Annotated in this window: 52 protein-coding genes (2 of these 52 cut by a window edge); 26 read left to right on the top strand and 26 right to left on the bottom strand. The window is 67.4% G+C overall.

Annotated features, from left to right (window positions below; translation table 11 throughout):
• Positions 1-565: the 3' portion of a dCTP deaminase gene (gene dcd / locus LG3211_RS14280; RefSeq protein WP_036115729.1), read on the top strand. The gene continues 8 nt to the left of window position 1, outside the view; 565 of the gene's 573 nt are visible here — the last part of the coding sequence; its start codon lies beyond the left edge, outside the window; the stop codon is at positions 563-565.
• Positions 566-807: 242 nt separating this feature from the next.
• Positions 808-1,320, top strand: coding sequence for an RDD family protein (locus LG3211_RS14275; protein ID WP_057943428.1), 513 nt, complete (start codon positions 808-810; stop codon positions 1,318-1,320).
• Between the two features lie 1,070 nt (positions 1,321-2,390).
• Here the strand turns inward: LG3211_RS14275 and LG3211_RS14270 are convergent.
• The 13 genes from LG3211_RS14270 to LG3211_RS14215 all read right to left on the bottom strand — a co-directional run bounded on the left by LG3211_RS14270 (position 2,391) and on the right by LG3211_RS14215 (position 15,258).
• On the bottom strand, positions 2,391-2,684 hold the full coding sequence (locus LG3211_RS14270) for a hypothetical protein (protein ID WP_057943427.1): 294 nt from the start codon (positions 2,682-2,684) through the stop codon (positions 2,391-2,393).
• 34 nt (positions 2,685-2,718) lie between these two features.
• A complete protein-coding gene (pcp, locus tag LG3211_RS14265; RefSeq protein WP_057943426.1) occupies positions 2,719-3,390 on the bottom strand; it encodes a pyroglutamyl-peptidase I in 672 nt (223 codons plus the stop codon).
• Positions 3,387-4,340, bottom strand: coding sequence for a DUF979 domain-containing protein (locus tag LG3211_RS14260; protein WP_057943425.1), 954 nt, complete (start codon positions 4,338-4,340; stop codon positions 3,387-3,389). The genes pcp and LG3211_RS14260 overlap by 4 nt, the downstream gene beginning before the upstream one ends.
• Complete coding sequence (locus LG3211_RS14255; protein ID WP_057943424.1) at positions 4,337-5,053, bottom strand: DUF969 domain-containing protein; 717 nt, start codon at positions 5,051-5,053, stop codon at positions 4,337-4,339. The genes LG3211_RS14260 and LG3211_RS14255 overlap by 4 nt, the downstream gene beginning before the upstream one ends.
• An 85-nt stretch (positions 5,054-5,138) precedes the next feature.
• Positions 5,139-5,882, bottom strand: a complete 744-nt coding sequence (locus LG3211_RS14250) for a 5-oxoprolinase subunit PxpA (RefSeq protein ID WP_057943423.1) — start codon at positions 5,880-5,882, stop codon at positions 5,139-5,141.
• A 13-nt stretch (positions 5,883-5,895) separates the two neighbouring features.
• Positions 5,896-6,060, bottom strand: coding sequence for a LiaI-LiaF-like domain-containing protein (locus tag LG3211_RS26460; protein WP_187313021.1), 165 nt, complete (start codon positions 6,058-6,060; stop codon positions 5,896-5,898).
• A 402-nt stretch (positions 6,061-6,462) separates the two neighbouring features.
• On the bottom strand, positions 6,463-8,322 hold the full coding sequence (locus LG3211_RS14245) for a DUF885 domain-containing protein (protein ID WP_057943422.1): 1,860 nt from the start codon (positions 8,320-8,322) through the stop codon (positions 6,463-6,465).
• A gap of 185 nt (positions 8,323-8,507) precedes the next feature.
• Positions 8,508-11,462: a serine/threonine protein kinase gene (locus LG3211_RS14240; protein ID WP_057943421.1), complete on the bottom strand. Its 2,955-nt coding sequence runs from the start codon at positions 11,460-11,462 to the stop codon at positions 8,508-8,510.
• 63 nt (positions 11,463-11,525) lie between these two features.
• Positions 11,526-12,185 (bottom strand): ECF-type sigma factor, encoded by a 660-nt coding sequence (locus LG3211_RS14235; protein ID WP_057943420.1) that lies wholly within the window; start codon positions 12,183-12,185, stop codon positions 11,526-11,528.
• Positions 12,186-12,480: 295 nt separating this feature from the next.
• A complete protein-coding gene (locus LG3211_RS14230; protein ID WP_057943419.1) occupies positions 12,481-13,467 on the bottom strand; it encodes a 5-oxoprolinase subunit C family protein in 987 nt (328 codons plus the stop codon).
• The gene (gene pxpB / locus LG3211_RS14225; protein ID WP_222837504.1) at positions 13,464-14,180 is read right to left on the bottom strand and encodes a 5-oxoprolinase subunit PxpB; all 717 of its coding nucleotides are present in this window, start codon (positions 14,178-14,180) and stop codon (positions 13,464-13,466) included. The genes LG3211_RS14230 and pxpB overlap by 4 nt, the downstream gene beginning before the upstream one ends.
• The gene (locus LG3211_RS14220; protein ID WP_057943418.1) at positions 14,177-14,587 is read right to left on the bottom strand and encodes an HIT domain-containing protein; all 411 of its coding nucleotides are present in this window, start codon (positions 14,585-14,587) and stop codon (positions 14,177-14,179) included. The genes pxpB and LG3211_RS14220 overlap by 4 nt, the downstream gene beginning before the upstream one ends.
• Complete coding sequence (locus LG3211_RS14215; protein ID WP_057943417.1) at positions 14,584-15,258, bottom strand: dienelactone hydrolase family protein; 675 nt, start codon at positions 15,256-15,258, stop codon at positions 14,584-14,586. Before LG3211_RS14215 ends, LG3211_RS14220 begins: the two co-directional genes overlap by 4 nt.
• Before the next feature lie 135 nt (positions 15,259-15,393).
• On the opposite strand from LG3211_RS14215, the gene rimO reads away from it, so the two are divergent.
• Positions 15,394-16,752 (top strand): 30S ribosomal protein S12 methylthiotransferase RimO, encoded by a 1,359-nt coding sequence (rimO, locus tag LG3211_RS14210; protein WP_057943416.1) that lies wholly within the window; start codon positions 15,394-15,396, stop codon positions 16,750-16,752.
• 255 nt (positions 16,753-17,007) lie between these two features.
• Here rimO and LG3211_RS14205 read toward each other — a convergent pair whose 3' ends face one another.
• Both LG3211_RS14205 and LG3211_RS14200 read right to left on the bottom strand, forming a co-directional pair.
• Entirely contained in the window at positions 17,008-18,147 is a 1,140-nt protein-coding gene (locus LG3211_RS14205) for a BaiN/RdsA family NAD(P)/FAD-dependent oxidoreductase (RefSeq protein WP_425479973.1), read from the bottom strand.
• 49 nt (positions 18,148-18,196) lie between these two features.
• Positions 18,197-18,754: a YaeQ family protein gene (locus LG3211_RS14200; RefSeq protein ID WP_057943414.1), complete on the bottom strand. Its 558-nt coding sequence runs from the start codon at positions 18,752-18,754 to the stop codon at positions 18,197-18,199.
• Between the two features lie 173 nt (positions 18,755-18,927).
• On the opposite strand from LG3211_RS14200, the gene LG3211_RS14195 reads away from it, so the two are divergent.
• On the top strand, positions 18,928-19,806 hold the full coding sequence (locus tag LG3211_RS14195; RefSeq protein WP_057943413.1) for a pseudouridine synthase: 879 nt from the start codon (positions 18,928-18,930) through the stop codon (positions 19,804-19,806).
• Between the two features lie 27 nt (positions 19,807-19,833).
• Here the strand turns inward: LG3211_RS14195 and LG3211_RS14190 are convergent, their stop codons facing one another.
• Together LG3211_RS14190 and LG3211_RS14185 are read right to left on the bottom strand one after the other, a co-directional pair.
• Positions 19,834-20,589 carry a type 1 glutamine amidotransferase gene (locus LG3211_RS14190; protein ID WP_057943412.1) on the bottom strand — a complete coding sequence of 252 codons (756 nt, stop codon included), beginning with the start codon at positions 20,587-20,589 and terminating at the stop codon, positions 19,834-19,836.
• Positions 20,590-20,880: 291 nt separating this feature from the next.
• On the bottom strand, positions 20,881-23,010 hold the full coding sequence (locus tag LG3211_RS14185; RefSeq protein ID WP_057943411.1) for a DEAD/DEAH box helicase: 2,130 nt from the start codon (positions 23,008-23,010) through the stop codon (positions 20,881-20,883).
• A 363-nt stretch (positions 23,011-23,373) separates the two neighbouring features.
• On the opposite strand from LG3211_RS14185, the gene LG3211_RS14180 reads away from it, so the two are divergent.
• The 10 genes from LG3211_RS14180 (at position 23,374) to thpR (ending at position 35,054) form a co-directional block, all read left to right on the top strand.
• Positions 23,374-24,150, top strand: a complete 777-nt coding sequence (locus LG3211_RS14180) for a DeoR/GlpR family DNA-binding transcription regulator (RefSeq protein WP_057943410.1) — start codon at positions 23,374-23,376, stop codon at positions 24,148-24,150.
• A gap of 513 nt (positions 24,151-24,663) precedes the next feature.
• A complete protein-coding gene (locus LG3211_RS14175) occupies positions 24,664-25,860 on the top strand; it encodes an MFS transporter (protein ID WP_083512541.1) in 1,197 nt (398 codons plus the stop codon).
• 87 nt (positions 25,861-25,947) lie between these two features.
• Positions 25,948-26,625, top strand: coding sequence for a glutathione S-transferase family protein (locus LG3211_RS14170; protein WP_057943409.1), 678 nt, complete (start codon positions 25,948-25,950; stop codon positions 26,623-26,625).
• Between the two features lie 79 nt (positions 26,626-26,704).
• The gene (locus LG3211_RS14165) at positions 26,705-28,267 is read left to right on the top strand and encodes a protein adenylyltransferase SelO (protein ID WP_057943408.1); all 1,563 of its coding nucleotides are present in this window, start codon (positions 26,705-26,707) and stop codon (positions 28,265-28,267) included.
• Between the two features lie 490 nt (positions 28,268-28,757).
• Entirely contained in the window at positions 28,758-29,270 is a 513-nt protein-coding gene (locus LG3211_RS25750) for a hypothetical protein (protein WP_148648913.1), read from the top strand.
• Positions 29,271-29,367: 97 nt separating this feature from the next.
• Positions 29,368-31,260: an ATP-binding cassette domain-containing protein gene (locus LG3211_RS14155; protein ID WP_057943406.1), complete on the top strand. Its 1,893-nt coding sequence runs from the start codon at positions 29,368-29,370 to the stop codon at positions 31,258-31,260.
• Between the two features lie 501 nt (positions 31,261-31,761).
• Positions 31,762-32,340, top strand: a complete 579-nt coding sequence (locus tag LG3211_RS14150) for an SRPBCC family protein (protein WP_057943405.1) — start codon at positions 31,762-31,764, stop codon at positions 32,338-32,340.
• The gene (locus tag LG3211_RS14145) at positions 32,337-33,053 is read left to right on the top strand and encodes an AraC family transcriptional regulator (protein ID WP_057943404.1); all 717 of its coding nucleotides are present in this window, start codon (positions 32,337-32,339) and stop codon (positions 33,051-33,053) included. Before LG3211_RS14150 ends, LG3211_RS14145 begins: the two co-directional genes overlap by 4 nt.
• Positions 33,054-33,091: 38 nt before the next feature.
• Positions 33,092-34,225, top strand: a complete 1,134-nt coding sequence (locus tag LG3211_RS14140; protein ID WP_148648912.1) for a hypothetical protein — start codon at positions 33,092-33,094, stop codon at positions 34,223-34,225.
• A 241-nt stretch (positions 34,226-34,466) separates the two neighbouring features.
• Positions 34,467-35,054, top strand: coding sequence for an RNA 2',3'-cyclic phosphodiesterase (gene thpR, locus LG3211_RS14135; protein WP_057943402.1), 588 nt, complete (start codon positions 34,467-34,469; stop codon positions 35,052-35,054).
• Here thpR and LG3211_RS14130 read toward each other — a convergent pair.
• Complete coding sequence (locus LG3211_RS14130) at positions 35,018-35,260, bottom strand: hypothetical protein (protein ID WP_148648911.1); 243 nt, start codon at positions 35,258-35,260, stop codon at positions 35,018-35,020. The two genes, thpR and LG3211_RS14130, sit on opposite strands and share 37 nt — an antisense overlap.
• On the opposite strand from LG3211_RS14130, the gene LG3211_RS14125 reads away from it, so the two are divergent.
• Positions 35,259-35,939 carry a YdeI/OmpD-associated family protein gene (locus LG3211_RS14125; RefSeq protein WP_237049762.1) on the top strand — a complete coding sequence of 227 codons (681 nt, stop codon included), beginning with the start codon at positions 35,259-35,261 and terminating at the stop codon, positions 35,937-35,939. The genes LG3211_RS14130 and LG3211_RS14125 overlap by 2 nt on opposite strands.
• Before the next feature lie 238 nt (positions 35,940-36,177).
• Here LG3211_RS14125 and LG3211_RS14120 read toward each other — a convergent pair whose 3' ends face one another.
• The 5 genes from LG3211_RS14120 to LG3211_RS14100 all read right to left on the bottom strand — a co-directional run bounded on the left by LG3211_RS14120 (position 36,178) and on the right by LG3211_RS14100 (position 41,451).
• Entirely contained in the window at positions 36,178-37,557 is a 1,380-nt protein-coding gene (locus LG3211_RS14120) for an esterase-like activity of phytase family protein (protein ID WP_057943399.1), read from the bottom strand.
• 56 nt (positions 37,558-37,613) lie between these two features.
• Positions 37,614-38,417 carry an endonuclease/exonuclease/phosphatase family protein gene (locus tag LG3211_RS26455; protein ID WP_187313020.1) on the bottom strand — a complete coding sequence of 268 codons (804 nt, stop codon included), beginning with the start codon at positions 38,415-38,417 and terminating at the stop codon, positions 37,614-37,616.
• 110 nt (positions 38,418-38,527) lie between these two features.
• A complete protein-coding gene (locus tag LG3211_RS26450) occupies positions 38,528-38,947 on the bottom strand; it encodes a hypothetical protein (protein WP_057943397.1) in 420 nt (139 codons plus the stop codon).
• Positions 38,948-39,110: 163 nt separating this feature from the next.
• On the bottom strand, positions 39,111-40,916 hold the full coding sequence (locus tag LG3211_RS14105) for a M14 family metallopeptidase (RefSeq protein WP_057943396.1): 1,806 nt from the start codon (positions 40,914-40,916) through the stop codon (positions 39,111-39,113).
• A gap of 34 nt (positions 40,917-40,950) precedes the next feature.
• Entirely contained in the window at positions 40,951-41,451 is a 501-nt protein-coding gene (locus LG3211_RS14100) for a hypothetical protein (protein WP_057943395.1), read from the bottom strand.
• 240 nt (positions 41,452-41,691) lie between these two features.
• Here LG3211_RS14100 and LG3211_RS14095 point away from each other — a divergent pair, with 240 nt between their 5' ends.
• From LG3211_RS14095 to LG3211_RS14080, 4 genes are all read left to right on the top strand, one after another.
• Positions 41,692-42,318 carry a glutathione S-transferase family protein gene (locus tag LG3211_RS14095; RefSeq protein ID WP_057943394.1) on the top strand — a complete coding sequence of 209 codons (627 nt, stop codon included), beginning with the start codon at positions 41,692-41,694 and terminating at the stop codon, positions 42,316-42,318.
• A 197-nt stretch (positions 42,319-42,515) separates the two neighbouring features.
• Complete coding sequence (locus LG3211_RS14090) at positions 42,516-43,301, top strand: hypothetical protein (RefSeq protein ID WP_237049761.1); 786 nt, start codon at positions 42,516-42,518, stop codon at positions 43,299-43,301.
• A gap of 145 nt (positions 43,302-43,446) precedes the next feature.
• Positions 43,447-45,069 carry a POT-type proton-dependent oligopeptide transporter gene (locus tag LG3211_RS14085; RefSeq protein ID WP_057943392.1) on the top strand — a complete coding sequence of 541 codons (1,623 nt, stop codon included), beginning with the start codon at positions 43,447-43,449 and terminating at the stop codon, positions 45,067-45,069.
• A 46-nt stretch (positions 45,070-45,115) separates the two neighbouring features.
• On the top strand, positions 45,116-45,733 hold the full coding sequence (locus tag LG3211_RS14080) for a rhomboid family intramembrane serine protease (RefSeq protein ID WP_057943391.1): 618 nt from the start codon (positions 45,116-45,118) through the stop codon (positions 45,731-45,733).
• A 101-nt stretch (positions 45,734-45,834) separates the two neighbouring features.
• Here LG3211_RS14080 and LG3211_RS14075 read toward each other — a convergent pair whose 3' ends face one another.
• Positions 45,835-46,026: a hypothetical protein gene (locus tag LG3211_RS14075; RefSeq protein ID WP_057943390.1), complete on the bottom strand. Its 192-nt coding sequence runs from the start codon at positions 46,024-46,026 to the stop codon at positions 45,835-45,837.
• 318 nt (positions 46,027-46,344) lie between these two features.
• On the opposite strand from LG3211_RS14075, the gene LG3211_RS26445 reads away from it, so the two are divergent.
• From LG3211_RS26445 to cfa, 5 genes are all read left to right on the top strand, one after another.
• Positions 46,345-47,907, top strand: coding sequence for a hypothetical protein (locus LG3211_RS26445; protein ID WP_057943389.1), 1,563 nt, complete (start codon positions 46,345-46,347; stop codon positions 47,905-47,907).
• A gap of 69 nt (positions 47,908-47,976) precedes the next feature.
• Positions 47,977-48,252 carry a GNAT family N-acetyltransferase gene (locus tag LG3211_RS14065; RefSeq protein WP_057943388.1) on the top strand — a complete coding sequence of 92 codons (276 nt, stop codon included), beginning with the start codon at positions 47,977-47,979 and terminating at the stop codon, positions 48,250-48,252.
• 500 nt (positions 48,253-48,752) lie between these two features.
• Positions 48,753-49,466, top strand: a complete 714-nt coding sequence (locus LG3211_RS14060; protein ID WP_057943387.1) for a pseudouridine synthase — start codon at positions 48,753-48,755, stop codon at positions 49,464-49,466.
• 134 nt (positions 49,467-49,600) lie between these two features.
• A complete protein-coding gene (locus tag LG3211_RS14055) occupies positions 49,601-50,434 on the top strand; it encodes a DUF3298 and DUF4163 domain-containing protein (protein WP_057943386.1) in 834 nt (277 codons plus the stop codon).
• Positions 50,435-50,829: 395 nt separating this feature from the next.
• Positions 50,830-51,975, top strand: coding sequence for a cyclopropane fatty acyl phospholipid synthase (gene cfa / locus LG3211_RS14050; RefSeq protein ID WP_057943385.1), 1,146 nt, complete (start codon positions 50,830-50,832; stop codon positions 51,973-51,975).
• Positions 51,976-52,066: 91 nt separating this feature from the next.
• Here cfa and LG3211_RS14045 read toward each other — a convergent pair whose 3' ends face one another.
• Positions 52,067-53,509, bottom strand: coding sequence for an amino acid permease (locus LG3211_RS14045; protein ID WP_057943384.1), 1,443 nt, complete (start codon positions 53,507-53,509; stop codon positions 52,067-52,069).
• Between the two features lie 244 nt (positions 53,510-53,753).
• Between LG3211_RS14045 and LG3211_RS14040 the strand changes: the two genes are divergently transcribed.
• Both LG3211_RS14040 and LG3211_RS14035 read left to right on the top strand, forming a co-directional pair.
• The gene (locus LG3211_RS14040) at positions 53,754-54,062 is read left to right on the top strand and encodes a hypothetical protein (protein WP_057943383.1); all 309 of its coding nucleotides are present in this window, start codon (positions 53,754-53,756) and stop codon (positions 54,060-54,062) included.
• 130 nt (positions 54,063-54,192) lie between these two features.
• Entirely contained in the window at positions 54,193-55,515 is a 1,323-nt protein-coding gene (locus LG3211_RS14035) for a glycerophosphodiester phosphodiesterase family protein (RefSeq protein ID WP_057943382.1), read from the top strand.
• Positions 55,516-55,799: 284 nt separating this feature from the next.
• Here the strand turns inward: LG3211_RS14035 and LG3211_RS14030 are convergent, their stop codons facing one another.
• Positions 55,800-56,579, bottom strand: partial view of an NAD-dependent protein deacetylase gene (locus LG3211_RS14030; RefSeq protein ID WP_057943381.1) — the 3' portion only. The gene runs 60 nt beyond the window's last position; the window shows 780 of its 840 coding nt (coding positions 61-840); the start codon falls outside the window, past its right edge — the gene reads right to left on this strand; the stop codon is at positions 55,800-55,802.

Here is a 56,579-nt window from a genome sequence, read left to right as displayed (position 1 = left end):
CAAGTCCGACCGTTGGATCCGCCGCATGTCCGAGCAGCCCGGCGGCATGATCGAGCCGTTCGAGGCCGGTCAGGTCAAGCACGCCGCCGACGGCCAGCGCATCGTCAGCTACGGCACCTCCAGCTACGGCTACGACGTGCGCTGCTCGCGCGAGTTCAAGGTGTTCACCAACATCAACTCGACCATCGTCGATCCGAAGCATTTCGACCCGGGCAGCTTCGTCGATATCGAAAACGACGTGTGCATCATCCCGCCGAACTCCTTCGCCCTGGCGCGCACGGTCGAGTACTTCCGCATCCCGCGCGACGTGCTGGTGGTCTGCCTGGGCAAGAGCACCTACGCGCGCTGCGGCATCATCGTCAATGTGACCCCGCTGGAGCCGGAGTGGGAAGGCCACGTGACCCTGGAATTCAGCAACACCACGCCGCTGCCGGCGCGCATCTACGCCAACGAGGGCGTGGCGCAGATGCTGTTCTTCCAGTCCGACGAGGTCTGCGAGACCTCCTACAAGGACCGCGGCGGCAAGTACCAGGGCCAGACCGGCGTCACCCTGCCGCGGACCTGAGCGCCCCGGCCGGGCCCGCCGGGACCGGCCGTTTCGACCGTTTTTACCGACCCAGGCAGGGCGCGCGCGCCCCTTGGCGTGCCCGCGTGCGCGGGCCGCGCCGCCCGGGCAGATAATCGGATGCGAATTGGCTGCGATTCGACGCGTCGATTACGCCCTGGTCCTGTTATCTTCGCCGGGCAAACCCAAGGCGCCGCGGCGGGGAACCGCGGATGCCCTATCAACCCGCAAGGAGTAAACGAATGGACCCGCAGAACCCTTATCAGAGCCCGCAGTCGTCGCTGGCCACACCCGACACCGGCAACCAGGAACTGGCCGATCGCGGCGTGCGTCTGGTCGCGGCGATCATCGACGGCGTCATCATGCTGGTGTTGATGCTGCCGCTGATGTTTATCGGTGGCTACTTCAACGCCGTCATGGAAGCCTCGCAAACCGGTCAGCAACCCTATGGCCTGCAGATCCTGTGGGGCATCGGCGGCCTGCTGCTGTTCTTCGCGGTGCAGTACCTGCCGCTGAGCCAGACCGGCCAGACCTGGGGCAAGAAGGTCATGAAGATCAAGATCGTCGATCTCGACGGCCAGAAGCCGAGCATCGGCACGCTGCTGGGCAAGCGTTATCTGTTCTCGCAGGGCGTGGGCATCATCCCGTGCCTGGGCGCGGTGGTGGCGCTGGTCGATGTGCTGATGATCTTCCGTGAAGATCGCCGCTGCCTGCACGACCAGATCGCCGGTACGCGGGTTGTGATCGCGCGCTGATTCGGTGGTGGGGGACTGGGGATTCGCAGTAGCGGATTCGCCGGATCTTCCAGCAACAAAAAACGCGTCGATGCGAGAGCATCGGCGCGTTTTTTATTGGTGGCGGGCAGGGGCGAAGATATCGGTTCGTTGCTCTTATCGTTGCGGGCGATCTCGCCGTTGCCGTTGCTGTTGCCGTTGCTGGCGCTGTTGTTGTTGCTTAGCTTTAGTTGTTGCCCGGCGCAGCTAGTAACTCGCGAGACCGATGGACACCCGAAGGGCGGCGCACATGGACGTGCGCCGGGTGCCACCTTGGGCAGGATGCCCAATGTGGTACCTGCCTGCGCAGGCTACGCACTCGTGGCTTTTGACTCGAAACAGCCAAAGCGTTTTCTTTGGTTACTTTCTTTGTCGCTTTGGACAAAGAAAGTGACCCGCCGCTTTATGGCGGAAGCGTTTAGCGTTTGATCTTGCTTGTGGCTTCTAAGGCTTCTGAAACGGAAGTCCCTGATCGAAACAGCCAGGCCTACACACTCCCACCTACCGTCATTCCCGCGAACGCGGGAATCCAGAGACTTCAAACGTTCTCGCACGAAAGGCCCTGGATTCCCGCGTTCGCGGGAATGACGAGCAAAAGAAGCCTCAAGCAAGAGCGAGAGCAAGAGCGAGAGCAAGAGCAAGAGCAAGAGCAAGAGCGAAAGCAAGATCAAACGCCTAAAGCTTCCGCCATGGAGCGGCGGGTCACTTTCTTTGTCCAAAGCGACAAAGTCCCACGGGATTTCCTTCGGTCAAAAGTAACCAAAGAAAACGCTTTGGGCTGTTTCGAATCAAGAGCCACGAGTACGGTGCCTGCGCAGGCAGGTCCCGCAGTGGGCATCCTGCCCACGGCGGGACCCGGCGCACGTCCATGTGCGCCGCCCTTCGGGTGTCCATCGGTCTCGCGAGTTACTAGCGGCGCCCAGCAACGGCAAAAGCCATAGCAACTGCCACAGCTGAGCTAAGCCAATCCACGGCTAAGCCAAAGTCAAAGGCAGGCTAAAGCTAAGCCAAGTCAGATAGAGTTTTGGAAATCAGGTCCGGCCGATTGCCGCTCAGGGCTTTTGGTACGTCACAAAGAACCCCTGCAAATCCCCATTCTCGATATACGGCTCCACACTGACCACGTCGTACCCGCGGGTAGTGAAGGCCTGATGCGCCCGGCTGAGCGCGTTGGCCGCGCCCTGATTGCGGAAACCCCAGCTCGCATCGACCCATAAGGTCACCGCGCGCAGATTCTGGGTCACCGCCTCCTGCGCGACCTTGTCCGGATTCTTGTCGAACAGGCCGGCGTGCGCGGGCGAGGCCGCGGCGGCGGCGAGCAGAACGGCGAGCAGCAGACGTTGCATGGGAGGACTCCGTGGAAGCGGCCACAGGCCGCGATCAGTGTTCGGCGCCGCCGGCGATGCGGCGGTCCAGCGTTGTCGCCAGCGCGGTGTCCACGGCCACGCGCAAGCCCTGGGCGACGGTGTCGATCGCCAGACTCGCGGCGCCGGCGTGGTGCGCGGCTTGCGCGGGAGAATACGGAATGTGGATGAAGCCGCCTCGAACGCCGGCACCGCCGCGTTCGCTCAAGACGTGCATCAAGCCGTAGAACACCTGATTGCACACGTAGGTGCCGGCGGTCTGGGAAATCTCCGCCGGAATGCCGGCCTCGCCCAATGCGGCCAGCATGGCCTTGACCGGCAGGGTAGTGAAGTAAGCGGCCGGGCCGCCGGCGATCACCGGCAGGTCGATCGGCTGCGCGCCGCGATTGTCGGCGATGCGCGCATCGATCAGATTGATCGCCACGCGCTCGATCGACAGCCGCGAACGCCCACCGGCCAAGCCCACGCACAGCACCAGCGCCGGGCGCACGGCGTCGATGTGATTGTTCAACTCGCGCAGCGAATCGTCGAAGGCGACCGGCAGGCGGCGGGCGACGATGCGATGGCCGGCGACGACTTCGCCGTCGAGCGAATTCACCGCGTCCCAGCTGGGATTGCCGGTCTCGCCGCCGAACGGTGCGAAGCCGGTCAACAGCACGCTGCCCTGGGGTTTGCGTTGCGGGCTCATCGGAACGCGATCCAGTACATCAGCAGCACATTGCAGACCAGCAGCACCGCGCCGGTGGGCCACTGCGCGCGGATCACGCCGTAGGGGTCCTTGAGCTCCAGCAGCGCCGCCGGCACGAGGTTGTAATTGGCCGCCATCGGCGTCATCAGCGAACCGCAATAACCCGACAGCATGCCGATCGCCGCCAGCGACGCCGCGTCGGCATGGTGATGCTGGATCAGCAAGGGCAGGGCGATGCCGCCGGTCATCACCGGGAACGCGGCGAAGGCGTTGCCCATGATCGCCGCGAACAAGGCCATGCCGAGCGCGTAGGCGACGACCACGACGAAGGCGTTTTCCACCGGAATCACCGCGCGCACCACGCCGGCCACGGCCTGGCCGACGCCGCCGGCTTCGAACACGCTGCCCAGCGCGGCCAGCAGCAGCGGCAGCAGCGCGGCCCAGCCGATCGCATCGACCAGCCGGCGCGATTGCTCCACGCCGCTCCACGGCGTCTGCCGGGTCAGCCGGCACGCCGCGAACAAGGCGACGATGCAGGCGATGGCCAGCGCGATCAAGGTCGCGTTGGCGCTCTGCAGCAGCGGGGTGTCGCCGATCTTGACGAACTTCAGGCCCAGCGCGCCGATCAGCGTCACCGCCGGAATCAGCAGCGCCGGCCAGAACAGGTTGTTGCCCAGGCGCAGCGCCTCGGCGTGTTTTTCCTCGCCGGAGGTTTCCGCGTAGCGGCCCTTGCCGAGCCCGCCGAATCCGGCCAGCACCGCCAGCACCACCACGCAGGCGCCGACGACTTTGTTCGGCAGGTGTTCGGCCAGGAACATCAGCGCGGCGATCAGTCCCCAGAACAGCGCGGTGGTGTGGCGGCGCGGATTGCCCGCATCGCGCAAGCCGCGCCAGGCCAGCGCGGCGAAGTAGGCGCCCATCAGCCAGTAGACGAAGGTCAGGGTGATCATGGCGAGGGCGTCCGATCGGCCGCGGCCTGTTGTGCCTTCGCCTGCGCCACGCGCTGCGCGAGCTTGCGTTCGAAGCGCAGCACCCGCACCACGTGGATCGCGAACGCGCAGATCGCGGTCGGGATGCCCCACAGCGCGATCTGCAGCGGGTCCATCGCCAGGCCGTGTTCGGCGAAGAAACTCTGGATCAGCAGCACCGCGCCGAAGGCGATGAAGACGTCCTCGCCGAAGAACAGGCCGACGTTGTCGGTGCCGGCGGCCATCGCGCGGATGCGCTGGCGTTCTTCGTCGCTGAGCTCGCCGTGGCGGGTCTGCGCCGCGCCTTCGGCCATCGGCGCCAGCAGCGGGCGCACGGTCTGCGGATGCCCGCCCAGGCTGGTAAGGCCGACCGCGGAGGCGAGCTGGCGCATCAGCAGGTACGCGATCAGCAAACGTCCCATCGTCGCGCCGCGCAGTTTGGCCACCCACAACTGCGCGCGCTCCTTCAGGCCGTGGCGTTCGAGCAGGCCGATCACCGGCAAGGTGAGCAGGAACAGCAGCAGGAAGCGTTTCTCGGTGTAGGCCTTGCCGAGCACTTCCAGCACGTCCAGCGGCGATAATTGCGCAGCCAGTCCGGTGATGAAGCCGGCGACCACCACCACCAGGGCCGGGTTGAGCCGCAGCACGAAGCCGAGCACGACCGCGGCGACGCCGATCAAGGGCCAATAGTTCATGCCGCGTCCTCGTAGCGAAATGCAGGGGCGAGTGGAGCGAAGCGGATACCGGTCGACGCGCGGGCGGGGCCGGCGCACGCCGCGGTCACAGCGCGGCGACCTCGATGCCGTCGGCGTGCAGGGCCTCGCGCACCGCGCGCGCGAACGCCGCCGCGTCGTCGCGGTCGCCGTGCAGGCACAGGGTGTCGGCGCGCAGCGCGATGCGGCCGCCGCCGGCGACCTCGACTTCGCCGCGCAGCACCAGATCGCGCACTTGCCGGATCGAGGCGTCCAGCGATTCGATCACCGCGCCGGGCTGGCCGCGCGGCAGCAGACGGCCGTTGGCGGCGTAGCCGCGTTCGGCGAACACTTCGTGCGCGGCGCGCAGCCCGGCCTGTTCGGCGGCGTCGGTGAGTTGCGATTGCGCCAGGCCGTAGACGATCAGATGCGGATCGAAGGCGGCGACGGCGCCGACGATGGCCTGGGCGACGATGCGATCGTCGGCGGCGAGGTTGTACAAGGCGCCGTGCGGCTTGACGTGGGTCAGGCGCACGCCTTCGTCGTCGGCGATCGACGCCAGCCGGGCGAGCTGGCTCAGCATCAGCATGGCGATTTCGTCGCGGCTCAGCGGCAGGGTGCGGCGGCCGAAATGCTCCGGATCGTCGTAGCCCGGATGCGCGCCGGCGGCGACGCCGTGCTGGCGGCACAGGCGCAAGGTGGCGCGCATGGTGGCTTCATCGCCGGCATGGCCGCCGCAGGCGATGTTGGCCGAACTCACATAGGGAACGATCGCGGCGTCGTCGCCGCAGCCTTCGCCGATATCGCAATTGAAGTCGATGCGGGCGGGCATGGTCTGAATCGGACTAGTTGCGCTTGAACAGCAGGCCCAGGCCGACCGCGATCAGGATCGCCGGCCAATAGGTGACCAGCACCTTGGTCAGACTGAGGTTGGTGATGCCCAGATTGTTGAGCAGGAACAAGGTACCGATGATGATCAGGATCAGGGCGCCGACGACGTGGGATTTCATGTGCTGCGGGTCTCGCTGGAGTGCTGGGCGTCGAAGGGCCCGGGACGGGGACGAGTCTAGTCCGGTTGGGCGGTTTGCCCAAGGGGAACCGAGGCCCGACACAGCGCCGCTCGCCGGGCCGCCGTGCAACCCCTCCCAAGCCGCGCCCACCAGTCGCCGCGTCGCGTCGTGCTGCGCCGTGCAATCCCACTCAAGCCGCGCCAACCAGCCCCCTTTGCAAAAGGGGGGCGGGCGCCGCCGCCGCACGAAGTCAAAGCGCCGCCACAGCAGCGCCGGGGGATTGCCACACGCCGAGGTGAACCAACCCAAGCAAGCAAAAAAACGGGACCGCAACCGCGGCCCCGTCTTCAACCGATCGCGAATCGAATCACCAACCCCGATCGATCATTCCATCCATCCGCATCACATCGAACTCTTGGGCGCCGCCTTATCCGGCGACCCCGAAGCCGGCGCCGCCGCCGCATCGCCCGCAGCAGCCGCGGCCGGAACCACCGCCGGCGCCGTCCACAACTTGGCCTGCGCCGCCCCACCCATCATCTGCCCGCGCACCAGCGGAATCGGCGGCCCGCCATAGCTCAGGAACTGATCGTGGAACGACTTCCAGCCGGCGCGGCCGCCATGAGTGGCGGTCCAATCCTCGCGCAACTGCATGATCATCAACTTGCCCAGCGTGTAATTCAGATACGCCGGATCGTAAGTGCCGCGCGCGGCCTGCTGGCGCGCATTGCCCGGATCCTGGAACGCCTTGTCCTTGAACATCTGCTCGGACTGGGCCACGGTCATGCCGCCGGTGTGCAGGCCGATCGCCGACAGATAACGCACGTTGCGCAGCAGCGCATTGGTCAGCTGGCCGATATGGATTTCCGGCGTGGCGCCGTCCAGGCCGGCGTCGAACATCATCTCTTCGGTGTAATGCGCCCAACCTTCGGCGTAGGCGTAACCGACGAACAACTGCGCGAACTTCCACTGCGAGCGATTGGCATGCAGGAACTGCAGGAAATGTCCCGGCCAGACTTCGTGCGCTGAGGTGAACAGCAGATCGGCCTTGCCCGGCACGTAGGCGTCCTGCTCGGCCTTGGGCCACTTCGGATCGGGCGGGGCGATGTAGTAGACCGAGGGCAGGTTCTTCTCATACGGCCCGGGGATTTCGATGTAGGCGAAGTTGTTGCGGTTGAACGGCGGCGCTTCCTCGACCTTGGCCTGCTCGGTGCCGGGAATCGTCACCAGATCCTTATCGACGATGAACTGGCGCAAGCCCGCCAACTGCGCGCGCGCGCCTTCGACCGCGCCGCCCTGCGGCTTATCGGCATTGACCTTGTCGATGCACTCGCCGAGCGGACGGCCCTGCGCGTATTGGTCGCAGGCGCTCTTCAGCGCGGCCAGGTTGCGCGCCAGATCGGCTTCGCCCGCGGCTTTCAGCTGATCCAGCGGCAGGTCCACGCCCTCGGTGGCCTTGAGCATCTTGGAGAACTTGTCCGCGCCCAGGGCAAAATCCTGCGTGGCCTGCGGCTTGATCGAAGTCAGGTAATCGGCCAGGCCCTGCATGCTCTCGATGGCCTTGGTGTTGGAGGCCTTGAAGCGCGCCTGCAGCGCTTCGTCCTTGACCTGCGCAAAGGCCTTGGGCACGTCGTTCTTGAAGAACTCGGCGAAACCGCCGAAGCCCATCACGCCCAGTTCGATATAGGTTTTCGGCAGCGGGCCCTTGAGGTTGGCGCGGATCTGCTCGGCGGCCTTGGGCAGCGCTTCCTGATAGGTCGCGAACGCGGCCATGCGCTGTTCCAGCGGCGCGTAGGGGCGGGTCAGGTACATGCTCGGCGACAGATCGCCGAGGTAGAAGGCCGGGTTCTTGTTGGCGAAGCCGGAGTCTTCCAGCCAGAACAACTGGCCGTCGATGACCGCGCGCACGTAATCGCGCTGATAGCGTTGCGGCGCGTCCAGGCGATCGTCGCCGAAGGCGCTGACCGCGTCGCGCTGCTGATGCAGCCACTGGATGTTGCGCTGCCGGCCCTCGGGCGAGAAATCCGGGAGCTTGCCGTCGAACTCGTGCTTGCCGGCGCCGGCGCCGAAGACCGGGAAATGTTCGAAGTAACCCTGCAGGAACCCGTCCACGGCGGCGTCCCATTCGGCCGTCGCCGGCTTGGCGGCGCTGGCGGTCGCGGTGTTGTCGGCGGATGCCGGCGGCGGAGCGGTTTCGGACTTGCAGCCGGCGACAAGCGCGGCGGCGACACAGGCGGATAACGACAGCAGACGCAGGCTACGCATTGCGGGATCTCCGTTGAGCGATGGTGGCGGCGCGCGGCCGGACGGCGATATCGGTCCGGCGGCCTCGGGCGGGCCGCAACCGCCGATCCTCATGCCTGCGATCGCGGCCTGCCAGTGCCTTTTGCCCTATGTCGGGGTGGCGGTTCGAGTGGGCGCCCGGAACGAGAGCGCAGCGGCCCGTGGACTCAATCCCGAGGCGCGGCGCCGCACGAGCGCGCGAGCCGGTTGGTTTCCTCGATCACCTGCGTGTGCACGAGCCGGTCCGGCCCGGAGGCGGGCAGCGGCGACCGGCTGAGCAAGGCGTTGCGGTAGTCGCGCAGGATGCGGGCCATGGCCGCGTCGGAAGCGGAGATGGCGTCGGCGACTCGCGAAGCTTGCGCCAGATAGGCCAGCGCCTGCTCGCGCTGACAGCGTTGCGTGGCGTACAGCGCCCTGAACGTCAGCGCCTTGATCAGCGTTTGAGCGTGCAAGCGGCTCCTGCGTTCGTGCTCGCCGGTAGCGGCGGCGAATTCCGCCTCGATCAGGCGCGCGAATCCCTGGTCGGCTTGCGCATGCTGGCCACGCCGGAACAGCAGCACGTTGCGAAAAAATGCCACCTGCGCCGGCTGCGCGTCGTCCGGCGCGTAGTACAGGCGCGAATCGATCGCGCTTTCGGACAGCAGGCGCTCGGCCGTGTCCAATTGCGCTTGCCCGCCGTACAACAGCATGGCGCGGATCAGCGTGGTCCGTTCGGCCGGCGCCGGCACGCCGATCGCGCGTTTGGCCTCGATATTGCGTTCCAGCAGTGCGGTCCCCTCGTCGAAATCCGTCGCGCCGCGGAATTTGTCCGGCATCTCGATCAGGTCCTTGCCGAGGTTGCCCTGGGCGCCGAGCGTGACTTCGCTGCGCGCCCCGCGGGTGCGCTGGAGGATGCCGACCGCCTCGCGCAGCAGGCGGATGTTATCGCGCGGATCGCGCGCGATCGCCCATGACGAGGCCGACAGCGCCCAGCCGTAGTCCGGGTGCTCGCGGCCGTAGGCGGCGCCGATGTTGGCCAGCGCCTGTTCGATTTCACGCGGGGAGTCGGCGCTCGGGTATTGGCTCAGCGCCCGCAGGATCTCGGCGCGGGCGGTGAGCGGATGCGAGCGGCCCAGGGTGGCGCGGCGCCTTTGCAGCAATTCCTGCGTCAGCGAGCGCTGCAGCGGACTGACGCGGCGGGCGCTGATCACGGTCAACAGATCCAGCGCGTCGTCGGCGAGCACGTTGTTGATCGGACGGGCCAACGCGATCGCCTCGCGCGCGTCTGATTCGGCCGGGCGCAGCCGGTACAGGCGGATCAGGAAGCCGGCGCGCAGGATCAATACCTGGGCGAGCAGTTCGCGATGATCCGAGCCCAGTTCGCGGGCGCTGACCACCAGTTTGTCGGCGGTGTCCAGCGCCGCCAGGGTTTCGCCGGAACTCCATTGCGCCTTGGCGATTTCGCTGCCGAAGATCACCCGCGACAGCCTGGCGGCTTGACCGTCGCCGCTGAGCCGCGCGATTTCCGCGCGAGCGCGGTGCATCGCCTCGGCATAGTGGTTTTGCGTATTGAGCATCGCGATCCGGGTCGCGGCGACAAAATTGTCGCGGTCTTCCTCGCTCCCGAGCGCCTGCTGCGCCTGAGCGGCCAGGCGTTCCGCGCTGCGGTAGTCGCCGATCACCGCATAGCTGCGCGCCAGGGTCGCCAGACTGCGCGCGCGCAGTCCGGGTTGATCGTGCAACGGCAATTTGCCCAGTTCGCGCTCGGTTTTCTCCAGCAGCGCGCGCGAGGAGAACGGCGCGCTGCCCAGCCCGGACAAGGTCGCCGCGCCCAGGGTGGAGGCGAATAATTGGCTGACGGTCTGGGTGGCGGCAATCTCTCTCGCGTTGCGCTGCTGTTGCCATAGAGACAGGCCCAGCGCCGCCAGCACCACCAGCGCCAGAGTCGTGCCCAGCAGCGCGGCGACCGGATTGCGCCGCCGCCACTTGCGCATGCGCGACCAGCGGCTGCCCGGACGGATGGCAAGCGGACGGTGTTCGCGCCAACGCCGCAGGTCCTGGGCGAATTCGCTGACGCTGGCGTAACGGTCCTGCGGCAGCGAGGCCACGGCCTTGAGCGCGATCGCCGACAGATCGCCGGCCAGCTCGCGCCGCAACGCTGCCGCATCGCGCGCGCCGCGCTGGTGGGCGAGGGCTTGCGCGCCATCGTCGTCGATCAGCCGGTCCATCGGCACGGGCTGGCTGATGTTCACCGCGATGAGGTTGCGCAGGCGATGCAGCGGTAGCGGCCACTGCGCGCACAGCAATCGATACGTCAGCACGCCAAGCGCGTACTGATCCGCGGCCGGCGCGTGCACGCCGTGTTCGCGCGCTTCCGGCGCGGCGTAGTCGGGGGTGATGGCGATATGTTCGCCCGGCGCCTGGGCGTCGCCGAAGTGCGAGGAGATGCCGAAATCGACCAGATGCGCGCGGCCGTCCGCGCCGACCAGCACGTTCGACGGTTTGATGTCGCGATGGACGATGCCTTGCGCGTGCGCGTAGCTCAGCGCTTCGCAAACCTGGATCAACAGATCCACGCGCTCGCCGACGCTGGCGTTGCGGCGGTCGCACCAGGCGTCCACGGCGACGCCATCGACGTAGCGCATGGCGAACCACGGGTGGCCGTCGGCGTCGAGGCCACCATCTAGCAGGGTGGCGATGCCGGGATGTTCCAGTCGCGCCAGATGATTGCGCTCGCCGACGAAGGCCTGCAGCAAGGCCGGCGAGGCCAGGGTGGCGCGCACGCACTTGAGCGCGGCGCGCTGTTCGTATTGGCCGTCGGCGCGATGCGCGGCGTAGACCGTGCCCATGCCGCCTTCGGCGATCACGCCGTCGATCTGCCACGCGCCCAGGCGCGTACCGACGCGCGGATCGTCGGTTTCCAGCGCCGCCGGCTCGGCCGAGCGCACTTGCGCCAACAGTTCGGCAGGCGCGATGTCGAGCAGGCTTGCCTCGCCGTCGGCGGCCAGCAACGACAGCAGTGCGGCGAGCAATTCCGGATCGCGTTGTTGCAGGTCGGCGCGCATGCGCGCCTGCGCCGCCCCGGACAGGTCGAGGTAGTCGTCGAACACCGACAGTGCGCGCAGCTTCGGGTCTTGGGTCATGAGGATCGCGAACGACGAACTGCGGTCAGCACAGCCTGCCGACGGAGGCCCGCGCGGAAGCTTTCACGAACCCAGCTCGGCGCTGCCGCGATCGCCGAGACTGCTCGACAGGAACGCGCGCGCGCGCCGCCAGTCGCGACGCACGGTGCGGTCGGTGACGCCCAGCGCCTGCGCGACTTCTTCATCGGTCATGCCGCCGAAATAGCGCAGTTCCACCAGCAGGCCCAGGCGCGGCTCGGCTTCGCTGAGGCGGTTCAGCGCTTGATCCACCGCCAGCAGATGTTCCAGGCGCGCGTCGTAAGCCAGGCCGATGTCGTCCTCTTCCAGCATCACCGCTTCGAATCCGACGCCGCGTTTTTCCGCGAGCAATCGCCGCGTTTCATCGACCAGCGCATAACGCATGGCGTGCACGAGCAGGCTGATCAGGTGGGTGCGATCGTTGATGTTCAAGGTCGCCTGGCTCAGCCGCAGCCAGGTGCGGTTGATCAGGGACGTGGGCGAACGCTCGGCGCCTTTCCAATGCTGGCGGATCTGCATGCGCGCCAGCCGGTGCAGTTCGCGGTAGAGCGCGGAGTAGACCTGATCCCAGGCGCCGGGCCGTCCTTTCTGGGCATCGACGATGAGCTCGGTTATCGATTCCAGCGCCGCATCGGACAGGGCCAACACACCGGTATCCACCGACTGCGGGGTGGAGGGCTGACCGCTGTGATCTTGTTCTGACATGTCCGGATTTTGCCTCAAATGGCGATCCAATCATCCGCCAAATCGTGACAGTTATCGCGTTCTTATTCGAGTGCTTTCGTATTGACGCCCACTTGGACGTAACGGCACAACCAGCCGGCACTCAGGTTGTGGAGTCTTGTCTGGGATTGCATGGCCGGTGCGTCAAATCGCGTGGGTCGCTGCGCGATTGTGTCAGGAAGCTGACGCTCCGATCAGGGCCATGGGCCGCGCACAGGCCGCGGCCCATGGCTCGCATTCAGCCACGCGGAAAAGCTGGCTTCGTACCCCGGCCGGGTTACTGGCGCTTCAAGCGTGCCTCGATGGCCAGTTTCAGCCGCGCCCATTCCGCCCGCGCCTTGCGCGCGGCGGCCGCGGCCTGCGCCGCGTCGCAACGAACGAACTGCAGTTCGGCGTTCGGCCGCGCTTGTGCCAGACGCGGCAGGTCGGCGGCGATGACATGACCCAGACGCGCGTAGCCGCCGACGGTTTGCGCGTCGGCCAACAGCACGATCGGCCGTCCGTCGGCAGGCAATTGGATCGTCCCCGGCGCGACCGGTTCCGACAGCGCGCCGGCCTCCGGCGCCTGCAACGCCTCGCCGTCCAGGCGCAGGCCCTGGCGATTGCTGGCGGCGTTGACGCGCCATGCCTGCTGGCTCAACCGCGCGGCGATTTCGCGCAACGCCGGCGCCTCGCTGGCGAGGTAGCGGATCGGCGCATGCGGGTCGTGATTGAACTCGGGATCGATCCACCAGCCGGGAATGCGCGGCTGCGAGGTGTCGATGGCGCGGTGCGCGCCGACCGGCAGGAGGTCGCCGCCGCGCAGGGCGCGTCCGTCGATGCCGCCGAAGCCGCCGCGCAGATCGGTGGAGCGGCTGCCGAGCACGCACGGCGTGTCCAGACCGCCTCGCACCGCCAGCCAACCGCGCACGCCGCTGCGCATGCCGCCTAGGCTCAGCACGCCGGCCGGCAGGTCGATCGGCCGCGCCGGCGGCAGCCACTGGCCTTCGAAGCGCGCTTCGCACAGCGCGCCCATCAAAGCGATGCGCAGCGGCCGCGGCAGGCGCAGGCTCGGGCCTTGCAGGGTGAATTCCAGCACCGCGTCGCCGTCGCGATTGCCGACCAGGGCATTGGCGAGCGCGGCGCAGGCCGGGTCGAGCGCGCCGCCGCGGCAGATGCCCAGGTGACGCCAGCCGTCGCGGCCCAGGTCCTGCACATGGCTGAGCGGGCCGGGCGCGACGACTTCGATATCGCAGCGCGTCTCGAGCGAATCCGCAGCGCTCACGGCGCCGCCTGCAAGCGCGCGAATTCCTGCGCGTCGATGGGACGAAAGCGCACGCGGTCGCCGGGCTGCAACAGGCTGGGCGCATCGCGCGCGGTATCGAACAGGCGCAGCGGCGTGCGTCCGAGCAGGCGCCAGCCGCCGGGACCGGGCCGCGGGTAGATGCCGGTCTGGGCGCCGCCGATGGCGACGCTGCCGGCGGCGACCGCGGTGCGCGGGGTCGCCAGCCGCGGCAGCGCCAGTTCCGGGTCGAGCCCGGACAAATAGGGAAACCCGGGAGCGAAGCCGATCATCGCCACTGTGTAGTCGCGCTCGCTGTGGCGCGCGATCAGCACCTGCGGCGATACGCCGAGTTCGGCCGCGCTGTCGTGCAGGTCCGGGCCGAATTCGCCGCCGTAGGCGACCGGGATTTCGATCGAGCGCGCGGCGGGCGAGGGCGCCGCGGCGTGCGCGTGCTCGCATTGCGCCCGCAGCCACGCGCGCGCAGCGGCGGCGTCGATGGCGAAGGGATCGAAAAACACCGCCAGACTGGCGTAGGCCGGGACCACATCGCGCAGCCACGACGGCGCTTGCAGGCGCAGCCGCGCCGCCAGCGCATGCACGCGCGCGTTGAGTCCGTCGTCGATAGAGCGGCCCAGTCGCAGCAGCCAGGCGTCGTCGGCGAGGGTTTCGAATTCGATCGCCGCGTCCGACGCGGCCGGGCGGCCCGCGTTCACGCCGACAGCGCGTCCTGCAGGCGGCGGATGCGTTGCACCAAAAGGTCGGGCGAATACGGTTGCGCGGTGGCCATGCCCCAGACCGGACGCGGCCAGGCGATGTCTTCGCGATAGCGGGCGATCACGTGCACGTGCAGCTGCGGCACCAGATTGCCGAGCGCGGCGATGTTGAGCTTGTGCGGCGCGAACTGCGCCTGCAGCGCGCGGCTGGCGCGGGCGATTTCGCCGGTCAGGGTGAGTTGCTGGTCGTCGCTGAGGTCGATCAGCTCGACCGCGCCGTCTACTCGCGGCACCAGGATCAGCCAGGGATGATTGGCGTCGTCCATCAGGCGCAGTTCGCTCAACTCGAACTGGGCGACCGGATGAGTGTCGTCGGCGAGTTGCGGATGCAGGTGCCAGGGGTTCATTTCAGACTGTCCGCGAGGAAATCCAGGGTGCGGGTCCAGGCCAGCGCGGCGCTGGCGGGATCGTAGTCGGCGCGCAGCTCGCAATTGAAACCGTGGCCGGCGTCGTACAGGTGGATCGGCGCGGTCGGCAGCGCCTGACGATGCTGTTCGATCGCTTCCGGCGGAATGCTGCCGTCGTGGCGGCCGAAGTGGAACATGACCGGCGCGCGCACCGGTGCGCGGGTCGGTTCGTCGAGAAAGGGCACGGTGCGCGCGCCGTAGTAGCTGACCGCGGGCAGATCCAGGCGGGTATTGGCCAAAAACGCCAGCGAGCCGCCCCAGCAGTAGCCGACCGTGCCGGTGCGCAGGCCCTCGAGTTGCAGCAGGTTCGCGGCGCTGGCGACGATCTGCATGGCGCGGTCGAAGCCGACCGCGTTGCGCAGCTCGCCCCCGCGCGCGGCCGCCGACTGGTCGTAGCCCAGCTCGACCCCGCGCTCGACTGGGTCGAACAAGGCCGGCGCCAGCGCCACGTACCCGGCCCGGGCGAAGCGCTCGGCCAGGTCGCGGATATGCGAATTGACCCCGAAAATCTCTTGAATGACCACCAGCCCGCCGCGCGGAATGCCGGCGGGATCGGCCCGCCAGGCCTGAACCGGGCCGACGGGGGTGTCCAGATCAATCCAGTGAGCCATGAGCCGCTCCAGTTGCGAATGAACCTTGAATCGAGGCCAGTTTAGCCCCGGAGGCTATAATTCGCGCCCCCAGCCGCTCAGCGGCTTCCGGATCGCCGTCCGCGCCCGGATTCTCTCGTTCAGGTCTTCTCCCGCATGTCTTCCGCCAGTGTCGCGCCAGCCAATCCCAAAGTCGGTTTCGTCAGCCTGGGCTGTCCCAAGGCCCTGGTCGATTCCGAACGCATCCTCACCCAGCTGCGCGTGGAGGGCTACGACATCGTCCAGACCTACGACGATGCCGACGTGGTGGTGGTCAACACCTGCGGTTTCATCGATTCGGCGGTGACCGAATCGCTGGACGCGATCGGCGAGGCGATCGCCGAGAACGGCAAGGTCATCGTCACCGGCTGCCTGGGCAAGCGCTCGGAGCTGATCCGCGAAGCGCATCCGGGCGTGTTGTCGATCAGCGGCCCGCAGGACTACGGCAGCGTGATGAGCGCGGTGCACGCGGCGCTGCCGCCCAAGCACGATCCGTTCCTGGATCTGGTGCCGCGGCGCGACGACGGCATCGGCGTCAAGCTCACGCCCAAGCATTACGCGTACCTGAAGATTTCCGAAGGCTGCAATCACCGCTGCAGCTTCTGCATCATTCCGTCGATGCGCGGCGACCTGGTCTCGCGGCCGGTGGACGATGTGCTGCGCGAAGCCGAGAAACTGGCGATGGGCGGGGTCAAGGAACTGCTGGTGATCTCGCAGGACACCTCGGCCTATGGCGTGGACGTCAAGTACGCCGAACGCGAATGGCGCGGCAAGCGTTACCAGACGCGGATGAAGGCGATGTGCGAAGGCCTGAGCGAACTGGGCATCTGGACGCGTCTGCACTACGTGTATCCGTATCCGCACGTGGACGACATCATTCCGCTGATGGCGGAAGGCAAATTGCTGCCGTACCTGGACATTCCGTTCCAGCACGCCAGCCCGCGCGTGCTCAAGCTGATGAAGCGCCCGGGCGCGGTCGATAAGACCCTGGAGCGCATCCAGCGCTGGCGCTCGATCGCGCCGGACATCGCGATCCGCAGCACCTTCATCGTCGGCTTCCCGGGCGAGACCGAGGCCGAATTCGAGGAACTGCTGGATTTCCTCGATCAAGCCCAGCTCGACCGCGTCGGCGCGTTCGCTTATTCGCCGGTGGACGGCGCCAAAGCCAACGATCTTCCCGATCCGGTGGACGAAGACGTCAAGCAAGAGCGCCTGGCGCGTTTCATGGAGCGTCAGGCGGAGATTTCCGCGAACAAGCTCGAAGCCAAGATCGGCAGTGTGCAGCGCTGCATCGTCGATGCGATCGACGGCGACCTGGCGATCGCGCGCTCGATGGCCGACGCGCCGGAGATCGACGGCCTGGTGCAGATCCAGAACGGCCTGGACGCGGGGCTGCGCGTGGGGCAGTTCGTGGATGTGGAGATCATGGGCAGCGACGAACACGATTTGTTCGGCGAGGCGGTGGTGGAGGACTGATTCGCGGAAGGTTGCGCGGCCGGCGCGGCTTGGCGGCCGCTCTTCGCGGTTTCTCCTCAGTGGTTGCGCCTTACGCGGTTTCTAGGCAGGCACGCGACATCTTTCAATGCCGTCATTCCCGCGAACGCGGGAATCCAGGGCCTTTCGTGCGAGAACGTTTGAAGTCGCTGGATATTCGGCTCCGCCGAAGTAAAGCGGAGCCCGCGTTCGCGGGAATGACGAGCAAGAAACGAGAGGCGACAGCAAAGGCAAGTCTTAAACCGCCAACCCCGCCGCATGCCCCGACGCCCAGGCCCACTGGAAGTTGTAGCCGCCCAGCCAGCCGGTCACGTCGATCACCTCGCCGATGAAATACAGCCCGGGCACGCGCTTGGATTGCATCGTGCTGGACGACACTTCGTCGGTGTCCACGCCGCCCAGGGTGACCTCGGCGGTGCGATAACCCTCGGTGCCGCTGGCGATCAGCGGCCACGACGACAGCGTCGCGGCGATCTGCTTGAGCTCGGGCAGGTTGTACTGCTTCATCGGCTTGTTGCTCAGCCACACTTCGCACAGGCGCTGGGCGAAACGCTTGGCGATGGTTTCGCCGAGCACGGTCTTGAGCTCGGCCGCCGGCCGTTCGCGCTGCTGGCTCAGCAGCCAGTCGAGCGCGTCGTGGCCGGGCAGCAGGTCCAGGCGCAGATCGTCGCCGGGTTGCCAGTACGAGGAAATCTGCAGGATCGCCGGGCCGCTGACGCCGCGATGGGTGATCAGCATCTGATTGCTGAAGTCGATGCCGTTGCAACTGGCGGTCACCGGCAAAGCGACGCCGCTGAGATCGTGCAGACGCTCCTGGTGCTTGCCGCTGAGCGTCAACGGCACCAGCCCGGCGCGCAAGGGCAGCACGTTGTGGCCGTAGCGGCGGGCCAGTTCATAGCCGAAGCCGCTCGCGCCCATGCTCGGAATCGACAGGCCGCCGCTTGCGATCACCAGCGAGGTCGTGGCGATGTTGCCGCGCGTGCTGTGCAGGCGAAAGCCGCTGTCGCCTTCGTCGTGGGCGATGCGTTCGATCGAACAACCGGTTTCGATGCGCACGCCCGCGGCCGCGCATTCGTCCACCAGCATCTTCACGATCAGCTTCGACGACTCGTCGCAGAACAACTGCCCGAGTTCTTTTTCGTGATAGGCGATGCGATGGCGTTCGACCATCGCGATGAAATCCCACGGCGTATAGCGTGCCAGCGCCGATTTGCAGAAGTGCGGATTGGCCGAAAGGTAATTGCCCGGCGTGGTGCCGGTGTTGGTGAAATTGCAGCGGCCGCCGCCGGACATCAGGATTTTCTTGCCGACCTTGTTCGCGTGTTCGATCAGCAGCACGCGGCGGCCGCGACGGCCGGCGGTCAGCGCGCACATCATCCCGGCGGCGCCGCCGCCGACGATGACGGCGTCGTAGACCTCCGCCACTTCAGGCCGCTCGCGCTTGTGCGCCCTGACGCACGGTCGGGGTGAAGGTGAGGCTGGCCTTGTCGTTGCTGAGCGCGACTTCGCTGTCGGCGATCTGGCAATCCAGGCGGAAGCTGCGCTCGACCATCGCCGCCATCGCGTCCACCGAGGCGGCGTCGATGTCGATCACGGTGAGATTCTTCAGCCGGCGCAGGATCGCGACGTTCTTCTCCCACCAGATGTTCGCCGCGTTGCCGCCGTAATTCACCACCACCACCTGCCGCGCCCGTCCGCAGGCCTTGCGGATGCGCGACTCGTCCGGCTGGCCGACATCGATCCACAGCTCGATATCGCCGGTGTAATCGCGCAATGCCAAGTCCGGTTCGTCCTCGCTGCTCAGCCCAGGGCCGAACTCCAGCCGCTCGTGCGCGTTCAAGGCGAAGGCGAGCATGCGCACCATCAGCCGCTGTTGGGTCTCGGACGGATGCTGGGCCAGGGTAAGCGCGTGGGCGGCGTAGTAATGCCGGTCCATGTCGCTGATTTGCAGTTCGATCTTGACGATGGTGGCGTTGGGCGCCATGGGGCATGCCTGCTGGAAAACAGCGCGCATTCTAAGCTTCCGGCGGGCCCGGCGCCCGATTTGGGGACCAGACGGCCCGGGCCGCGCGCGCAAAACAGCGCAAATGCCGCGCGGACTCGGCTTTCGCCCGCCCGCGCATCCGGTTTGCGCCCGCGATCGGCGAAGATGCGCGCATGCCCCGTCACGATGCCTCCGCCGCCAGCGCGCCCAGCCGCCTGCAACTGCCTCCCGGGCCGTGGGCGAGCCTGCTCGACGGCTTGTGCGCACGGTTTCCGGCGATCGGCCGTGAGGTCTGGCGCGAGCGTTTCGCCCGCGGCCGCGTGCTCGATGCGCAGGGCCATGCGCTGGCGGCCGACGATGCTTACCGCGTCGGCATGGAGATCCGCTATTTCCGCGAAGTCGAACACGAACCGGTCATTCCGTTCGAAGAGCGCGTGCTGTATCGCGACGAACGCCTGTTGGTGGCCGACAAACCGCATTTCCTGCCGGTGATCCCGGCCGGCGGTTTCGTCGCCGAAACCCTGCTGGGGCGATTGCAGCGGCGCTACGGCGAGGCCGATCTGGCGCCCTTGCACCGGCTCGACCGCGGCACCGCCGGCGTGGTGCTGTTCTCGCGCGATCCGGCCACGCGCGATGCCTATCAGTCGCTGTTCCGCGAGCGGCGCATTCGCAAGCGCTATGAGGCCTTGGCGCCGCCGCTTGCGCAATGGCAGTTCCCGCTGTTGCGGCGCACGCGCGTGGTCGCGGGCGAGCCGTTCTTCCTGATGCGCGAAGCCGAGGGCGAGGCCAACAGCGAAACCCGCATCGATGTGATCGAACGCGGCGCGCAGGTCTGGCGTTACGCGCTGGAACCGGTCAGCGGCCGCAAGCACCAACTGCGCGTGCACATGGCCGGGCTGGGCGCGCCGATCCTCAACGATCGCTTCTATCCGCTGGCCGAGCAGGCCGAAGACGATTTTTCGCGGCCGTTGAAGCTGTTGGCGCGCGAGCTGGCCTTCGTCGATCCGATCGACGGCAGCGAGCGATGCTTCGAAAGCGGATTGAGTCTGTAGCCGGCCAAGGCCCGGATTGCGCGTGGCTCAGACAAATTCGCGCGAGGGCAGGGTGAACTTGCGTTGCGGCCGGCCGATCAGGTCGAGGAAATTGTTGAACACCGCGTCCGCGCGGATCTGCATGGCCTGGATGTGCTCGACGGTCTGCGCGCGGATCGCCGCTTCGCTGGTGTCGTGACCGAGTTCGGCCAGTTCCTGGCGATACACAGGATTGGCCAGCCAGCGCTCGATCAGCGGCACGTCCATCTCCAGATGGAACTGGAAGCCGTAGGCGTTGTCGCCCCAGCGGAAGGCCTGTTGCTCGCAGGTATCGGTGCGGGCCAGATGCTGCGCGCCCTGCGGGACTTCGAAGCTGTAGCGGTGCCACTGGAACACCGGCGCGGCCTGCGCCAGCGGCGCCAGCACCGGATCGGCGGCGCAGGCCGCGGTCGGCTGCAGCCGGTACCAGCCGATTTCGGGCTGATGGTGCCTGCGCACCGGAGCGCCGAGCACGTGCGCGAGCAACTGCGCGCCCAGGCAGATGCCGAGCACGGGCTTGCCTTGTTCGAGCATGCGTTCGATCGCCAGCAGCTCGGTCTTCAGGTGCGTGCGCGTGGCCTGGTCTTCGACGTTCATCGGCCCGCCGAGCACGATCAGGCCGCGATAGCGATCGACGTTGGGCTGCGCCTCGGGATCGCGGTCGAAGTTGGTGAAGCGGATGCGATGGCCGCGCCGACGGATCAGCGGATCCAGCGTACCCAGCGGTTCGGCGGCGACGTGTTGGAAGACCAGGATGCGGGACATGAGCGGCGGCGTTGCGGGTTACGCCTGCGACTATGCCAAACCGCGGGTGCGGTTAGCGACAAGTGGCTTATGACTTGTAGTGCGGATGTGGAGAGTCGTCCCTTGCCAGTCGCCGCGTATCGCTCCCTCTCCCGCTTGCGAGAGAGGGCTGGGGTGAGGGCGCGCGCATCCGCAACTACGGCGTTGCCCACATTTCGCATGCCCTCATCCGGCCCCCCGTCTTCGCGGGGGCAGGCTCTTCGGGCCACCTTCTCCCGCAAGCGGGAGAAGGGGATTCGCGAGCTGCGTGATTTAGCGAGGCGTACGCGGCTTGAACGATTTCTTGGGCCCGCCATGCGGCGGACGCGGACCACCGGGGCGCGGCGCGCCGCTGTGCGGACGCGGGCCACCCGGACGCGGGCCGCCGGGGCCGCCCGGACCACGGCCAGGACCGCCGCCCGGACGCGGCGAACGGCCGCCCTCGGTGTCGCCCGGTGTGGCGCGCTGGATGCGCAGCGGGTGCCCGGACACGCGCACCTTTTTCAGATGCTCCATCAACTCGCGCGGCATGCCCTCGGGCAGATCGACCAGGGTGTAGTCGTCGCGGATGTCGATGCGGCCGATGTAGCGGCTTTCCAGATCGGCCTCGTTGGCGATGGCGCCGACGATGTTGCCCGGCTGCACGCCGTGGCTGTGGCCGACCTCGATGCGGAAGGTCTCCATGCCGACTTCGGCCTCGCGCGGCGCGCCGCGATCGTGCGAACGCTCGCTGCGTTCGGCGCGCGGCGACGGCGCTTCGTCGTCGAAGAACGACTCGGCGTTGTTGACCACCGGGCGGTGCGCGGCCGGCGGCGTGTACTGGCGTTCTTCGTGACGCGGCGCCGGCGCGGAACGCTCGTGATCGCGCGGCGGACGCGGCGCTTCGGCGCGGCGCGAATCCGGACGCGAATCCTGACGGTATTCCTGGCGATGGGCGCCGGAGTTGGAAGCGTTGTCGCGCTCGACGAACTTGCGCGTGGCCTGGCCGCGGTGTTCGCGCGGATTGTCGCGTTCTTCGCGCGCATAGCGCGGCACCGCCGGCGGCGGGGTCAGCAGCAGCGGATTGTCGCCCTGCACCAGCTTGGCCAGCGCCGCGGCGATTTCCACCGCCGGCACGTTGCGCTCGCGCTCGTAGCGCTCGACCATGTCGCGGAACAGGCCCAGGTCGCTGCTTTCCAGCGCGTCGCTGATGCGGCCGAGGAAGCGCGAGACGCGCTGCTCGTTGACCGTCTCCACGCTCGGCAGCTCCATCGGCTCGATCGGCTGGCGCGTGGCGCGCTCGATCGCGCGCAGCATGCCGCGCTCGCGCGGAGTGACGAACAAGATCGCCTCGCCCTTGCGCCCGGCGCGGCCGGTGCGGCCGATGCGGTGGACGTAGCTTTCGGTGTCGTAGGGAATGTCGTAGTTCAGCACGTGGCTGATGCGGTCCACGTCGAGACCGCGCGCGGCCACGTCGGTGGCGACCAGCACGTCGATCTTGCCGTCCTTGAGGTTCTGGATGGTCTTCTCGCGCTGCGCCTGCTGCACGTCGCCGTTGATGGCCGCGGCCGAAATGCCCCTGGCCGACAGCTTCTCGGCCAGCTCCTCGGTGCCGAGCTTGGTGCGCGAGAACACGATCATCGCGTCGAAGGATTCGGCTTCCAGGATGCGGGTCAGCGCATCGAGCTTGTGCACGCCGCTGACCGACCAGTAGCGCTGGCGGATGTTGGCCGCGGTGGTGGTGGTCGATTTGATCGCGATCTCGACCGGGCTCTTCAGATAGGTCTGAGCGATGCGCTTGATCTGCGAAGGCATGGTCGCGGAGAACAACGCGACCTGACGCGTTTCCGGCGTCTTCTTGAGGACGTTCTCGACATCGTCGATGAAGCCCATGCGCAGCATTTCGTCGGCTTCGTCCAGCACCAGGCAACGCAGCTCGGACAGGTCCAGGGTGCCGCGGTCGAGGTGATCGATCACCCGGCCCGGCGTGCCGACGACCACGTGCACGCCGCGCTTGAGCGCCTGCAGCTGCGGGTAGTAGCTCTGGCCGCCGTAGATCGGCAGGACGTGGAAACCGGGCAGGTGCACGGCGTACTTCTGGAACGCCTCGGCGACCTGGATCGCCAGTTCGCGCGTCGGCGCCAGCACCAGCGCCTGCGGCTTGAACTGCTTGGGATCGATCTGGGCCAGGATCGGCAGGGCGAACGCGGCGGTCTTGCCGGTGCCGGTCTGGGCCTGGCCGAGCACGTCGCGGCCTTCCAGCAGCGGCGGGATGGTCGCGGCCTGGATCGGCGAAGGCGATTCATAGCCGACGTCGGCCAGCGCGCGCAGCAGCGGCGCGGACAGGGCCAGATCGGTGAATTTCGGCGAAGCCGGGGATTCGGCGGGGGAATCGGAGGGGGTATTGGGCAAGTCGGCGCTCATGACGAGGCTCCAGCAGCGCCGGCGAGGCCGGTCGGGAAGACCGACCAGTTTACTCGCATGTACGTGGAGCGAAGGCTCTTAAGCGAAGCCAATCTTGGAAAGGCGGGAAAAGCAGGGGTTTTTGCCGGCGATGGGGTGGGGCGGCGAGCGTTTTGCGCGGCCGACCGGGGCCGGGATGCGCGATTGCCTGCTGCGCTGACGGCTCGATTCGCCGTTTCGATCGCCATCGCGGCCATGACCAGTCCTTCCCGCGCCGATCGCGCTGTGCCGGATCGGTCGGTTGGGCCGGGTCCGGAATCCGGTGCTTGTGGGGTTTGCACGTTTGTGCACAATTGAGTCAAATCATTAACGATTGGTTTCCGAATGTCGGCCGAAGAACTGCTGCCCCAGCAACGCCACCGCCTGATCCTCGACCGTCTGCTCGCCCAGGGCCGGGTGATCGCGGTCGATCTGGCGCGCGAGTTGGAGGTGTCCCACGACACCATCCGCCGCGACCTGCGCGAGATGGCCGCGGCCGGGCAATGCCGTCGTGTCTACGGCGGCGCGCTGCCGCTGGCGCCGGACAACGGCCCGATCGCGCTGCGCCAGACCCAGGCGCCGGCGCGCAAGGCGGCGCTGGCGCGCGCGGCGGCCGGCCTGGTCGAACGCGGGCAGGTGCTGTTTCTCGACGCCGGTTCGACCAACACCGCCATCGCCCAGGCGCTTCCGCGCGGCTACGGATTGACCGTGGTGACCAACGCGCCGGCCATCGCCGCGTTGATCGCCCAGCGCGAGGACCTGGAACTGATCGTGATCGGCGGCCGGGTCGATCCGCGCATCGGCGCCAGCCTGGGCAGCGGCGCGATCCGCGATGCCGAGGCGATCCGCAGCGATCTGTACTTCGTCGGCGTCTGCGGCGCGGACGCCGAGGCCGGCGTCAGCGCGCTGGGTTACGAGGACGCGCAGTTCAAGCTGGCGGTCGCCGCGGCCAGCCGCGCCGTGGTGGCGGTGGTCACCGACGAAAAGCTAGGCACCGCCGCGCCGTATGCGGTGGTGGCGGCCGATGGTCTGCACGCCTTGGTGATCGAACACGGCGGCGATGCGGCGCAGGCCAAGGCCTTCGCGCGGCTGGGTGTTCGCGTGGTGCGGGCGGATGCGTGATGGCGGATCGAAAGGCATCGGGGCTGAAGCCCCTCCCACAAAAGACCTCGCTGAGTCGAGCTCTCTATCCGACTTCGCTTGATTCAATCAGTACCAGAGCACGAAACACCCACTCACACGCATCGCGCGACGCTGCGAAGTCTTTTGTGGGAGGGGCTTCAGCCCCGATACCTTTCGTTCCGCCGAGTCGAACTCTCCACCCAGCCTTCTCTTGATTCAACCCAAGCACCGGAGTCCGAACATCCACTCACAAGCATCCCGCGACGCCGCGAGGTCTTTTGTGGGAGGGGCTTCAGCCCCGACGCCTTTCGTTCCGCCGAGTCGAACTCTCCCCCAGCCTTCCCTTGATTAAACCCAAGCACCGGAGTCCGAACACCCACTCACAAGCATCCCGCGACGCCGCGAGGTCTTTTGTGGGAGGGGCTTCAGCCCCGATGCCTTTCGTTCCGCCGAGTCGAACTCTCCACCCAGCCTTCTCTTGATTCAACCCAAGCACCGGAGTCCGAAACACTCATGAGCGAATCCGATTCCCCCGCGGCCGCGGTTGCTTCCGTCGCCAGCGCGCGCGCGGCCACCGCCCCCATCGGCGCAAGCGAACGCCTCTCCACCCGCATCGCCTTCTTCATCGCCGGTCTGGCGATGGCGGCCTGGGCGCCGCTGGTGCCGTATGCGAAAGCGCGCACCGGGGTGGACGAGGGCACGCTCGGCCTGTTGCTGCTCGCGCTGGGCGCCGGTTCGTTGATGACCATGCCGCTGACCGGCGCGATCGCCGCGCGCTACGGCTGCCGGCGGGTGATCCTGCTGGCCAGCGCGGTGGTCTGCGCGAGCTTGCCGCTGCTCGCGCAGTTCTCCACGGTGCCGGCGATGGCGCTGAGCCTGTTCGTGTTCGGCGCGGCCATCGGCACCATCGATGTCGCCATCAACATCCAGGCGGTGATCGTGGAAAAGGCCAGCGGGCGCCCGTTGATGTCCGGATTCCACGGCTTCTTCAGCGTCGGCGGCATCGCCGGGGCAGGTCTGGTCAGCATCATGCTGTGGCTGCAGGCGACGCCGCTGGTGGCGGCCTTGAGCGTTGCGGTGCTGTTGGCGCTGCTGATGCTGCTCGGCGGCCGCGGCCTGTTGCGCTACGGCGACGACGGCCACGGCGGCTCGATGTTCGTGTTGCCGCACGGTGTGGTGATCCTGATCGGCGCGCTGTGCTTCATCGTGTTTCTGGCCGAAGGCGCGATGCTGGACTGGAGCGCGCTGCTGCTGGTGTCCGGACGCGGCGTCGCGCCGAGCGTGGCCGGTATCGGCTACGCGGTATTCGCTTTGGCGATGACCGTCGGCCGCTTCAACGGCGACCGCATCGTGCAGCGGTTCGGCCCGCGTCCGGTGCTGGCGCTGGGCGGCGCCTGCGCGGCGGCCGGTTTCCTGCTGGCGGCGCTGCTGCCCTGGGCGGGAACGACCTTGCTCGGCTTCGCCTTGGTCGGGCTGGGTTGCTCGAACATCGTGCCGATCCTGTTCACCGCCGCCGGCAATCAGAAAGCGATGCCGGCCGGCGCGGCGGTGTCGGCGATCAGCACGCTGGGTTACGCCGGCATTCTCGCCGGGCCCGCCGGGATCGGCTGGATCGCGAAGATCAGCAGCCTGCCGCTGGCGTTCCTGGTGCTCGGCGCGGCCCTGGTCGCGGTCGCGGCGAGCGCGCGCATCGCCGCGGCCAAAGCCTGAGCGGGCCGGCGCGGCGACGGCGCCCACATTGCCGTCCGCGCCCATCCCGTACCATGCCCGCACCTTCCCGCTGGCCGCATCGCGCCCATGATCAAGGTCCATCACCTCAACAACTCCCGTTCCCAGCGCGTGCTGTGGCTGTTGGAAGAACTGCAGCTTCCGTACGAGATCGTCCGCTATCAGCGCGATCCCAAGACCATGCTGGCGCCGCCGGAGTTGCGCGCGATCCATCCGCTGGGCAAATCGCCGGTGGTCGAGCTCGACGGCCAGGTGCTGGCCGAATCGGCCGCGATCATCGAAACCTTGACCGAGCGCTACGACAGCCAGCATCAGCTCTCGCCGCCGCCGCATCCGCTGGAGAGCGAGGAGCGCAGGCGCTATCGCTACTGGCTGCATTACGCCGAGGGCTCGGCGATGCCGCCGTTGCTGATGAGTCTGGTGTTCGCGCGCCTGAAGACCGCGCCGATGCCGTTCTTCGCCAAGCCGATCGCGCGCGGTATCGCCGACAAGGCCATGTCGTCCTTCGTCGGCCCGCAGTTGGCGCTGCACCTGGGTTATATCGAAAGCGAGCTGGGCCAGCGGCCATGGTTCGCCGGCGAGCGTTTCACCGCGGCGGATATCCAGATGAGTTTCCCGGTGGAAGCCGCGGCCGCGCGCGCCGGCGGCAAGCGCCCGCACACGCAGGCCTTCGTCGAACGCATCCGCGCGCGTTCGGCCTATCAGCGCGCGGTGGAAAAGGGCGGGCCGTATTCGCTGCTGAGCTGAGCGCCGGCGCTTGGGTTCGCGCCGGGCGGCACCATCTGAAGCGGTAACGCCGGCCGTCGCGGCGAAGTCCTGGGTTTTCATGCACGCACTGCGTTTCGACAATGCCTTCGTCCGCGATCTGCCGGGCGATCCGGAGACCGGGCCCGACGTGCGTCAGGTGCACGGTGCGCTGTATTCGCGCGTGGAACCCACGCCGGTGGCCGCGCCGGTGCTGCTGGCGCATTCGGCGGAAATGGCCGCGACCCTGGGTTTCAGCGAGGCCGACGTCGCCAGCGCCGAGTTCGCGGCGGTGTTCGGCGGCAACGCCTTGCTCGACGGTATGCAGCCGTACGCGGCCAATTACGGCGGCCATCAGTTCGGCCATTGGGCCGGGCAGCTCGGCGACGGCCGCGCGATTTCGCTCGGCGAAACCATCAACGCCGCCGGCGAGCGCTGGGAACTGCAGCTCAAGGGCGCCGGGCCGACGCCGTACTCGCGCAGCGCCGACGGCCGCGCGGTGCTGCGCTCGTCGATTCGCGAATTCCTGTGCAGCGAGGCCATGCATCACCTCGGCGTGCCGACCACGCGCGCCTTGAGTCTGGTCGGCACCGGCGATGCGGTGGTCCGCGACATGTTCTACGACGGCCATCCGCAGGCCGAACCCGGCGCGATCGTCTGCCGGGTCGCGCCGTCGTTCATCCGCTTCGGCAACTTCGAACTGCCGGCCTCGCGCGGCGACAACGAGGTGCTGCAGAAACTGCTGGATTTCTGCATTCGCCGCGACTTCCCCGAGCTGTCCGGCGCGGGCGGGGACCTGTACGCGCAGTGGTTCGCGCAAGTGTGCGAACGCACCGCCGTGCTGATGGCGCACTGGATGCGGGTGGGCTTCGTGCACGGGGTGATGAATACCGACAATCTGTCGATTCTGGGCCTCACCATCGATTACGGCCCCTACGGCTGGATCGACAACTACGATCCGGACTGGACCCCGAACACCACCGACGCCGGCCGCCGCCGTTACCGCTACGGCCAGCAGCCGCAGGTCGCGTACTGGAATCTGAGCCGGCTGGCCGGCGCGCTGTCGGTGCTGATTCCGGTCGAAGTCCTGCAGGACGGCTTGCGCCGTTATGTCGATACCTACAACGCCGCCGAGGGCGACAGCATCGCGCGCAAGCTGGGCCTGCGCGAATGCGGCGAGAGCGATGTCGTGCTGATGCAGGAGTTGCGCGACTGGCTGCAGCGGCACGAGGCCGACATGACCATTTTCTTCCGCGCGCTGGCGAAGGTCGATGTCGCCAGCGACATCGCCGACACGCAGGTGTTCGCCGATGCCTGGTACGACGCGGAAAAACGCGACGAAGGCGAGGCGGCCTTGCGTGCGTGGCTGGCGCGTTACGCCGAACGTGCGCGCGCCGACGCGATGCCCGCGTCCGAGCGCGTCGCGCGCATGAACGCCGCCAATCCGCGTTATGTGTTGCGCAACTACCTGGCCCAGCAGGCGATCGATCGCGCCGAGCAGGGCGATCCGGACGGGGTGCGCGAACTGCTCGAGGTGATGCGCCGGCCCTTTGAGGATCAGCCCGGACGCGAAGCCTTCGCGGCCAAGCGGCCGGATTGGGCGCGGGTGAAGGCGGGGTGTTCGATGCTGTCGTGCAGTTCCTGAGGCCAGCGGACTCAAGGGTGAGGCCGATGCCGGCCCGTCTGTGCGCAATGGGCTCTTAAGCGCAGGCCCAGGCCGTTTGCGGCGGCCGGCGCCGACCTGGGCGGTCGCGCGGCGCGTGCGGTGGCCGCGGGCGCCGCTGCCACCGCCTCAACCCATCAGGCCGCTTGCGGGCCCGTCGGGCGGGTACGAGTACCGCTTCAGACCGGGGCGAAGCCCTTGGTGGTCTTCTTTTCGTTCTTCTCGGCGCGCTTTTCCTTCATGGTCTTGGCCGGTTTCTTCTTGCTTTCCTTCTTGCGGTCTAGGCCCTTGCTCATGACGTTTTCCTCGCTGGATGGCGGCGCGGCGCGGCGGATGCCGGGCGCCTGCGCCGAGTATGCGCCTGCCCGGGCCGCCGTGTAAGCGGAAGGTTATCCTCGCCTGTCGCCGCTGCGGGTAATCTGCCGCCGGGCGGGTCCGTGTCGGACCGTGGATTCAACAGGCAGGGCAGGGCGTGCTGAAAAACAGAACCGTCGATTTCGAGTCTCTGGCCGACCGGATCGAGAAAGTCCGGGGCGCGCAGGATATTCGTGGTTTCGATATCGATTTATATGAAATAACGGCCCAGTCCGGGGTTCGGACGTGTTTTTTATGCGGATTTCCCTTGCGGGATTGCTCCGTGCCTGCGCAAGGCGCGACCGTCATTTGTTTCGGCTGTCTCAACAGATACGTAGAGGTTGAGGACTACGCAGGCCCGCTTGCGCAGTTCAAGGCGAGTGTCGAACACGCCAATCGCCAGGCGGCGGCGTTGCTCGACAGGATGAACAACGGGCAGGCGATCGACGAAACGATGCTCGATGCCTTGTTGAAGGGATTGCCGCTGACCGAGGTCGAGTTCTACATCGGGCTGCCGAAACGTTTCGGCAGCTTCGATCATGGCCTGGAGTCGGGTTTTTGGGCGATTGCCGGCGCCGAATTTGAAGTGTGGTTTCAAAGCCAGATTTGCGTTTCGGTGAATCCGGTTTAAGTCGCCGCTGCCGGCTCGGCCCGGCTGGGCCGGCTTCAGGCGTGCCCGCTTGAATCCGGCCCAACGCTGAAGCGGCAGCGCCTGATACCATGGGCGGATGCCTTTGATCACCGTCCAGAACGTCGACTACAGCGTCGGCGGCCCGCTCCTGCTCGAAAACGTCGAATTGGCCATCGAGCCGGGCGAACGCATCGCCCTGATCGGTCGCAACGGCGCGGGCAAGTCCACGCTCATGAAACTGCTGGCCGGAGAAATCCAGGCCGACGACGGCGAGATCCGCCGCGAAGGCAGCACCCGCATCGCCCGCCTCGAACAGGAAGTCCCGCCCGGCGCCAGCGGCACCGTGTTCGACGTGGTCGCCGACGGCCTGGGCGATCTGGGCCACTGGCTGGCCGAATACCACCATCTCACCCACGGCGATCACTACGACGCCGACAAGCTCGCCGAAGTCCAGACCAAGATCGAGGCCGCGCAAGGCTGGGGACTGGACCAGCGCGTCACCGAAACCCTGACCCGCCTGGACCTGGACGGCGAAGCGGAATTCTCCGGCCTGTCCGGCGGCATGAAGCGGCGCGTGCTGCTGGCGCGCGCGCTGGTGTCGGCGCCGGACCTGCTGCTGCTGGACGAACCGACCAACCACCTCGACATCGAAGCCATCGACTGGCTCGAACAATTCCTCAAGTCCTGGCAGGGCGCGCTGCTGTTCGTGACCCACGACCGCCGCTTCCTGCGCGCGCTGGCCACCCGCATCGTCGAGATCGACCGCGGCCAGGTCACCAGCTGGCCCGGCGATTGGGCCAACTACGAGCGCCGTCGCGAAGAACGCCTGAACGCCGAAGCGCAGGAAAACGCCCGCTTCGACAAGTTGCTGGCGCAGGAAGAGGTGTGGATCCGCCAGGGCATCAAGGCCCGCCGCACCCGCGACGAAGGCCGCGTGCGCCGGCTCAAGGCCATGCGCAACGAGCGCCAGGCGCGCCGCGACACGGTCGGCAACGTGCGCATGGACCTGGCCCAGTCGGAAGCCTCCGGCCGCAAGGTGATCGAGGCCAAGAACGTGTCCTTCGATTACGGCGGCAAGCCGCTGCTGCGCGATCTGTCCACCACCGTGTTCCGCGGCGACCGCATCGGTCTGATCGGTCCCAACGGCAGCGGCAAGACCACGCTGCTGAAGATCCTGCTGGGCGACCTGCAGGCCAAGAGCGGCGAAGTGCGCGAAGGCAGCAAGCTGCAGATCGCCTATTTCGACCAGTACCGCGCGACGCTTCGCGAGGACTGGAACGCGCTGGAAAACGTCGCCGAGGGCCGCGAGTTCGTCGAAGTCGGCGGCAAGAGCAAGCACGTGATCGGCTATCTGCAGGATTTCCTGTTCACGCCCGAACGCGCGCGCGCGCCGATCACCCGCCTGTCCGGCGGCGAGCGCAACCGCCTGCTGCTGGCCAAGCTGTTCGCGCAGCCGTCCAACCTGCTGGTGATGGACGAACCGACCAACGACCTGGACGTGGAAACGCTGGAGTTGCTGGAAGAACTGCTGGGCGACTACCCGGGCACGCTGCTGCTGGTCAGCCACGACCGCGACTTCCTCGACAACGTGGTCACCTCGACCCTGGTCATGGAAGGCGACGGCCAGGTCGGCGAATACGTCGGCGGCTACAGCGACTGGCAGCGCCAGCGCCCGGCCGGTTATGCCGCCGCCGCCAAGGCGACGGCCAAGGACTCGGCCAAGGCCGTGACCGCGGCCAAGGTGTCGCCGGAAGCGGCCGCGCCCGCGGTCAAGCGCAAGCTCAGCTACAAGGACGCGCGCGAACTCGAACAGATGCCGGCGCGGATCGAGCAACTGGAGGCGCGCGTGGCCGAGCTGACCGCGCAGATGAACGAGCCCGCGTTCTATCAGCGCGACAGCGCGGCGATCAATGCGCATAACGCCAGCCTGGTGCAGACGCAGCTTGAGCTGGAAGCGGCGTATGCGCGGTGGGCGGAGTTGGATGCTTGAGCAGACGGCGCCTGTTTGGCGCTGCGGGTCTTCAAGCCGTCATCCCCGCGTAGGCGGGGATGCGGCTTCATCGCGACATCGCTCTTTTGCCACCCGGCCAGGGCGCATAGCGCCCTGGCATTCGCGGATGCGCGAGCCTGTGGCTCCATCGCGGTAAATCGTTCTGGCGACGACGCGGTGTTCTGAAGTCAGGTGGCTTCGCTCCCGATTGATTAGCGACCCCGGCCAGGGCTGGTCGCCCTGGCGTTCGCGGATGCGGGAGCCTTTGGCTCCATCGCGGTAAATCGTTCTGGCGACGACGCGGTGTTCTGAAGTCAGGTGGCTTCGCTCCCGATTGATTAGCGACCCCGGCCAGGGCTGGTCGCCCTGGCGTTCGCGGATGCGCGAGCCTTTGGCTCGCAAGCGCATCCGCTCACCCCAACTTCCGTCCATTGCGCCGGACCATCCGGCCAGTCCCTAATCCCTTCAACAATGCCGAAGGCCGGCGAGGGGAGCAGAGCGATGCGCACCACCATCGGATCGATCACCATCGGTATCATCGCCGCCCTCGGCCTGGCGCTGGCCGCCGGCAGCGCCGGCGCCGCGGTCAAGGACGTGACCGCCAACGGCTTCACCATCGAGAACGAACAGACCGTCGCCGCCGATCCGGCCACGGTCTGGAAAGCCCTGGTCGGCGATGTCGATCGCTGGTGGCCGAAGGATCACACCTGGTGGGGCGCGGCTTCGACCTTGTCGATCGATCCGCGCGCCGGCGGCTGCTTCTGTGAGATCGGCCGCGACGGCAAGCAGCAGGCCCTGCACATGACCGTGAGCTTCGTCGATCCGGGCAAGACCCTGCGCCTGCTCGGCGGCCTGGGCCCGCTGCAGGGCATGGGCCTGAGCGGGGCGATGGAATTCCGCCTCAGCGCGGCCAAGGACGGCGGCACCCGCATCGTCCTGTACTACCGCGCCGGCGGTTACAGCCCCGACGATCTGAGCAAGTTCGTGCCGGTGATCGACAAAGTGCAGGGCCTGCAGCTGGGCGGCCTGGCCGATTACCTGCGCAAGCCCGGCGACGCGGCCAAGGACGCGCATCGGTGAATCCAGCCGGCGCCTATCGCACCCGTCACGATCGCGGCGCGACGCTGGCGACGCATCGCCATCGCGAGGCCTACGCGGCGCTGGTGCTGGACGGCGACTACACCGAAACCAGCCTCGACGGCCCGCTGCCGTGCCGGCCGGGAACCTTGATCCTGCATCCGCCGTATCACGCCCACGGCGACCGCTTCGGCCGCAGCGGCGCCAGCGCGATCAATATCGAACTGCCCGAACCGCCGCCCGGGCAATTGATCCAGACCGCCGCCAGCGCATGGCAAGTGCACGACCTGCGCGAGGCGCTGGAGGTGTTCCAGCGTTGTCCGCAGCGGCTGCCGGATCTGCTGGCCTGCGCCACGCCGCAAGCCGCGGTCGAGCTGCCGGACTGGCAGAGCGAACTGCTGCGCGGCATGGACGAAAGCGACGACGACATCGCCCTGATCGCGCGCCGGCTCGGCGTCTCGGCCGAACACGCCAGCCGCGCGCTGAGCCGCAGCTACGGCATGTCGCCGCGGGCGCTGCGGCGCGAAGCGCGCTGGCGCCGCGCGCTGGGAATGCTCGGCGGCTCGCTGCCGCTGGCCGAAGTCGCCGCCGCCGCCGGATTCGCCGATCAGAGCCATCTGCACCGCATCGTCGTCGCCCACGCCGGTTGCACGCCGATGCGGCTGCGGCAACAGATCAAGTACGTACAAGACCGGGACCTGGCCGTCGCGGCCTAATGGCTCCAACGCGCCATCGCGTATACGGAGCTTCCCCCATGCATGCATCTGTGAAGAAAGCCTCCCTGCTGCCGGCCGCGGCCCTGCTGCCGCTGCTGATCGCCTGCGCGATCGGCCACGCCGCCGACATGCCCAAGCAGCCCGACAGCGGCCCGCTGGCCGCCAAGGCCGTCAGCGACGCGATCGGCGCGACCTTGCGCGCCGACGTGCCGACCGCGCTGGCTGCGTTGAAGACCGCGCCGGTCGATCAATTCAACGAGAAGGACGCGCGTTTTCGCACTTGCATGTTCGAGCGCCACGAACGCAAGACTCCGCCGCCGATGACCGACGCGCCGGCCGATCCGCTGGCCCGGCAAGTGCTGGAGGTGTACCAGCGCTACTGGTGGCAGGCCACGCGCGATCCGGCCACGCGGCCGGCCGAGGAAAAGCAGCTCAAGGCCAAGCTCGCCGCCCTGATCGGCGAGAAGCCGCCGGCCGAGGGCGAGGAAGCGTTCGAAGCGTTGACCGACCGTCTCAGCGCCGAGCTCGGCAAGCGCGGCATGCACGCCTTGCAGGGCCGCACGCCGCCGCTGTACGACTTGCTGGTGTGGGGCAAGCAGGAGGAAAAGGACTACACCGTCGATCTGCCCAGCGGCGAGAAGCAACCGGTGCGCGTGTTCCTGATGGACGATTGGGTCAGCCGCGGCTGGAGCCGTTACACCGCCTGCGAGCGCACCGGCACCGGCGGATGGGTCAAGCCCGAAGGCCTGTACGCCGTGCATTCGGCCTATGGCGACCTGACCGGCGAAGACTTCCAGGCCAGCTTCCTCGGCCACGAAGCCCAGCACTTCGCCGATCTCAAGCGCTGGCCCGACATGAAACCGTGGGTGCTGGAATACCGCGCCAAGCTGACCGAGCTGTTCAAGTCCGACAAGACCCACATGGCCTTGCTGGACAAGTTCTACCGCAGCCGCGACGACGAACCCGATCATCCGCATCCCTACGCCAACAAGCAGGTGATCATCGACATCGTCGCCAAGATGGGCTTGCCGGCCGACAGCGACCTGCACAAATCCGACCCGCTCGCCGTGCGCAAGGCCGCGCGCGATGTGCTGATCGAAGACACGCGAAAGCGCGAGGCGGAAACGCCGCCGGCGGCCGCGGGCGATGCGGCGGCCAAGCCGAAGTCGTGAGTGCGATGCGCGGTTGAAGCGAGATCGCGATCGTGCCGAGGCGATGGCAGAGGCATGGCCATGGCGTTAGATCGCAGCAGATCCGACCACCGCTCACGACAGACCGTCGTGAGCGGTGGTCGCCGTTGTGAGCAATGGTCGCCACTGAAGCCCCGAAGTCTTTTGTGGGAGGCAGCTTCAGCCCCGATGCTTTCGGCTCAGATCGCCGCGCACCGGTACAGGCCCCGAGTAAACTGCCCACATGCAACAGAACTCCCTATTCGGCGCAGAGCCGCCACCCACAGCCGACATCCATCGCCTGTTCTTCGCCCTGCTGCCCGATGAAGCCACGCGCGAGCGCATGGCCGCCGTCGCCGCCGAAGTGCGCGCGCAGCACGACGCCGGCGGCCGCCTGATCGGCGCGCATCGCTACCACCTGACCCTGCAATTCCTCGGCGACGCCCACCAGTTCCAGGCCGGCCGCGCCGCCGCCGCGCAACAGGCCGCCGCCGACATCGTCGCGGCCGCATTCGATCTGCCGCTGGACCGCGCCGGCAGCTTCCGCAACCGCTCGATCCCGTGGTGGCTGGGATGCGAACGCACCCCCGAAGGCCTGCAGACCTTGTTCGACCGCCTCGGCGTGGCGCTGGCCAAGCGCGGGGTGCGGGTGGAGGGCGGGCACAGCCTGACCCCGCACGTGACCATCGTCCGCGACGCCGCCGCGCCCTTGCATCCGCCGATCGCGATCGGGCCCATCGCCTGGCGCGTGAGCGACTTCGCCCTGATCCACAGCCAACTGGGCTCGCGCAACGCCTACACGGTGCTGGGGCAATGGCCGCTGGCGGATTGAGCGGCGCACACTAGGCCATCCTCAGCGCGGGAGGCGGCCATGGCACAGCGAAAATCGGCATCGGCGCGGGCGGCAAAGGCGGGCGCCACGAAGGCGGCACCGGCGAAAGCCGCTTCGACCAAGACGGCTGCGAAGAAATCGGTAGCGAAGAAAACCGCGACGAAGACCGTGTCGCCTAAGCCGGCGGCCGCTGCGAACAAACCCATGAACGCGAAATCCGCGAGCGCCGCGCCGAAGAAAGCCCCTGCGGCCAAGGCGAAGATGAAAACCGCGCCGCCGACGTCGCACGATCCGCGCATCGGCACCTACATCGCCGCCTCCGCGGCCTTCGCCCAGCCGATTCTCGAACACGTGCGCGCGCTCGTGCACAAGGCCTGTCCGCAGGTGGAAGAGTCGATCAAGTGGGGAATGCCGAGCTTCGTCTATCGCGGCAAGATCCTGTGCGGCATGGCCGCGTTCAAGCAGCACGCCACCCTGGGCTTCTGGCAGGCGCCGAACATCGCCGATGCCGATCGATCCCGCAGCGGCGAAGCGATGGGCCAGTTCGGGCGGCTGACCGCCGTCGGCGATCTGCCCGGCGCGCGCGAACTGGGCCGGCAGGTGAAGCAGGCGATGGCCTTGATCGAAGCTGGAGTAACGCGTTCGCCGGGCAAGACCGCGCAGGCCAAGCCGCCGGTGGTGGTGCCGGACGATCTGGCCGCCGCGTTGAAGCGCAATACGAAGGCGAGGGCGACGTACGAGGGGTTTCCGCCGAGCCAGCAGCGCGAGTATGTGGAGTGGATCGAAGAGGCCAAGCGCGAACAGACGCGCCAGCCGCGTCTTGCCCAGGCGGTGGAGTGGATGGCGGAAGGGAAGAGCCGGAATTGGAAATATATGGCGAAGTAGTTCGCGCCGTTTTCCCCTTGAATAATTAGCCCGAGCCGCCCCTTCCTTTTGAAAAATAACCCGTGCTGTTCCCCCCTTTGAAAAAGGGGGGCAGGGGGGATTTGCTTTTGCCTATGGGGCACGAACAGCAACAGCAACAGCAAATCCCTCCTGGCCCCCCTTTTTCAAAGGGGGGAAGCGAAGCGGGGGCAGGGGGCGAGGCGTCCGGGTTGCCGCGCATCACCCCAAGCCGCACCTCTCAGCGCCGAAAATCCACCGCAAACCCAATCAACGTACCCGGAATCCGGCTCATGCCGGCCGGGCAATCGCCATCCAACGCCACCTGTGCACGCTCACCACTGGCGCGATTGATGCAGACTTCGAACTGCTCGCCAGCCCCGGTCTGAGTGACGCTGTAATCGTTGTCGCTGCCGATCAACACCAGATGCTTGCCGCCGCGCAGGCGCGGGCCGATCGCCAGGCCTTCGAGCTTCTCCGGGATGTCGCGCGCGCCGGCGTCGCGCAACGCGGCCAGGATGTCGAGCTCAGGCGCCTTGCCGACCGCGCGCACGTCGGCGGGCAGGTCGTCGCTGCCGGCCAGCGAACGTTCGGCGACGTTGCTCGCACCGCGCAGCGAAATGCGATAGACGCGCTTGTGCAAGGGCGCGGCGGTGACTTCCACGCCCAGGCCGCGGTTGTCGCGCTCCAACACCAGGAATTCGCTGTCGCTCAACGCATGGATCGCGCTCAGGCCGATGCTGCGGCCCTGGTTCGTGGCGCTGAAATCGTCCGCCGTCGACGGATCGATCGCGTTCAAATCCGCGATCGGCTCCAGCCGGTAGACGTACTGGGCGCGCGAACGGCCGCTGCGCAGATCGAACTCGACGATGCGCACGTTGCGGCTGCGGCGGCCGTCGTTGTTGGAGCCTTCCTGAGTCAGCGGGTCCTGCATGACCGCATACAGTTTGTCGCCGGAGGCGTTGAAGCTGAGGCCTTCGAAGCCGCGATTGTCCTGGCGGCCGTTGATCACCAGCTTGCGGTCGCCGACGTAATCCAAACCGCCCTGTGCGTTGCGCGGCAGCAGGTTGGCGGGCGTGGCGAAGGCGCGCAGGAAGCGGCCGTTCGGCGAGAACTCGTACACGCTCGGGCCGTATTCGTCGGCGATGAAGAAGTGGCCGTTGCGGCCGATCGCCAGACCTTCCGGATCGAAGCTCAGGCCCAGCTTGGATGCATCGCCATTGAGCAGCTGCGGATTGAGCCCGTTGAAGCTCTCGCCGCGCGCGGTGTGGAACAAGATGGTCTTATCGACCACCGGCTGGCCGATGCGGCCGCTGCGGCGGTCGTAGGGAATGCGCAGACGCTGCAGGCGCGTGGCGTAGTCGATCACGCCGCCGCCCGGGCCGCGGTCGGACAGGGCGTACCAGTAGCCGTCGCGGCGGTTGTAGCTCAGGTCGGAATAGAAACCGAAGCGGTTGAGGTTGGCCTGGTCGGGCGTGCCCGGAGGCAGGCGCACGGCGTCGCGGGTGGTGGCCGGGGTTTCGACGAGGTTGGTCAGCGACCAGCGTGCGGCGCTCGGCGGCGCGGCCATGGCGGGCATGGCGCAAGCCAGCAGCAGCGTGGTCAGGGCGGTGCGGATCATGCGGGGCTCCTGCGGGTCGGGGGAAACCGACCACGCTAGGAGCGGCACATGTCAGTTCAATGACGCCGGCGCGATTCCAGCGGACGGGTGGGGCGCAAGCGCACGAACAGACCGAAGTGATCCGACGCCCAGACGCCGTCGCGCGGCTGGTTCAGGACGATGCGCGCCTCGATCAGCTCGAAACGTTTCGGGTCGTAGAACACGTGATCGATGCGCTGCGCGGGCAGATAGGCCGGGTTGAGGGTGGTGCTGCGCGCCGGATCGGCAGCGCTGTCGGGATGGGCCTGGGCGTAGGCGTCGCGATAACGCGAAGCCAGGGCCTTGAGTTCGGGTGAATCGGCGTCGCTGTTGAAGTCGCCGGCGACGATGACGTTGCCGGTGTGCTGGCTGTCGTCGATGAAGTCCAGCAGGCTGGCGATCTGGCGGCGGCGGATCGCGCCGCCCTCGCGCTCGTTGTGCAGGTGGGTGGCGTAGAAATCCGCGCCGTTGTGCATGGCGTCGAAGGTCGCCTGCGCGTGCGCGGCGGTGCGGTAGTCGTTCAAGGGTTCCAGCTTGCGCATGTCCTGCGCCGAGCCCGGGATCTTGTACAAGATCGCGTTGCCGTAGCGGCGCTCGGCATCGTCCGCGTCCACCGAGACGAATCGCACCTTGTAACCGGTGGCTTGCGCGAGGTCTTCGGCCTGATTGCGCAGGCCCGGACGTTGCAGCACTTCCTGCAGCGCGATCAGATTCGGGTTCAGGCGCCGGATTTCGTCCACGATCATCGCGCGGCGCTTGGGCCAGTCGCCTTTGTCGTGCCACAGATTGAGGGTAAGCACGCAGACCGGGACGGCGGCGATGGCGTCCGGCGATCGAGGCATTTCTTCGCTCGAAGCGGCCGTCGCAAGCATCGCCGCGATCAGCGCCATGGCGGCCCGGATCGCGCTTCGCGGCCGCCGTTGGGCGGTGTCGGGTAGAAATTCGTTGCGGTTCATGGCGAAGCGACCTCGGCGCAGCCCTGGTACATCTTGTGGCCGTCCCACAACGCGGCGCTGGCGGCGTAGACGCGATCGCTCATGCCGTCGCTGCACTGCTCGCGCTTGTAGATCAGCCCGATCATGGTGCCGTCGTCGGTGACGCCCACGTAACCGTCCTTGTGTTCGTTCTCGATGACGATGGACAGTTCCATCTTGCGCAGGCCGTAGTCGAGCTGCAGCCGCATCTTCGGTTTCGGGCCGGCATCGACCTCGGCCAGCCAGCCCGGTTCGGTGCCGATCGCGCGCAGGGCCGGCGCGGGCTTGGCCGGCGCGGCGCGGGGTTTCGCGGTGTCGGGCGGCGGCGCGGGTTTTCCGGAGCAGGCCGCCAGCAGCGCGACGGTCAGGGCCGGTAGCAGCGCGGTTCGCGAACGCATGCGGGATCTCGGCGGGGGATTGATGCTGGCAGGATAGCGCGTGGGTCGATCCGCGCGGGTCACGCCGGGTCGGGGCGTAAGCGTTCCGCTCATGGGCGCGGACAAAAAAGCGCGGAGCCTGAGCTCCGCGCCTTCGCATCGGTTCAGCGGTTATGGCGGTTGATCAGCGCGGCACCGACTGCGTGCGCAGCACCGGGTACTGGTTGTAGCGCGTATCCCAGGCCGAGTGGCGGCGATAGAAGAAATCCAGGCGCGCCTGCGGGCTCTTGGCGAAGGCCGCATCGCTTTGCAGCTTGGCTTCGAATTCGGCCTTGACCTTGGGGTCCTTGAGCATTTCGCGCGCAACGTCCTCGGCGACGTAATCCTCCATGTACTCCTTGCGCTCGAAGGCGTTGTTGAACTCGCCCCAGGCCGCCAGCGAATCGGGCGCCAGCGGTTCCAGGATCGCGATCGCCAGCCGCGCCTTGGGCTGGGCGATCGGCACGAACAGCGCGCCGGCGACCAGATCCTGCGTCTCGGCCTTCCAGTCGCCGCTCAGCGTGGTGCGCTGACGGCCTTCGACCGATTGCGCGGCGAACTCGGCCTTGTCGGCGCGGAAGGTTTCCACCTCGGCCTGCTTGAGCGCGCTGTCGAGGCGGCGATAGCTCACGCCGTGTTGATCGAGCTTGGCCGCGACCCACGCCGCCTGCGCGGCCGGCACCAGATAGCCGCCGCGCGGCGCGAGCACCTGGCGGCCGGGCTGGATGTCGTACTTCAGCGGGATGTTCCAGATTTCCGGCTTGGTCTCGTCGTAGCGGGTCATCAGCGCGCCGGACACGTCCGACGGCGTGCGCGTGTAGGCATAGCCGCGGAAAGCGACGGTGCGGGTCTTGTCGCTGGCCTTGTAGTCCAGCGCGACCTTCTGTCCGCCCAGCGCCTTGGCGCGCTGATCGGCTTGCAGGGCGGTCTGGCGCAGTTCGGCGCCGTTGCCGGACATCCAGCCGATCAGGCTGACGATGATGTTGTGGGTGATCTTCACCCGCGTCGGATAGTCTTTCCACGAGTGGGTTTCCACCAGCATGGCCAGACGGTTGCGCAGGTAGAAATAGCCGTGCGAAAAACGCGGCGGCGGCACGCCGTCCTCGAAACCCGAAGCGGGATTGTCGGATTCTACGAAGGACGGGTAGTACGGCAGCGGCAGCGAGCCTCGCTGGCTCAGGTACTTGATCGTATCGTCGCGCAGCGAGGTACCCCATTCGCGCAAGGCCTCGTCGCCGGCGTGCGCCGGTTCGACCTGGATCGACACGTCGTGCTCGAACTTGGCGCCGTCGGTGACGTGCAGGTCGATGTAGGCCAGCGGATCCCAGCGCTCGACCAGCTTGAGCATGGCCTGCATTTCGGGCGCGTCGGCCTTGAGGTAATCGCGATTGAGGTTGTAGTTCTGCGCCGTGGTGCGCCAGCCCATTTCCTCCGGGCCGCGCTGATTGGGACGGTTCCAGCGGCCGAAGCGCTCGTGGCCGTCGATGTTGAACACCGGTACGAACAGCAGCACTTGATGGTCCAGCGCGCCGGGCGCGGCTTCGCCGTCGAGCACTTGGCGCAGGGCCAGGAAGCCGGCGTCCTTGCCGTCGATTTCGCCCGAATGGATGCCCCCCTGGACCAGCAGCACCGGCAATTTCCTGGCCTGCGCCTGTTGCGGCGTGAACGCGCCGGCGCGGCTCACGACCAACACCTTCATCGGCCGGCCTTCGGGCGTGGTGCCGAAGTCTTCGCAACGCACCGCGTCGGGATAGCGCTGGGCGAACTGCGCGCACAGTTCGATCACTTCCTGATAGCGCCCGGTTTTGACGAAGCCGCTGCGCTCGGACACGGTGGTCAGCGGCTCGGGCGCGGCCGCCGCGGCGGGCCCTGCGAGCGCGGCGGCGAGGGCGAGCGCCAGCAGCGCGGCGGAGCGGGGCGGGCGGACGCGGTGCGAAAGGTCTTGGGTCATTGCGGCATGTCCAACGGGTTAAAAGTAAGGGGAGTCATTCGACGAAGTCGCACAACTGGCCGGCGCAATAGCCGGTGTTGGAGTCGTAAACAGGCGTCAGCGGGTTGTTCCCGCTCGGCGCCGGCACATCGCGGGGAACATAGAAATAAGCCATGTCCTTACCGTTGCCGATCAGGCCGGGCGGGAGCCGGTACGCCTTGAGCACGACGTAGGTATCGCGCAGCGATGGCGGGGCTTTGGGCTCTTTGCGCGCGGCCAGCCAGGCATCGGCGTCGCGTTGTTCGGCACGGCGCAGAAAGCCTTCGCGCACGCCCAGTTCGAGCGCGGCCAAGCCCTTGGGACCGATGTGATCGGGATCGAACGGCACCTCGACGACGGCCGACTGCCCGGGACGGAGCCGTTGCCGCTGTGGCGCCCGTTCCGGTTGGGCCGGCGGACGCGATGCGTAATTCACGGCCTTGTCCACCCGGTCGCAACCGCCCAGCGCGATCGCGCAGCACAGGGCGCAGAGCATCGGGGTGAAGCGCGTGAGCATGCGGCGATTCCTGATCGTGCGTCGGCCCGGAACAGGGCGGCGCGGCGGCGGGATGCGGATCGGCGCCTGGTGGCGTCGCGAGCGGCCTAATTTACGGGATCGTGTGCGGCCGCGCTTGTGGAATCTTTAGCTAACTGACACGAGGTGACAGGAGTCATCGCGATCGCCCGCGTGCGCGGGCTGCGGCCATGCCCGCGCGTGGTCTAGACTTCGCATCCGTCTTGTCTGGATACCTTCGCCATGTACGCCTTGTATTACTCGCCGGGCACCGCCAGCCTGCTGGTCCACTGGCTGCTGATCGAGATGGACATCGAACACGAACTGCGTCTTGTCGACATGGACGCGCGCGCGCACAAAAGCGCCGAGTATCTGGCGATGAATCCCAACGGCGTGGTGCCCACGCTGATCGTCGACGGCCAGCCGCGCTACGAAGCCGCGGCGCTGGCGATGTATCTGGCCGATCGTCATCCCGACGCCGGATTGGCGCCGGCGCTCGACGATCCGCAGCGCGCGCTGTACGACCAGTGGATGTTCAATCTGGCCAGCACGCTGCAGTCGCCGCTGCGCCTGTGGTGGTATCCGTGGGACCTGCAGGCCGACGACGACGCGGTGCGGGCCGGCGCGCAGGCGCGGATCGAGGACGCCTGCGCGCGGCTGGACGCGCAACTGGGCGCGCACGGGCCGTATCTGCTCGGCGAGCGCCTGAGCGCGGCCGATTTCTACCTGACCATGCTGATGCGCTGGACTCGCAAGATGCCCAAGCCCGCGCACGAGTGGCCGCATCTGGGCGAGTTCGCGCGGCGCATGAAGGCGCGGCCGGGCTTCGCCACGCTGTATCAGCGCGAAGGCTTGAGCGAGTGGGCTTAGGAGCCGGTGCAAAAATTCCGGAAGCCTAGGCTCGTCATTCCCGCGAAGGCGGGCTCCGCTTTACTTCGGCGGAGCCGAGCATCCAGCGACTTCAAGCGTTCTCGCACGAAAGGCCCTGGATTCCCGCGTTCGCGGGAATGACGAGCAAAAGCGAAACGGCAAATCAGGGAGCACCGATCAACATGGATGCCGATCAAATGCGGACGAACCCGTCTCGAAGCTTCTTCCGCGCAGCAGCGTCGCGGCGCGACCCGCGTGCGGCACGCATCGTCGCCGCAGTCGCCCTGGGCCTGACCTTGTCGCTCCCGGCATTCGCCGCGAGCGCGAAATCGGCGCCCGCGAAGTCGGAAACCCATGCCGCGAACGCGTCGGCCGGCACGCAGGTCGGCGGCATCGCGCCGGAGGAATGGACGGTGCGCTGGTGGCGCTGGGCGCATAGTTTTCCGGACGGCCTGATGCCGTACCAGGACACCGACGGCAGCCGTTGCGCGATGGGCCAGGACGAAGACGGCCCGGTCTGGTTTCTGGCCGGGACCGATGGCCGTTTCGACGCCAAGCGACGCTGCCAGGTGCCGCTGGGCAAGCACCTGCTGATTCCGCTCATCAACCTGTACACCCACACCCCGCGCGACGGTAAATACGCGACCACCTGCGCCGCGCTCAAGGCCCAGGTGGCGGTCAGCAACCGGGCCTTGGCGAGCGCGGTCATCCTGATCGACGGCAAGCCCTTGCCGCCGCCGGTGCGGCTGATCTCGCGCTGCTTCGACCCCTTCGCCGCGCAGCGCGACTCCGGCCCGGAGCACGACGCCAAGTCCCGCCACCACGCCGCGGCCGACGGTTACTGGGCGCTGTTGCCGCCGCTGCCGCCGGGCAAGCACCGGCTGGTGGTCGGCGCCAATTACGGCACCGACAAGGATCAGGACTATGGCCGCATGATCCAGAACTTCGAATACGAGCTGCAGATCGGCGATCCGGCGATCTGAACGGCGCCCGCCGGCGCGCCGCCGGGCGCGGCCAAGCCGGGTGCGGGGCCGATCGGTTAGGCTGTGGGGCTGGACCGTCCCGGCGCCGTTGCGCCCGGGGCATTCGCACGGAACGCGCGACCCGACCCGCACAGGACCGCCGTAGATGAGCCAAGCCGCCACCGTCCCCGCCGATTCGCAGGGCAAGATGCCCCGCCAGATCGCTTTCATCATCGGCAACGAGGCGGCCGAGCGCTTCAGCTTCTATGGCATGCGCAGCATCCTGATCTCGTTCCTGGTCGGAACGCTGCTGCTGGCCTCGACCGAGGGCCTGGCCGAGCGCGAGCACATGGCCAAGGAAGTGTTCCACAGCTTCATGATCGGCACGTATTTCTTTCCGCTGCTGGGCGGCTGGCTGGCCGACCGCTATTTCGGCAAATACAACACCGTCATCTGGTTCTCGCTGGTGTACTGCGTGGGCCATGCCTGCCTGGCCTTGTTCGAGCACAACCAGACCGGTTTCTACACCGGCCTGTTCCTGATCGCCCTGGGCGCCGGCGGCATCAAGCCGCTGGTGGTGTCGTTCTGCGGCGACCAGTTCGACCAGAGCAACAAGCACAAGGCCAAGCTGGTGTTCGATGCGTTCTATTGGACGATCAACTTCGGTTCGCTGTTCGCCTCCTTGCTGATGCCGATCTTCCTGCGCGACTACGGCCCGGCGGTGGCGTTCGGCATTCCCGGCGCGCTGATGTTCCTGGCCACCTTGATCTTCTGGCTGGGCCGCAATTACTACGTGATGGTGCCGCCGAGCCGGCAGGCGCCGGACCCGGATTCGTTCTTCAACGTTGCCCGCACCGCGCTGACCGCCAAGGTCGCCGGGCAGGGCAATCCCGGCGTGGCGGTGGCCGCGGTCGGCGTGGCGCTCGCGGCCGGCGCGCTGGCGCTGATTCCGAGCCTGGGCTTCGTCAAGAGCGCGTGCATGGCGCTGGGCTTGCTGATCGGCTTCGGCGGTTACGGCGTGTCGCTGCAGCTCGAACGCGCGCGCGGCAAGCATCCGGCCGCGGCGGTGGACGGCGCACGCGCGGTACTGCGGATTCTGATCGTGTTCGCCTTCGTGACCCCGTTCTGGTCGCTGTTCGACCAGAAGGCCTCGACCTGGGTGCTGCAGGGCCAGCGCATGGTGGTGCCGACCGACCTGTGGTGGTGGCCGAGCTGGCTGATCTCCGGCGAGGGCGGGGCCAAGGCCGCGGCCTCGCAGATGCAGGCGATCAATCCGCTGCTGGTGATGCTGCTGATCCCGTTCAACAACCTGGTCCTGTACCCGGCCTTGCGTCGCGTGGGCTTCAACCCCACGCCGCTGCGGCGGATGGGGTTCGGTATCGCGGTGACGGGTCTGTCGTGGATCGTCGCGGCGGTGATCCAGTTGTATATGGATGCCGGGCACCCCATGTCGCTGGCATGGCAGATCATTCCGTACATCCTGCTGACCTTCGGCGAGATTCTGGTCTCGGCGACGGCGCTGGAGTTCGCCTACAGCCAGGCGCCGCCGTCGATGAAGGGCGTGATCATGGCGTTCTGGTACCTGACCAGCACCTTCGGCAACCTGTGGGTGATGCTGACCAACGCGGCGGTGCGCAACGACGCGGTGATCTCGCAAATCGCCTCCACCGGCCTGAGCGAGAACGCGTTCCTGATGTTCTTCTTCGCCGCGTTCGCCTTTGTCGCCGCGGCCGCGTTCGGGCTCTACGCCCGCACCTATCCGATGCAAGACCACTACCGCACGGCCTGAGCGGCCGCGCCGGAATTTCCGCGAACCTTACGAGCCAGACCCGACCATGATCACCTTTATCCTGATCGCCGTGACCGTGCTGGTGTCGTGGCAGGCGTTCGAGAAACGTCGCATCTTCGAACGCCTGGTGCTGTGGCCGCCGGGCGTGGAGCGCTTCCACCAGTACGACCGCCTGCTGACCCACGGCTTCGTGCACGCCGACTGGATGCACCTGCTGTTCAACATGATCACGCTGTACTTCTTCGGCCGCGCGGTCGAGAGCGTGTTCGCGCAGTTGGTGGGGCAGGCGATGTTCGTGCTGTTCTACCTGTCGGCGATCGTGGTGGCGATCCTGCCGAGCTACCTGCGCCATCGCAAGGACGGCAGCTACGTCAGCCTGGGCGCCTCCGGCGCGGTGTCGGCGGTGTTGTTCGCCTTCGTGCTGGTCGATCCGTGGAGCTGGATCATCGTGTTCGTGATCCCGGTGCCGGCGGTGATCTACGCCATCGCCTACATCGGCTATTCCTACTGGATGGACAAGCGCGGCCGCGACAGCATCAACCACAACGCGCATCTGTCCGGCGCGATCTACGGCCTGCTGTTCGTGCTGTTGATGGAGCCGGCGCTGGGCCTGCGCTTCCTGCAGAAGCTGGCCAGTCCGAGCCTGCCGTCGTTCTTCGGCTGAGTTCCGGCGCGGCCCGTGCAAGGGCCTGCGGCTACAAGACGACGGCGGCCCAGGCCGCCGTCGTTCGTTGACGCGATTCGATCGGCCCGGCGCGGCGGACTTCAGGCCGCCATCGAGCGGTCGAAGGCGCGGTCGCTCTCGCCGTAGGCGGCGGCCAGGCCGGCCTGGATCTCGGCATCGAGTTCGCGCAGTTCGGCGTCGTCGGCTTCCCCGCCGCGGGCCAGTTCGTAGAGGCGGGCGATGACGGCGCTGGTGTGGGCGTCGTCGCTGTACTGGTCGATATGCCTGGTCATCTGCAACCCCCTGCTCAGTTCTTATGTGGACTTACGCACAGTTCCACGCATGTTCCGTGCCAGGGTTTTCCCTAGCTTGACGGGCTGAAAAGTGACGTGAGAGGTCAACACAGGCCAGTCATGATCAGTCGCGTGACGCGATGCGGCGACTCTCACTTCCGCTCACCGGCGACACGATCCGGCGATGCTCACTCTCGCTCACCCGCCATGAAGGTTGCGCGTGCTAACACGGTGATCGCGTTTACGCACAGGCTGATGTGGGTACAGGGGCAGCCGCTATCATTCGCGCATTCGAAACACTTCGACGAGGAGTTAAGTATGGCGATCAAGAAAGTCGGCAAGTCCGCGGGTAAATCCGCGAAGCCCGCGGCCAAGCGCGCGGCGAAGAAAACCGCCGCGGCCAAGTCCGTCGGCAAGTCCGCGGCGAAGAAGGTCGCGAGCAAGCCGGCCACGCGCGCGGCAGGCAAGAAAACCGCTGTAAAAAAGGCCGTAACCAAGAAAACGACAGGCGCCCGGAAGGCCGTGGCGAGCAAGCCGGCGGCCAGGAAGGCGGCTGCGAAGAAGGTCGCGAGCAAGAAGCCGGTTGCAAAGAAGGCCGCCGGCAAGAAAGTCGCAGGCAAGAAGGCGGTGGTGAAGAAGGTCGCGGCGAAGAAAGCGAGCAAGCCGGTCGCGAAGAAGAGCGCGGCGAAGAAGAGCGCGAGCAAGCAGGCCGTCGTCAAGAAGACCGCGAGCGGCAAAGTCGCGGCGAAGAAGGTCGCGTCGCGCAAGCCCGCCGCCAAGCGCGTCGCGCCCAAGCCGGCCGCTCGCAAACCGGTGCTGAAGCAGGCGGCCAAGCCGGTCGTGAACAAGCGCGCTGCGGTCAAGCCGGTCGCGGCCAAGCCGGCACCGGGCAAGTCCGTAGCCACCAAGAGCGCGGCCAAGCCGGTCGTCGCGAAGAAATCCGTTGCGCCGCAACCCAAGGCGCAGGCGTCCAAGCCGGCCGCCAAGCCGGCAGTCGTGAAGCAGGCTGCCGCGCCGGCAGCGAAGAAGACGGTGAGCAAGCCCGTCGCGCAACCGGCGGCGCCCAAGCCGGCCGCGTCGGCCGCACCGAAAGCCGCGCCGAAGCCCGCCAAGCCGGCCCCGGCCGCGCAGCCGGCGGCCTCGGAACCGGCCAAGGCCAAGCCCGTGTCCAAGCGCGCTCAGCCGACGCCGTCGGCCACTGCCGCGGTCGCGGCGACGCCGGCTCCGGCCGATCTGTTCCAGGACCAGGCCGCAGCCGCGCCCAGCAAGCCCAAGGCTCAACGCAAGCCCAAGCCCAAGGCGGAAACGCCGTCGGCGGTGCCGGCCGGTTCGCTGGCGGCTGCGGCGGTAGCGTCGGAATCGGCCGCACCCTCGTTGTTGCCGGAGTCGCATGAGTCCAGGCCGCAAGCCGCGGCCGGCAGTGTCGCCGCTCAAGGCGCGGCGCAGACCGCGATCGAGGCCGAAGCGGACGCCTCCGAAGCTCGCAAGGCCGACGTTGCGCCGCAGCGCGAAGATGAAGCGGCGAACGATGCCGAAGACGAAGCCGCGGCGAGCGCATCGGCCGACGACAGCGACGACGAGGGTTCCGACGACGAAGGCAGCGGCGGCGAGCACGCCGGCGGCGGTTCCCACATCACCCCGGAACAGGCGCTGGAAAACACCCGTCGCCTGCTCGAAGCCAAGCAGGAGCAGGCACGCGGGGCGCAGCCGTGGCAGCAGCTCGACTCGCACCACGGCCACGTGCCGCAGCCCGGCCCGCAGTCGGAGAGCGCCGCGCAGAAGGCCGGAGAACTGCACGCGGCCGAGAGCCGGATGGAGGCGATCCAGGGTTCCAACAGCACCCAGGACCGGCACAACCAGGGCAAGCGCGACAATCGCTGAGCGCGCAGGCCGGAATCGCTGCTACGCAGCGATTCCGGCACCGCTTCCTCTATCGCACAGGACCGTTCAATGGCCGTTTCCGTACAACACGAACCGCAGTCGCAGCGCTTCACCGTCGAGGTCGATGGCGTGCAGGCGTTGCTGGAATATCAGATGCGCGGCGATCAGCTCGTCATCACCCACACCGGCGTGCCCGAGGCGATCGGCGGCCGCGGCATCGCCAGCGATCTGGTCAAGGCCGCGTTCGAATACGCGCGCGGCGCGGGCTATAAGGTCCGTCCGGCCTGCTCGTACGCGGCGGCTTGGGCCGAGCGGCATGCGGAGTATTCGCAACTGCTGGCTTGAGCGCAGGCATGGACATAGGCCCCTTTTAAAAGGGGGGGCGCCCGGCGCAAGCTCAGATACAGACGAATCGGTAGCGCGGGAGATTTGCTTTTCGCCGGCAAAAGCAAATCCCCCCTGGCCCCCTTTTTTCAAAGGGGGGAACCCTTCGGGTTGCAAGGCAGGCGTTGACCGTTGCCCCCTTTGAAAAAGGGGGCGGGCGCTTGGCGCAAGCTCAGATACAGACGAATCGGTAGCGCGGGGGATTTGCTTTTCGCCGGCAAAAGCAAATCCCCCTGGCCCTCTTTTTCAAAGGGGGGCTTCGGGTGAGAGCAGTGAGCGGCGGGGAGGGGCGCCGTGGGCGCGATCCGTCCACCGCCTGGGAGGCCCAAAACCCCCGCCGGATGAATCGATCCGCGCGAAAACCGTCCTCCAGCGCCCCCGCGCTCGCCAATCCGCGGCGTCTGTGCCAGCCTACGCGCCCCCCGACATCCCGCCGGCCGGTTTTCCGGCATGCTTCCGCCATGCGCCTGAACAAACACATCAGCGACACCGGTTTCTGCTCCCGCCGCGAGGCCGACGGCTTGATCGCCGAAGGACGGGTTACCGTCAACGGCATCCGTGGCCGCGTCGGCAGCGAGGTGGGCGAGGGCGACGAGGTCCGCATCGACGGCGAGATCGTGCGCGCGCGCGTGGCGGTCAAGGGCAAGCGCCAGCACGTCTACATCGTCCTCAACAAGCCGGTCGGCGTGGTCTGCACCACCGAGTCCACGGTCAAGGACAACATCGTCGATTTCGTCGGCCACGACCGCCGCATCTTCCCGATCGGCCGCCTGGACAAGGATTCCGAAGGGCTGATCCTGATGACCAGCAACGGCGACATCGTCAACGAGATCCTGCGCGCCGAGAACAAGCTGGAAAAGGAATACCTGGTCGCGGTGAACCACGAGGTCACGAACGAATTCCTGCGCGGCATGAGCCGCGGCGTGCCGATCCACGGCCAGACCACGCTGCCATGCAAGACCGGCAAGCTCGGCCGCTTCGGCTTCCGCATCGTGCTGGTGCAGGGCCTCAACCGGCAGATCCGCCTGATGGCCGCGCACTTCGGCTTCCGGGTCAAGCAACTGCTGCGCTCGCGTATCGGCAACGTCAAGCTTGGGCACCTCAAGCCGGGCCAGTGGCGCAATCTCACCGATGCCGAACTGCAGGGCCTGCTGCCGCATCGCAGCGAGTGGTGAACGGATCCACAACCCGCGGCTGAGCGGCCGCGACCGCAAGGCTCAGCGGTCCGCGATCTAGATGTGGACGTCACGCATTGCGCGATAATGTCGCGCGAAACATCCAATGGACGTCCGACTAAAAGGATTGCTGCATGAAGCGCGTCACCGCCGTCTGTCTGCTTGCCCTGGCCCTGGCGGCCTGCAAGAAGGAAGCCACGCCGCCGCCGGCCGCGACCGCGCCGGCCGTCACGCCCGGAACCGCTCTGCCGGCGCCGGTCGCGACCGACGCCGGACCGGTCGAGCTCAAGGAAGTGGTCGAAACCACGCCCAACTACGTGGTCGGCATCACCTACAACACCAAGGCCGCCCAGTACCCGGGGCTGGCGCGCGAACTCAAGCATTACGCCGATAACGCGCGCAGCGAACTCATCGAGGCCGCCAACGGACGCACCGCCAAGGAAAACCCTTCGCCGTACGAGCTGTCGCTGACCTTCGACGACGTCGTCGATGCGCCCGACATGGTCGCGGTGTCCGCCGACGGCAGCAGCTACACCGGCGGCGCCCACGCCGCGCCGCTGATCGCGCGCTTCGTCTGGCTGCCCAAGCAGAACAAGCTGCTCAAAGCCGAGGAACTGGTCCCGGACAAGGCCGGCTGGGACGCGATCTCGCGTTTTGTGCGCGAGCAACTGCACTCGGCGCTGTCGCAGCGCATCGACGCCGACGATCTGGCCCCGGCCGTGCGCGCCGAGCAGATCGAGACGGGCGGGCGCATGATCGACGACGGCACCGCCGCCGATCCGGCCAACTTCGCCATGTTCGAACCGATGCGCTCGGCCGACGGCAAGCTCAGCGGCCTGAAGTTCGTGTTCGCGCCGTACGAAGTCGGCCCGTATTCGGACGGCACGCAGATGGTTGAGGTGCCGGCCGCGGTGTTGCTGCCGCATCTGGCGCCGGCGTATCGGCCGCTGTTCGTCGGCGGGGCCTGAGTTCGGCCTTCGCTGTAATGCATGAGCAGTCCCTTCTCCCGCTTGCCACCCAAGGTGACTTCCTTCGGGGCGCGGGAGAAGGTGCCCGAAGAGCCTGCCCCCGCGGAGGCGGGGGACGGATGAGGGCCGCCGCGTTGGACTCGGCCGGCCCCTCTGCCACGTAGCGGGAAGGATCAGAAACGCAACTCAGCGTTCGCCAAAAACCACACGATCCGGCACATCGCTCCAGGCCGCATTTGTTATCGTGCGGCCATGCGCAAACACTGCGCAGCGTAGCGCCGCAGCACCGGACGCCGCGACAGGAACGTCGTCTCAGGACGAGCGCGCAACGCTTAACATCGGCGAAGCGCAAGCCGTAATGCATCGCACTTCACCGATCCCCGATCGAGGCCGTCATGCCCCTGGCGCCGCTGCGTAAACGAGTCGAAGGTCTGCTGGCGCTGGCCGATGTGCGCATCGGCGGCGACCGGCCCTGGGACATCCAGGTCGAAGACGACGAATTCTATGTGCGCGTGATCGCGCAAGGCTCGCTCGGGCTCGGCGAAACCTATATGGACGGGATCTGGCACGCGCCGGCGCTGGACGAACTGCTTGTGCGGCTGCTGCGCGCGCACGTGGACGAGCAGGTGCACGGCTGGGCGGCGATCCTCGACGGCCTGCGCGCGCACCTGATCAACCTGCAGAGCCACCGCCGCAGCTTTACCGTCGGCGAGCGCCACTACGACCTGGGCAACGATCTGTACCGGGCCATGCTCGGCAAGCGCCTGGTCTACAGCTGCGGCTACTGGCGCGACCGGCACGGCCAGCCCCTGCGCGATCTGGATTCGGCCCAGGAGGCCAAGCTCGATCTGGTCTGCCGCAAGCTCGGCCTCAAGCCGGGCATGCGCGTGCTGGACATCGGCAGCGGCTGGGGCGAAGCGCTGAAATTCGCCGCCGAGCGCTACGGCATCGTCGGGGTCGGCATCACCGTGTCGCACGAGCAGGCCGAGTTCGCCCGCGACCTGTGCAAGGGCCTGCCGATCGAATTCCGCCTGCAGGATTACCGCGACCTCGACCAGCGCTTCGACCGCATCTTCTCGCTGGGCATGTTCGAGCACGTCGGGGTCAAGAACTACGACAGCTACTTCGACGTCGCTCTGCGCTGCCTGGACCGCGACAGCGCCGACGGCGGCCTGTTCCTGCTTCACACCATCGGCGGCAACCGCTCGGTGACCCATACCGATCCTTGGATCGCGAAATACATCTTTCCCAATTCGATGCTGCCCTCGGCGCGGCAGATCGCCGAACACGTCGAAGGCCGGTTCGTGATCGAGGACTGGCATAACTTCAGCGCCGACTACGACCTGACCCTGCAGGCCTGGCGCGACAATATCGAGCGCGCCTGGGAGCAACTGGATGCGCGCTACGACGAGCGCTTCCGGCGCATGTGGCGGTTCTATCTGGCCGCCTCGATGGCGACCTTCCGCAGCCGGCATGCTCAACTGTGGCAGCTGGTGCTGTCGCCGGAAGGCGTGCCGGGTGGGTACGTCGCACCGCGCTGAAAGCCAGGAACGAGTTCAGAGGAGTGAGGAGTGAGTGGGGTGAGCCTGCCTTTACTCGCTCCTCACTCCTCCGAACTCGTTCCTGGCTCCATCAGCCCTGCTGCTCCAGCGCCAGCTTCGAATGCCGGATGCCGTAGGCGAAATACACCAGCAACCCCAGCGACACCCAGATCACGAAGATCAGCCAGGTGATCGCCGCCAACTCCGACAGCAGCCAGATCGAGAAGCCGATGCCGATGATCGGGATCACCGGCACCAGCGGTGTGCGGAACGAGCGGTGCAGGTCCGGCTTGCGCACGCGCAACACCCACACCGACGCGCAGATGATGATGAAAGCCGAGAGCACGCCGATGTTGACCAGCTTGGCGACCTCGCCGATCGGCAGGAAGCCGGCGACCAGCGCGGTGAACACGCCCAGCACGATGGTCGGACGGTGCGGGGTGCCGTACTTGGGATGGATCTTGGCGAACCAGACCGGCAGCAGGCCGTCGCGCGACAGCGAGAACCAGATCCGCGCCGCGCCCAGCATGAAGGCGAACAACACGCTGGCGATGCCGATCACCGCCGAGAACGCGATCGCCTTCGCCACCCACGGCAGGCCCAGCGCGGCGAAGGCGTCCGACACCGGCGCGTCGCCGTTGAGCGTGGAGTAGTGGGCGATGCCGGTCAGCACCAGCGACACCGCCAGATACAGCGCCATCGACACGCCCAGCGACAGCAGCACCGCGCGCGGAAGATCGCGCTGCGGGTTCTTGGATTCTTCCGCCGCCGTGGTCAGGGTGTCGTAGCCGAACACCGCGAAGAACACCACCGCCGCGGCGGTGCCGACGCCGGCGAAGCCGAAGTGGCCGACGCCGTTGGCATCGACCACGCGCTCGGGAATGAACGGAACCCAGTTGGCGGTGTCGATGTAGAACACGCCCACGCCGATCACCAGCAACACCGCGATGATCTTGATCGCCACCACCAGCGTATTGAAGCGCGCGCCCCACTCGGTGCGGAACACCAGCAGCGCCGACACGGCCAGGGTGACGCCGGCGGCGATGACGTTGAACACGCGGCCTTCGCCGGTGCCGATCGCGCCTTGCGCCCACACCGGAAGATGGATGCCCATGCCTTCGAGCAGTACCTGCACGTAGCCGGACCAGCCGATCGCCACCACCGCGACGATCAAGGCGTACTCCAGCAGCAGGTCCCAGCCGATCAGCCACGCCGCCAGTTCGCCCAGGGTCGCGTAGCTGTAGGTGTAGGCGCTGCCGGTGACCGGGATCATCCCGGCGAACTCGGCGTAGCACAGCGCCGCCGCGGCGCTGGCGATGCCGGCGATCAGGAAAGCCAGCGCGACCGCCGGGCCGGCGTTCTCCGCGGCCTGATGGCCGGCCAGCACGAACACGCCGACGCCGATGATCCCGCCGATACCGATCGCGGTGAGCTGCCATAACCCCAGCACGCGCCGGAAGTCCGAGCGTTTGCCCGCTTCGGCTTGCAACTGTTCCACCGACTTGTGCCGCAGGATCTTGGCAACCAGGCTCATCGAGCGCTCCTTCCGAATGACCGCCGCATCATAGCGGCTGTGCGGGCGCGCGGCGGACGGTGGCGCATGGAGGCACCCATCGGCCGCGATGGCGGGCCGGACGCTTCACGCACCCCGGCCGGCGGACGTTGTGGTGGAAGCGAGGCCGGCTGCGGCGAATCGTGCCCAGGCACGACGCGGCGCGGCTTCGCGCCGGGCGCCGCCGGCGCCGCGGCCATCGAATGCGGACACCGCAGGAGGCTCTATGCCGTACCAGTTCGTCAACGACGTCAATCCCAAGAAGATCCAGAAGCTCGCCAACCCCGTGCAGGCGGAAGCGGTGATCGAGGAGATATCCACGCTGGCCGAGCAGACCCAGCCGGTGGCCGGCGATCAGGTCAATCAGTGGCTGGGTCTGCTCGCAGGCGACGAGATCGTCGCGCAGAAGGTCAAAGGCAGCGTCAATACGATCGAGGTGTACCCGGGCGGCAAGGGCAGTCCGGACCGCATCTTCATCACCGTCGGCGGCGGAACGGTCACCGTGGTCGCGGTCGGCGAAGCCAGCCACAAGTGATCGGCGCGGGCGACGACCCGGTAGCGGGTCGTCGCGCGGGCGCGCCTGCCTGTCATGCGGTCACGGCAGACTGAAGCGGCGGCGCCTGGCCGCCGCTCTCTGGCCCTGTACGACGAGGTAGGATCCCGCAATGCCGCACTTTCATCTCCCGACCCGGCCGAGCCTGCGCCGGTCGCTGGCCGCCCTGGCGCTGTGCGCCGCGAGCGCCGCGCACGCTTCCGCTCCCACGCCCGCGAAGACGCCGATGACCGACCGAGCCACCGTCCTGGGCCAGCAGGGCCTGATCGTGATCGCCCATCGCGGCGCCAGCGGCTACCGCCCCGAGCACACGCTCGAGGCCTACCGCCTGGCGATCCAGCAGGGCGCCGACTTCATCGAGCCCGACCTGGTCGCGACCCGCGACGGCGAACTGGTGGTGCGCCACGAAAACGAGATCTCCGGCACCACCGACGTCGCCGACCACCCCGAGTTCGCCGATCGCAAGACCAGCAAGACCATCGACGGCGAGAAACTCACCGGCTGGTTCACGGAGGATTTCACCCTCGCCGAACTCAAGACGCTGCGGGCGAAGGAGCGCATCGCGCAGATCCGTCCAGGCAACACCCGCTTCGACGGGCAGTTGCCGATCGCCACGTTCAAGGAAGTGATCGCGCTGGCCAAGCAGGAGAGCCGCGACGGCCGCGTCATCGGCATCTACCCGGAAACCAAGCACCCGACCTGGTTCGCCAGCGAAGGCACGCACCTGGACGGATCGCCGATCCATATTTCGCTCGGCGAGAAGCTGGTCGCCACGCTGGTGGCGGAAGGCTTCACCGATCCGGGGCGGGTGTACATCCAGAGTTTCGAAGTCGCCAACCTGATCGAACTCAAGCAGCGCATCCTGCCCAAGGCCGGCATCGACCTGCCGCTGGTGCAGTTGTACGGCGATTTCGAGCGCGACCGGCCCTACGATTTCGTCTACAACGCCGGGCATAAAGCCGATCTGGACGCGATCTACGGCGGACTGATCGCGGCGATTCCCGGCGGCATCGACGCCAAAACATCGTTCGCGGCGCTGACCGAAACCGCGGCCTTGACCTGGATGAAGGCGAATTACGTCGCCGGCCTGGGGCCGTCCAAGAGCAGCGTGATCCTGCGCGCGCCGTTGCCGGCCAAGCGCGATGCCGACGGCGACGGCCGTGCGCTGCTGAGCACGCGCAACACCGGTTTCATCCATCCGGTGCTGGGCCGCGCGCTGGCGCTGGGGTTGCAGGTGCATCCGTACACGCTGCGCGCCGAAGAGCCGTTCCTCACCCAGACCGCCAACGGCGTCGATCAGAGCGCGCTGGGCGAGGCGCTGCAGTGGTATTCGCTGGGCGTGCAGGGTTTCTTTATCGACCAGCCGGACATCGGCGTGGCGGCGCGCAAGCTGTTCCTGGAACAAAGCCGGATCGCGCCGGTCAAGGCGCCTTGAGATCGGGCTTCGGCACGAGCTGAGCCGAAAGCATCGGGCCTGAAGGGCCCTCCCACAAAAGATCTCGGCGCTCCGCGAGCGTCGTAGCCGATGGGGTTGTTGTGGGAGGGCCTTTCAGGCCCGATGCTTTTCGGCCAGCTGTTGCGTTCGATACTCCGAACACGAACCAGCGAACACCAAGCCAAAGACAGAGCGCCGAGGTCTTTTGTGGGAGGGCCTTTCAGGCCCGATGCTTTTCGCTCAGCCGCCGCGTTCGCTATCCCCGAACTCGAACCAGCGAACCATCAAGCCAACGCAGCCTGCAAAGTCGCTCCGCAATCGGCCTGCAACTTCAAGGTCGCGATCTCATCCGCCCGCGTCACCCCGCGATTGAGCAGCGCCAACGGCAACCCAGCCTCGCGCGCCGCGCGGGCGAAGCGGAACCCGGAATAGACCATCAGCGAGGAGCCAACCACCAGCATCGCGTCGGCTTCGGCCAGCGATTGCTGCGCCGCCGCCACCCGCGCGCGCGGGACGTTCTCGCCGAAGAACACCACATCGGGCTTGACCATGCCGCCGCACTGCGCGCACACCGGCGTGTGGAAGCGGTCGAAGTCCAACCCTTGCAGATCGGCGTCGCCGTCGGGCAGGGCGGCCGCGTCCAGGCCAACCCAATCGGGATTGCGTTGCGCCAGTTCCTGCTGCAGGGCTTCGCGCGCCTGCCGCGCGCCGCAGTCCAGGCAGATCACTTCGTCCAGGCAGCCGTGCAGATCGACCACCTCGAGACTGCCGGCACGCGCGTGCAGGCCATCGACGTTCTGCGTCACCAGCGCATGATCGGGTTCGCGCTGCTGCCAGCGCGCCAGCGCGTCGTGTCCGGCATTGGGTCGCGCGCCGGAGAACGACGGCCAGCCGACGAAGCTGCGCGCCCAGTAGCGCGAACGCGCGCGCGCATCGCCGACGAAGGCGCGCAGGTCGATCGGCGGCTTGCGCTGCCAGGCGCCGCTTTCGTCGCGGTAGTGCGGAATCCCTGAGTCGGTGCTGATGCCTGCGCCGGTCAGCACGAACACCCGCCGGTGCGGGCG

Origin of the sequence: Lysobacter gummosus, from assembly GCF_001442805.1 — a bacterium.
In the GTDB taxonomy this organism is placed as follows: domain Bacteria; phylum Pseudomonadota; class Gammaproteobacteria; order Xanthomonadales; family Xanthomonadaceae; genus Lysobacter; species Lysobacter gummosus.
Note: the sequence above shows the minus strand (reverse complement) of the source record. Positions and strands in the feature narration are given on the sequence as shown.

Bases quoted from the DNA above. Each gene is read 5' to 3' on its own strand.
- LG3211_RS14075 (WP_057943390.1), bottom strand. From the start codon at position 46,026: ATGACCAGGCATATCGACCAGTACAGCGACGACGCCCACACCAGCGCC.
- pcp (WP_057943426.1), bottom strand. From the start codon at position 3,390: ATGAGCCCGCAACGCAAACCCCAGGGCAGCGTGCTGTTGACCGGCTTC.
- LG3211_RS14175 (WP_083512541.1), top strand. From the start codon at position 24,664: ATGAGCGAATCCGATTCCCCCGCGGCCGCGGTTGCTTCCGTCGCCAGC.
- LG3211_RS14090 (WP_237049761.1), top strand. From the start codon at position 42,516: ATGCGGACGAACCCGTCTCGAAGCTTCTTCCGCGCAGCAGCGTCGCGG.
- LG3211_RS14260 (WP_057943425.1), bottom strand. From the start codon at position 4,340: ATGATCACCCTGACCTTCGTCTACTGGCTGATGGGCGCCTACTTCGCC.
- LG3211_RS14105 (WP_057943396.1), bottom strand. From the start codon at position 40,916: ATGACCCAAGACCTTTCGCACCGCGTCCGCCCGCCCCGCTCCGCCGCG.
- LG3211_RS26445 (WP_057943389.1), top strand. From the start codon at position 46,345: ATGGCGATCAAGAAAGTCGGCAAGTCCGCGGGTAAATCCGCGAAGCCC.
- LG3211_RS14150 (WP_057943405.1), top strand. From the start codon at position 31,762: ATGCGCACCACCATCGGATCGATCACCATCGGTATCATCGCCGCCCTC.
- cfa (WP_057943385.1), top strand. From the start codon at position 50,830: ATGCCCCTGGCGCCGCTGCGTAAACGAGTCGAAGGTCTGCTGGCGCTG.
- LG3211_RS14235 (WP_057943420.1), bottom strand. From the start codon at position 12,185: ATGTCAGAACAAGATCACAGCGGTCAGCCCTCCACCCCGCAGTCGGTG.
- LG3211_RS14095 (WP_057943394.1), top strand. From the start codon at position 41,692: ATGTACGCCTTGTATTACTCGCCGGGCACCGCCAGCCTGCTGGTCCAC.
- LG3211_RS14185 (WP_057943411.1), bottom strand. From the start codon at position 23,010: ATGAGCGCCGACTTGCCCAATACCCCCTCCGATTCCCCCGCCGAATCC.
- LG3211_RS14120 (WP_057943399.1), bottom strand. From the start codon at position 37,557: ATGATCCGCACCGCCCTGACCACGCTGCTGCTGGCTTGCGCCATGCCC.
- LG3211_RS14125 (WP_237049762.1), top strand. From the start codon at position 35,259: ATGAACGCGAAATCCGCGAGCGCCGCGCCGAAGAAAGCCCCTGCGGCC.
- LG3211_RS14130 (WP_148648911.1), bottom strand. From the start codon at position 35,260: ATGGGTTTGTTCGCAGCGGCCGCCGGCTTAGGCGACACGGTCTTCGTC.
- LG3211_RS14060 (WP_057943387.1), top strand. From the start codon at position 48,753: ATGCGCCTGAACAAACACATCAGCGACACCGGTTTCTGCTCCCGCCGC.
- LG3211_RS14205 (WP_425479973.1), bottom strand. From the start codon at position 18,147: ATGATGTGCGCGCTGACCGCCGGCCGTCGCGGCCGCCGCGTGCTGCTG.
- LG3211_RS14080 (WP_057943391.1), top strand. From the start codon at position 45,116: ATGATCACCTTTATCCTGATCGCCGTGACCGTGCTGGTGTCGTGGCAG.
- LG3211_RS14200 (WP_057943414.1), bottom strand. From the start codon at position 18,754: ATGGCGCCCAACGCCACCATCGTCAAGATCGAACTGCAAATCAGCGAC.
- LG3211_RS14165 (WP_057943408.1), top strand. From the start codon at position 26,705: ATGCACGCACTGCGTTTCGACAATGCCTTCGTCCGCGATCTGCCGGGC.
- LG3211_RS14195 (WP_057943413.1), top strand. From the start codon at position 18,928: ATGCCCCGTCACGATGCCTCCGCCGCCAGCGCGCCCAGCCGCCTGCAA.
- LG3211_RS14155 (WP_057943406.1), top strand. From the start codon at position 29,368: ATGCCTTTGATCACCGTCCAGAACGTCGACTACAGCGTCGGCGGCCCG.
- LG3211_RS14170 (WP_057943409.1), top strand. From the start codon at position 25,948: ATGATCAAGGTCCATCACCTCAACAACTCCCGTTCCCAGCGCGTGCTG.
- thpR (WP_057943402.1), top strand. From the start codon at position 34,467: ATGCAACAGAACTCCCTATTCGGCGCAGAGCCGCCACCCACAGCCGAC.
- LG3211_RS26450 (WP_057943397.1), bottom strand. From the start codon at position 38,947: ATGCGTTCGCGAACCGCGCTGCTACCGGCCCTGACCGTCGCGCTGCTG.
- LG3211_RS14240 (WP_057943421.1), bottom strand. From the start codon at position 11,462: ATGACCCAAGACCCGAAGCTGCGCGCACTGTCGGTGTTCGACGACTAC.
- LG3211_RS14190 (WP_057943412.1), bottom strand. From the start codon at position 20,589: ATGTCCCGCATCCTGGTCTTCCAACACGTCGCCGCCGAACCGCTGGGT.
- LG3211_RS14250 (WP_057943423.1), bottom strand. From the start codon at position 5,882: ATGCCCGCCCGCATCGACTTCAATTGCGATATCGGCGAAGGCTGCGGC.
- LG3211_RS14255 (WP_057943424.1), bottom strand. From the start codon at position 5,053: ATGAACTATTGGCCCTTGATCGGCGTCGCCGCGGTCGTGCTCGGCTTC.
- LG3211_RS14045 (WP_057943384.1), bottom strand. From the start codon at position 53,509: ATGAGCCTGGTTGCCAAGATCCTGCGGCACAAGTCGGTGGAACAGTTG.
- LG3211_RS14270 (WP_057943427.1), bottom strand. From the start codon at position 2,684: ATGCAACGTCTGCTGCTCGCCGTTCTGCTCGCCGCCGCCGCGGCCTCG.
- LG3211_RS14100 (WP_057943395.1), bottom strand. From the start codon at position 41,451: ATGCTCACGCGCTTCACCCCGATGCTCTGCGCCCTGTGCTGCGCGATC.
- LG3211_RS14220 (WP_057943418.1), bottom strand. From the start codon at position 14,587: ATGAACCCCTGGCACCTGCATCCGCAACTCGCCGACGACACTCATCCG.
- LG3211_RS14085 (WP_057943392.1), top strand. From the start codon at position 43,447: ATGAGCCAAGCCGCCACCGTCCCCGCCGATTCGCAGGGCAAGATGCCC.
- LG3211_RS14065 (WP_057943388.1), top strand. From the start codon at position 47,977: ATGGCCGTTTCCGTACAACACGAACCGCAGTCGCAGCGCTTCACCGTC.
- LG3211_RS14140 (WP_148648912.1), top strand. From the start codon at position 33,092: ATGCATGCATCTGTGAAGAAAGCCTCCCTGCTGCCGGCCGCGGCCCTG.
- LG3211_RS14245 (WP_057943422.1), bottom strand. From the start codon at position 8,322: ATGCGTAGCCTGCGTCTGCTGTCGTTATCCGCCTGTGTCGCCGCCGCG.
- LG3211_RS26455 (WP_187313020.1), bottom strand. From the start codon at position 38,417: ATGCCTCGATCGCCGGACGCCATCGCCGCCGTCCCGGTCTGCGTGCTT.
- LG3211_RS26460 (WP_187313021.1), bottom strand. From the start codon at position 6,060: ATGAAATCCCACGTCGTCGGCGCCCTGATCCTGATCATCATCGGTACC.
- LG3211_RS14180 (WP_057943410.1), top strand. From the start codon at position 23,374: ATGTCGGCCGAAGAACTGCTGCCCCAGCAACGCCACCGCCTGATCCTC.
- LG3211_RS14055 (WP_057943386.1), top strand. From the start codon at position 49,601: ATGAAGCGCGTCACCGCCGTCTGTCTGCTTGCCCTGGCCCTGGCGGCC.
- rimO (WP_057943416.1), top strand. From the start codon at position 15,394: ATGTCTTCCGCCAGTGTCGCGCCAGCCAATCCCAAAGTCGGTTTCGTC.
- LG3211_RS14040 (WP_057943383.1), top strand. From the start codon at position 53,754: ATGCCGTACCAGTTCGTCAACGACGTCAATCCCAAGAAGATCCAGAAG.
- LG3211_RS14215 (WP_057943417.1), bottom strand. From the start codon at position 15,258: ATGGCTCACTGGATTGATCTGGACACCCCCGTCGGCCCGGTTCAGGCC.
- LG3211_RS14035 (WP_057943382.1), top strand. From the start codon at position 54,193: ATGCCGCACTTTCATCTCCCGACCCGGCCGAGCCTGCGCCGGTCGCTG.
- LG3211_RS14275 (WP_057943428.1), top strand. From the start codon at position 808: ATGGACCCGCAGAACCCTTATCAGAGCCCGCAGTCGTCGCTGGCCACA.